The organism is Actinocrispum wychmicini (assembly GCF_004345645.1).
Taxonomy (GTDB): Bacteria; Actinomycetota; Actinomycetes; order Mycobacteriales; family Pseudonocardiaceae; genus Kibdelosporangium; species Kibdelosporangium wychmicini.
This window is the reverse complement of sequence record NZ_SLWS01000004.1, coordinates 288200-344990: the sequence shown is the minus strand read 5'-3', so window position 1 is coordinate 344990 and position 56791 is coordinate 288200. Positions and strand designations below refer to the sequence as shown.

Genomic DNA, 56791 nt, shown 5'->3' with positions numbered 1-56791 from the left:
GCGGGTGCTGTCGTGCGCCGCGAAGACCAGGGTGACGATGAGGTTGGCCAACTCCGCCCGACTGACCCGGCCATCATCCCGCTGGGCCACCACCAGGGCGGAGATCAGATCGTCGCCCGGCGCGGCCGCCTTGGCCGTCATCAACGCATCGACATAACCAGTCAAGCCGACCAACGCCGCCTCGACCCGAGCCCGAATGTCCCCACCATGAGCCAGACTGAACACCAGACCGACATCCGTGGTCCACACCCGGAACGTGTCATAGTCCTCAGCCGGCACGCCAAGCAGCTCACACATCACCGCGAGCGGCAACGGATTGCCGAAGTCCGCGATGAACTCACACACCCCAACCGACGCCAGCTCATCAGCCAACTGCTCCGCCTTCGCCCGCATGAACGGCCGCAACCCGTTGACCATCCGCGGGGTGAACGCCTTGCCGACCAGGCCACGCAGCCGATGATGGTCCGCCCCGTCATGGTTCACGATCATCGGAACGAACCAGTCGTAGATCGGGCCGTCGAAAACGCCGTTCATCTCCAGATAGCGTTTGCCGTTGTGGTCCAGCCGCTGATCCCGCAGCAACGCGTTGGCCTCGGCATAACGCAGAACCAGCAGACCGATCGGACTGTCCGCGTACCAGCTCTTCGCCTGCGCTTCGACGACCGACGAAGCGGTGAAGTCGAATTCTGGATCAACAATGTTGAGAAACGGAACATCACTCGACTTTGATACACCATCCACCACAGTTGACATTTCCACGTCCTCCCACCGGAATCACCTCCACCTTGTCGCACGGCCACCCGTGATCGGAAGAGCACAACCGACAAACTTCGTCATCGCAGCTCCTGGCGGCGGATCGCGGGATATGGATGATCAGGGCAGCAGATCCAGCCGGTCGCGCACGTTTCCTTCACCGCGACGGGGACCGGCCCCGTCTCCGCGGTCTTCCACCCGGCAGTCGACCCAGGGCAGACCGGCGTCGTCGAATGCCCGGCGCAACGCCCGGTCCAAACCCTCCCGGACGGCGACCTGGCGCGGTGTGGTTCGCCACCCCTGCCCGAACTCCTCCATATCCACGACGAGCACAGTCCGGTGGACGCCCACCCGCATGCGCCTCATCTGTTCTCCGTTGGACGCCGAAGCCATGCGGCGGCGATCATCAGGGCGACGCTTCCCGGTACCAGGCGAACTGATACGCAAAGCGCAACCTACGGACGAGGGAGAGGCGAGGGGGTGGGTGATGACCGAGCCGGCTACCGTGGCGGCCTTTTTGGCCGTGTTCGGGCACACGTCCCTGCTCGCGGTCGCGGCGGTTCCGGCCGGGCGCCGACCTGCCCACGCTGACCAGTTGGGCGCTGGTCGACCGGCGGCCCGATGACCTGGTTTCTGCTCGGTTGCCGGAGTTGTCCATCCGGCTTCAATTTCCGGGCTACGTTAGAACGCTGACGATCGGGACTGTCGCAGGGACTCGCTATCAAAGCCACGATGGGACCATGATCGCCTGCGGGCCTCGACCATTCCGGCCCCAACCTCACTCCAGCAGCGTGAAGCCCGACTCGTAACGCGTCTTGCCGAGCGCTGCCAGCACGATCTGGAGGAAGCCCATCGCCTCGAGCTCCCTTGCGCGGGTGAGAGGGCCGACGTCAACCGCACGCATTCCTGCCGCCTCGATGAACGCCGCGACGGCTATCTTCGCATCCGCGTAGTCGCCGGCGAACAGGACGGTCGTGCGTGTCGTGCCGTTCGTGCCGCTGGCGAGCGTGTCTCCGAGATTGACGTTGAACGCCTTGACGACTGCCGTGCCCGCCGGCAGCAGCTTCACGAGTTCGGCGGCGGTGGATGAGTCGGCGGGCGACTTCAACTGATCGAAGGTGGAGAAATCGATGGGGTTGCTGATGTCGACGACGACCTTTTCGCGGAGCTGGTCCCGATAGCGCTCGACGATGCTCGGGTACGCCCCGTACGGAACGGCGAGCACGACCAGGTCTCCGATGAGCTTGTCGCCCATGACGCCATAGTCGAGACCAGGACGCGCTGCGGACATGCTCTCCGCACCGCGCTTGATGATCTGGATGCTGGCTCCGGCCCGGGTCGCGACTTCTGCGATCGCCCCGCTCATCTTGCCGCTGCCGATGATGCTGATCGAAGTCATGCGCCCTGAACCCCCCGGAATCGATTGAGTGCCTGTTCGGCCACCTTCTGTGCGTCGTAGTCGAACACCACGCGTCGCCGGAAGTCGCGCCCGACTCGGATATCGGCGTCACGCTTCTTGAGGTCCGCGAATTCGTACTGTGCGTCGTACATGGCTCCGGCCCTGCGAGAGCCGTTCTGCAGGATCGCCGTGCGTTGCATGCGGACTGAGGTGTAGCGCCTGAACGCCTCGGGAATGTCGGCGATACTGTCGGCTGCTGCGAGGAACGTGGCGAGCGCCATGCTGTCCTCGATCGCCTGGTTCACACCCTGACCCTGGTGCGGCAGCATCGTGTGCGCCGCGTCGCCGAGCAGTGTGATCGGCCCTCGGGACCAGTTGGTGAGGGGTTCGTGATCAAAGAGGCCCCACCAGAATGTGTGCTCGATGAGCCCGATGAACTTCTGGAGTTTCGGGTCCCAGTCCGCGCCCGCGAACTCGGCGGCGAGTTCGCTGACTTCTGCCGGGCCGGACCAGACACCGCCCCGCGGCCTGTCGCTCGGGATACCGGCGACGAAGTTGAACAGCTTCCGCTGCTGCAGCGGATAGCACATGAAGTGCCTTCGGTTGCCCATCCACACCTGGCTGATCATGCGCCAATCGTCAGGCAGGCGGGATGCGTCGACCACTCCGCGATAGAAGATGTACCCGGAGTAGACCGGGTCAGGGAACTGGCCGACGGCTCTCCGCACCACCGAATGGATGCCGTCCGCTCCGATCACGGCATCGAACACGTCGTTCGCGCCGTTCTCGAACTCGACGCGAACGCCCGGGTCCAGGGTCTCCACCGAAGCCAGCCGGTGGCCGGGACGGATTGTCTCCGGATCGATCTCCTGCGCCAGGGCGTCGATCAGGTCCGGGCGGTACATCCCGATGTTCTGGTACTGCTTGGCCGAGTCCTCCCATGCCGCATCGGTCACCAGGCCGCCCATGGCGTTCTGATAGACGCCGTGCCCGTCGGGGACTGCTCCGACGCGCTTGATCCGATCGAGCACGCCGAGCCTGTCGAGAACGCGCGCGGCGTTCGGCGCGACCGTGACACCTGCGCCCACTTCACCCAGCTTGCTGGCCTGTTCGAACACGGTGACCTGGACTCCGGCGATCCTCCGCAGCGCGATCGCAGCAGTCAGCCCGCCCATCCCTCCGCCAATGATCGCGATTCGAGTGTCATGACTTACCATTGCTTCTCCTTGACTGACTTGCGCAACGCGTGCATCTCTTACCGGGCGCCCGCGAGTTCGCCGACGGTTTCCTTCGGCGCGAACACCGTGGAGCCGCTCGTCGAGGAGGTACGCGGAGACGGCGGCGGCGGCGCTTGAACCGGGGCACGATCGGAAGGCTCACCAGGAACGGCACGCGCCAGCCCCACCGCAGATACGCCTCGCCGGGGGAGATGACACCGGTCATGAGCGCGGTCATCCCCGACGCGAGAAGGAATCCGTGCGGGACACCGAACTGGGGCCAGGTACCCGCGCGACCGCGGCGGCCCGCGGGGGCGTGCTCAACGGCCATCAGAACCGCCCCGCCCCGCTCGCCACCGGCCGAGAGACCCTGCGAGCAACAGGATCGGCGTCGTGATGCCGCCCTGCGAGTAGGTGGGGAGCGCGCCGATGAGGGTCGTCGCAGTACCCGTCAGGACGAGCGTGACGACCAGCATCACCCGCCCGTCCGATGACATCACCGAAGTGCCCGGCGAGGAATGCGCCGAGTGGGCGGACGAGGAAGGAGATGCCGACCGCGGCGAACGAGAGCAGCAATGCGATCTCCTTGCCCGCGGGCTGGAAGAAGAGCTGAGCGAACACCAGCCCTGCGCTCGTCGTGTAGATGAGGAAGTCGTACTTCTTTCGGCTGGCTTTTCCCGGCCTGAGTGTGTTACCCAGTGTACCCGCTTTGACCTGCTGGTTTGTGCTCGTTGCGTCCGGTTGCGGCGGGACGTGGCTGGACGTCGGACGGCCTGTAGACGGCCTGGCCTTGGCTGCCTTGGTCCCTTGTGGACGGTCGGGGCCGTAGGTCTGGTTCAGCGCGTATCGGGTCCAGAGGGTGAGCTGGAAGGCGGGGAACAATGCGAGCTGTCCGGTCATGGTGGCGGCCTCCTGGCGTGACGGGCGGTGTGAAGGTGATTCGGGCGGTCCCTGCCCGCCCCCTCACCCCTCGCCCTTGCCGCGCGTTAGCACCGGGTCGTCGGTGTCAAGGGTGGGCGCTTGCGTCCATGGCGCAGCCACGCCGTAGGCGCCCTTGATGGCGGCGGGCCGGTGTTAAATGATCAAAGGAGAGGGACCTTTGGTGACCTCGCGTTGCGGTCGTTGTTGCTGTGCCCCGATCGGTAGGGGGCTGGAGGGTGAGCCGGCGGGAGCGGCGCAGGGTGACCATGCTGGAAGTACGCCCATGAAAGTCGTTGGGTTGTTGCTGGGCGGATGGAGTGGATTCCGCGGCTGGTTCAGTTCGTGTGAGGGTCGCTGCGGTCGTGGGTTGTCAGCCCGTCGGTTCCGTGTGGTTGGACCTGGCGGGCTGAGGCATGTCCGGGTTGTTGTCGGGTGGGTGTGCGGGCCTGCGCGCCGTCGTTGGCTGCTGGGACTCACGCGTGCGGCTTGGGGCTCGGCGGGCGGCCGACCGGGTGGAGCGGAGCGGGAGCCCGGTCGTGTCGCGATGCCGCTGGCCTGAGCCGCGAGCGTGATGCGCGCCGCCGGCGGCGGCGCGCCTTGATCCCATAGAGCCAAATTCGGCAACACAACAAGTACCTACATGTCAGGTGTCGGCTGATGCGCGGCACGACGACTCGACCGTGGTGCGACGCAGGACGGATTCCGAGCTGCCACCATTATCAACGGATGCGCATATTCGTAAGTCGACGTACATCGAAATGGAACCCGTTCGGAGCATGGTGCTTCATGGCGTCTCGTGCCTAACGTCGGATGCGTCGACGCTTCGACGGAAGGACGCACATGTCACTGACCGTTCCCCCAGAGTTGATCGAACAGGCCGAGAAGGGCAAGGTGGACGAACAGGCGTTCGTTGACTGTGTGCGTGACTCGCTGCCGTACGCCTGGTCCGTTGTAACTCGGCTGGTGGACGAACTGCACGGTACAGGCGCCAGGGCAACGTACAACGAGATCGCGCCGCCGGACCAGGCCGGCTACGGGCAACTGTTCCGGATGCTCGCGAGTACTTCAATTCGCGGTGCGATGGAACGTCACTTCGGGGTTCAGCTCGCCTTCCAGAACTGCTGCAAGGTCGCTGCGTTCCGGCCCGACGCGACTGCGGAGTACGCGGAGTTCATCACCTTGGAAGCGCAGATCTTGAACCAGAAACCAGAGCTGATCGACTGTTGATCGCCTGGGTGAGTGCGTGCCACCGGTAGCCCCTTGGCCGGTGGCACGTTCTTGTTCATTGTTCGCCGGACGATGGAATTCCAGGCGTCAGGGGAGCGACGGGAATCGTGTACTCAAGCTTGTATTGATTGGACGCCAATAGCAGCGTCCCGGTTTCCACGGGCGTGTCGTCGGAATACACGGTGCGAACGATCACAAGGACTGGCGTCCCCGGCTTGAGCTGTAGTTGCTTCACTTCCGACGGGCGCGGCATTCGGGAGTGCAGCCGCTCAACAACCCGGGTCGGACGCAGGGCGATTGCTGTGAACCGATCAATGATGCCGTCCCCCATGAAGGTGCCTTCCTCGGGACGCTCAATCACTGTTCCCCGGGTGATCGCTAGCGGTTCGAACGACGTCACGATCATGAGAGGTTCGTCGTTCGCGTAAGACATGTAGTCCGTTTGTATGACGGGATCTCCGACCGCGATCTTCAAGCGCGTTGCGGTCTCCAGATCTGCCCTCGCTTCCGTGGTCTCGTAGGTATAGCGCGGGGTGCGATCAGTCGCCAGGGCCTCCTCGGCGAACGGGGCACCTGGCAACGACTTGTAGTGCAACGATGCCCTACGAACAAGGGGGTCGTAGAGGCGAACTGTTGCTCGGCCGCCTTGTTGCCGATCGATCAGCCCTTCGGTTCCGAGAAGATCGAGAGCCTGACGGGCGACCTGTCGCGACACGCCGAACGCCTCGCATAGCTCGTCCTGTGTGGGTAGCTTTCCGCCGGGGGCCAGCTCGCGCGTCAGTATCTGGTCACGCAGAGCTTTCGCGATCCGCTCATACATGTACTCAGTGTCACTGTTGTTCACGTCGCCGCCCTTCTGAGCAAACTTGGCATGCCAAGTGCTTGCGCCAGTCCCCTGTCTTGTGGTTATCTTGGCATACCAACTCTTGGCATGCCAAGTGACCGCCTGCGGGTCGTCGGACAGGCGGCGGACGGAGGAGACGCAGACGACGGCCGTTCCTACAGGACGCGGACACAAGATCGATTTCAGCGTGACGACACGGACGGAGGTGGACGCCATCGATGATCAGCCACGGCATGAGGGCGGAGCAGGCGTTAAGGCTGGCTGAGCTGACCAGGGAGCTCCCTGACCAGCACGCCACACGGGACGAACGGGCGGACTGGTTCGAGAAGAAGGCCGAGTTCTTTGAATCGGTCGCCACGAAGCTCGGGCTAGAGGATCAAGAAGAGGCGTTGAAGATCGCGTCGGATTCCCGAGAGTTGGCCCAGGCGCTTCGAGCGCGGGCCGTGGGTTGACATGTACGTGTCCTGAAGCGCAAGCAAAGGCAACTAAGCAGCAACTATCTAAGGACTAATGATGGCTATCCCAAAGGGACACCGGTTTCCGGTGTCGTTTGATGAGGCGTTCCCGAAGGGTCTGGTGTTGGTCGGTGAGGTGTTGCCGGACAACGAGTACCAGTCTCGGGAGGACAGGGCGTCGGGTCGGCCGGTGCGGCAGAAGAGTGATGAGCTGACGGGCAAGCGGCAGTGGAAGATCAACGTGACGGACCCGGATGAGGGCAACGCGAAGCGGGCGTCGTTCACGATCACGTTGGTCGGTGACGTTCAGCCGGTCCCGACTACGAGTGAGGTGTTGCCGGGGATGCGGCCGATTGAGTTGGAGGGTGTGACGGCTGAGCCTCGGCTGGCGGGTAACGGTGAGTTCAAGTACCAGTCGTACGCGTTCCGGGCGACCGGGTTCAAGGCGGCCGGTGCGGGTGCGGGCTCGCGTGCCTCGGGTGGTGGCAAGGCGGCATCGGCCGGTGATGCGTCGAAGTCGGCGGCGTGATGTCTGGGCTAGGTCAGGCGTTGTGGGCGGTGGGGCCGGAAGCGACAGTGGAGGTATTGGTGGGGAGTAAGAACGATCCGCCGGGCCTGTCACTGTCGCTGGACCCGGGCGAAGTGTTGATCGCGTCACCGGCTGGGAAGGGTGACCGCGCGATGTTCGCGGCGTTCCTGTTGGACCTGGCGGATGCGGCCATGGTGCTGGCGGAACGGCTGGACCCGGACGGGATGCCCGCGCCTGCTGAGGCGGGTGACCGCAGTGGACGTTGTTTCGTCGCGCGTGATCCACTCGGCGATTCGGGCGGCGGGTATCAGTGATGGACATGCAGGGGCCGGGTGATTCCCCGAGTGTGTTGGCGGCGGCGTTGGCTGACCTGCGGTCGGCGCGGCCTACCGAGTCGGCGACCAGGGTGCAGTGGGCGGCCTGGTATCTGCGGCAGGCCAACATCCTGGATGAGATCGCTCGGGTTGATTCGTCGCATACGGCGTCGGCGCGGCGTGCGGCTGAGGCGGCACGGGAGTGTGCCCGTGAATTGCTGGAGGGCGACCGTGACTAGGAAGGAGTACAGCGCGGTCGACGTCGCTTGGAAGGTGGTTGAGGTGCTGGCGAATCGGCCGAACGGGGGGCCGCTTGTTGAGCGGGTGCGTTGGCATGAGCGCAACGCCAAGGTCCTGTTCGAGCTCGGCGGGTTGTACCCGGTGCTGGCGCGGGATGCGAACGTGGCTGCTCGCCGTGAGCTGCAACAGGCTGAACGGATTGGTGAGCAGGGGCAGGAGGCAGCGACGGGTACGGATCGGGCGGCTGAGTTCGCGCGCAGGATCGTTCAGTTGGTCGAGAACCGGCCGAATGACTCAGTTCCTGTTGAGGAGCGGGCGGAGTGGCATGAGGCGAATGCCGATGTCCTGATCGACATCGGGAAGATGTACCCGGTACTGGCGCGAGAGGCGTTCGTGGCTGCTCGCCGTCAACGTACCCATGCTCAGACGATTCGTGAGCAGGACAGGGCGACGTCATGATCAGGCAACGGCATGTCCGGCAGGGCGGCGGGTGTCTCGGGTGGCTGCCTGGAACCCGCCGTCATGCCTGGACACGACCCTAGGAATACCAAGGAGGTGTGAGAGATGACTGTACGGGGGTCGCGGCGCTTTGGGGAGGGCGTGACCACCTTGCAACAGGCGTACTCGGTGACACCGATGACGCCAGCAAAGGACGCGACGGCGCAGCAACAGCGCGACTTCTTCCGGGAGCGTGCGGCGATGTTCTCCAGCGTGGCCCGGACCGACCGGGATCATCGGTGGGAAGCGTTGGCGTGTGTCTGGTTGGAGCAGGAGAAAGTCGACCAGATTGAGCAGGCGCTGAAGTGTCCTAAGTGATCAGTAACACGCAGTAAGTCCATAGTAGACACAAGAACGCGCGGTGGGTCGTGTGGCGATGCTGCACGGCCTGTTGCGCCCTACCTCACCGGAAATTTGTTGACACAGAAGCGGATGAGCGGCCTAGGAACCTAATTCCGCTTCTGTGCCAGTCCACTTGGAGCAGACTGTGCCTAGCGTAGAGCAAGCCGCGGGGACCCCGGCAAGGGGTATCACCCAAACGCGGTGTGAGAAATGTCAACGGTTCGCTCGGCTGCTGCCTGGCGACACGAGATGTTCGGCGTGCTCCGGCGCGCTGGCCTTGGAGTTCCCCACGATCACCAGGTCCACCTCGGCTGTGCGGGGTGGTTGGTGATGCGTCGGGATGGTTCGCGCTGGGTGGACCCGGCGCCGTTGGAGATCGCCCGGCCTCGGTTGCCGTGGTGGACCCTGCTGCCCGGCTGGGTCAAACTGATCATCTCCCCGATCGTGCTGACGTGGCTGGTCATCTGGATTCTGGCCAAGCTGGTGCGGCTGTGCTGGTACTACCCGCTCACGATCACGTTGCTTGTCGGGGGCCTGGCGTTGGACTGGTGGGCCGGTCACTACCTGGTGGGCGCGGTGGCCTCGGTGGTGATCGTGGGGTTGCTGGTGTGGTGGTGGCGGTTCACGGAGTCCTTCACCCGGCGGTGCCGGTGGCTGCGCACTGAGGTCCGGCGGATGAGCGTCTATGCGTGGGAGTGGCGCACGGTAATGCGGCTGGCCAACTTGACCGGCACCGCGAAGGGCCGGGAGTACCGGCCTCGGTTGAAGCGGGTGCGGTCGGAAGGCTGGCGGGACAAGGTCGCCGTTCGGATGATCCAGGGCCAGGCGCCGGAGCAGTGGACCGAACGGGCCTCCGGGCTGGCGCACTCGTTTCACGCGAACTCGTGTCGGGTGCGGGTGACCGGGCCGGGGCGGATCGAGTTGGACTTGATCCGGTCGGACCCGTTGACCGGCACGCTGCCGCTCCCGGCCATGGCGGATGCGTCGGGCGTGGATCTCAAGCGGATCGTGATCGGTCGGACGGAGACGGGTAAGGCGTGGCGGATTCGGCTGCTGGGCAATCAGATTCTTGTGGTCGGTGTCCAGGGCGCGGGTAAGGGTTCGATCCTGTGGTCGGTGGTGTGGGCGTTGGCGCCACTGATCAAAGCCGGTCTCGTCCGGCTGGTCGGGATCGACCCGAAGGGCGGGATGGAGCTCGGGCAGTGCCCCGAGGTGTTCCACGAGGTCGTCTATGACAACGGGCCGGACGCGGTCGAGTTGTTGGAGGAGTTGGCGAACGAGGTCCGGGCACGTGCGGGTGAGTATCGGGGCCTGCGGCGACGCTGGAGCGCGGAGAGTGGTCAGCCGTTCACGGTGTTGATCGTGGATGAGTTGGCGGACGTGATCGCCTACCAGACCGACAAGCGACTGAAGGAACGCGCTCAGGCGGCGATTCAAACGATCACCTCGCAGGGCCGGGCTCCCGGGTTCGCCACGCTGGCCCTGGTGCAGGACCCGCGTAAGGAGATCGTGCCCTTCAGGAACCTGTTCACGACCCGGATCGCGATGCGGCTGGATGAGGCCACCCAGGTGGACATGACCCTCGGCGATGGGGTCCGGGAGCGCGGCGCGGAAGCACACGAGATCTCCGAACTCACCCCGGGTGTGGCCTGGGTGAAAGAGGAGGGCAAGCGGGAACCGGTGCGGGCTCGGGCGTTCTACCCGACCGACAGTGATCTGGCGGACCTGCGGGCGTACATCAACGGGTGGACCGGTGAGGTGCTGCCGTTCCGTAGCCCGAGCGATGGCGGCGAGGGGGGTGCGGCGGCATGAGCGGCACACGAACAATGATCACGACCGGTGAGATGTTGGCGTCGCTGGCCGAGCATCTGACGGGGTTCGAGCTGGCCGACCCGGTACAGGTCACAGCGGCTGTCGACGGGGGCAATTCCGCGGGAACAATCCAGCTGTCTGGCGGGTCGCTGCCGGAGTTGGCGGCGGAGTTGTTGACGTGGGCGGACACCTTGGATGCGGTGACCGCGTGCGCCTGGCGGCCGTCGTGTCCGGATGAGGACCTGGTGGTGCTGGAGGTACGGGGCCGGCTCACCGATGACGTGCCGGTGCGGGTGTTCGGTGGCCTGGTGGATGGGCCACGGTTGCCGGGCCTGGTCGCTGGTCGACGAGTGGCGTTGTCCTGGGCGCTGCTGCGGTCGTGGGCGCTGCTTGCCGATGGGCGGACCGCATGACCGCGACCAGTACGACCACAGAGCCGGCGGCCCAGGGCGTGGCCAGTGTCCCCCTGGACGTCGCGGGCCGGACCCGGGCGGAACGGATGCGGGTGCCGTTGGCGGCCGACGTGGTCAAGGCGGCGGCCGAACAGCACGGGGTGTGTGTCCGGCCGTTCACCATGGAGGTCGGAGACCCGGAGACGGGGGAACTGCGGTATGTCGCGGTGCCCTGTGGGTCCACTGTGGAGTCGGTGTGTCGGCCATGCGCGCAGAAAGCTAAGGCGTTGCGGGTCACTCAATGCCGGGAAGGGTGGCACCGGACCGACGAGCCTGACCTGACAGCGGAATCTCCCACCGGGGATCACGCGGCGCTGGTGACGCTGCGGGCGGACCTGTTCACCGCCTACCAACAGACCGTGGTCGCGGGGGATCTGGAGGAGGCGGAGGACCTGCGGGAGCAGATCACCCAGACCGATCAGGAACTTCGGCAACTGGGGATGCGGGGTCGGCTGCCGTCCCCGGACACCCCCGGCAAGTGTGCCGTGAAGCGGTCCACCAAGCGGCGCCAGGACGCTCCCGAGCTGCCTCGGCGCAAGGTCGCGAAGACCACGGTCGGCCGGGAGTACGCGGGCAGGTATCGGCCGTCGATGTTCGTCACGCTCACCCTGGACAGCTATGGGCGGGTGCTGGAGGACGGTACGCCGGTCCGGCCGGACACGTATGACTATCGGCGGGCGGCGCGGGATGCGGTGCACTTCGCGTCCCTGGTGGACCGGTGGTGGCAGAACCTGCGCCGGGTGGTCGGCTGGGATGTCCAGTACTTCGGCACGGTCGAACCGCAGAAGCGGGCGGCGCCGCATCTGCACGCGGCTGTTCGGGGTTCGATCTCGCATGAGGTGCTGCGGCTGGTCACGGCGGCGACTTACCATCAGGTGTGGTGGCCGGCGCATGACGAACGGGTCTACCTGGACGGTGAGCCGCTGCCTGAGTGGGACAGTCGGGTTCGGTCGTTTGTGGACCCGGTCACCCGGGCGCCGTTGACGTCGTGGGAGGACGCGGTGGCGGCGGTGGACGAGCCGGCGCATGTGGCGCGGTTCGGGGTCCAGGTGCATTCCAAGGGCATCCTCGGCGACACCGAGGAGGCCGGGCGGCATATCGGGTATCTCACCAAGTACCTGACGAAGTCGACCGGTGAGGTGATCGAGGCTGGTAGTGATCGGCAGGCGGCCCACCATGAGCGGCTGCACGCGGAACTTCAGGTCACCCCGTGCTCGGCGTCGTGTGCGGTGTGGCTGCTCTATGGCGTCAACCCGAAGGGTGTCAACGCTAAGACTGTGCCTGGCCGGTGCAAGGGCAGGGCACATCGGCGTTCCTCGCTGGGGCTGCCGGGTCGGCGGGTGCTGGTCTCTAGGAAGTGGTCCGGCAAGACCCTGACCGACCATCGGGCCGACCGGAAAGCGTTCGTCGCTCAGATGCTCGCGGCGGTCGGGATCGTCAAGCCTGTCACTGACACGTCCCGGTTGATCTGGCGCACGGTCGACCCGTCCGATCAACACGCCCCACCCAGAGATCACCTGCTGATGCACGCCATCGCGCAACGCATCACCTGGCGGGCGGAATATGACCGGGCGCTGTTGGCGGCGGCCGGGCCTCCTGGTCGGGATGTTTCGGCAACCACGGACACGGCCGACGCCGTGGATGCGGCGTAGTAGGACCTCGGGGGAGGGGCAGAAGACATGACCACATATCGGGAAGCGACAGCCGGTCCGTTATGGACGCCTGCGGAGTTGGCGGCGTTCCTCCAGATCTCCGAAGCGACCCTTCGGGACTGGCGGCACAAGGGCACTGGCCCGACGTACAAGCGGATGGGCAAACACGTCCGCTACGACCCGGGCGACGTGATCACATGGCTGGAAGAGATCGACAGGGACAACGTGGCCTAGCCGATTCTTTCGGCAACTGGACGGGAGAGGACACAACAACATGGCTGCTGGGCACATCCAAGACCGGTGGTGGCGCGACAAACGCGACGAGAACGGCAACGTCGTCTTGAACGCGAAGAACAAGCCCGTCCGGGAAAAGACTGATCTGCATGGGAAGGGCCTGCGGTACAAGGTCCGTTACCCCGACCCCAACAACCCCGGCAAGGAGACCTCGGAGTCGTTCCCGGACGGGAAGCTGACGCGGGCAAAGAACTTCCTTGCCAAGGTGCAGACCGATGTGCTCACGGGTGTCTACATTGACCCGGACGCGGGAAAGGCAACCCTACGGTCTTATGTCACCGGATGGTTGAAAGGACAGTCACAGGACGCTCACACGGTCCAGACCACCACGCGGCGGCTGAACGCACAGATTTACCCGTTCTTCAAGGAAAGCTCGTTGGAGTCCGTCACGGTAGTGGTGGCCCGTGACTGGCTGGCCTGGATGAAGGGAAACCAGATCACCGAAGCATACCGGGCGCAGATCTTCGACCTGATGTCAGCGATCCTGAGTGCTGCGGTGGAAGATAAGCTGATCCGATCAAACCCGTTGCGTAACAAGAGCATCAAGCGACCCAAGCCGGAAGAAAGGAAGATCACTCCGTGGCAGGAAGTCAAGATCAAGAAACTTCACTTGGCGCTACCGCACCGTTATCAGGTGGTGGTGCCTCTCGGTGCTGGTGCGGCTCTGCGACAGATGGAGATCTTCGGGCTCAGCCCGGACGACATTGATCGTGACGCGCTGGAACTGCATGTCAACCGACAGATCAGATGGATTGATCCACACCCGGTCTTCGCGCCACCCAAGGGCGGCAAGACGCGGGTGGTGCCGCTCGGTGAGGGCGTGTTGGATGCCCTCGATGACTACCTGGACACATACGAGCCGGTTCGGGTCACGCTGCCGTGGTTGGAGCCGACCGGGAAGCCGGTCACGGTCCGGCTGCTGATCGACAAGACAGACGACGGTATCGGCCAGTTCCGGGGCGCGCTGACCAACAACCTGTGGCGGGGCGGCAACTTCCTCGATGAGGTGTGGAAGCGCGCCTTCAAGGCGGCGGGCTTGGAGTACACCAACCGCCGGGACGGCATGCATGCCCTGCGGCACTTCTGCGCGTCAAACTGGCTCGCGCAAGGCAGTTCAATCAAAGAGGTGTCGGAGTACCTGGGCCACCATGACCCGGGCTACACCCTCCGGATCTACACGCACTTGGTGCCCTCCAGCCACAAGCGGGCACGGCTGGCCTCAAACAAGGTGTTCCGGCCACGCCGAACGAGAGGCGTGGCCGACGAACCGGGGACGGCCTGACGACGGCCTAGCAAGATCACAAACTCCATAGCGGCTGGTCAGGGCGGTGCGTGTGAAGTTGTCGTACCACTCGATGGTGGTGCCGATGGTCGTCGCGAAGGCGATTCGGCGTTGTGAGGCGGAATCGCCTACGGCAATGGTCGTGGCCACCGTGGCCCGATGCCCATCAGCCAGGCCGTCCGCCTCAGGCAGCAACGATGCCGCACTCCGCCACCGATCGGCCCACCTGGCCTGCGTGCACGACTCGGCGTCCGGGTCCTCGATACCAGTCAGGTCGGCGCCCAGCCGGGCAAAGCTGGACACGACCGCCTCCCGCGAGCCCGCGGTCACCCACACCAACAACTCGACCTGCCCCAAGGCCCACAACCGCTCGGCACAGTCCAACACCAACTGGGTCTTGCCCACCCCACCCAATCCCGACACCACAACGGTATGCACCACCGAGTCGCAGGCCAGCACTCGCGCCAACAGGTCGGCGACCGCGCGGTGTTGAAACGCCGCCGCCCGCACCGGAAAGATCCCGGCCCGATGCGGCAATGCCACCACCGGTCGGTGGACGGACTGGTGAACACGCATCCCACCCTCGACGATGCCCATCTGCACCACGGTGCCCACATCGCCGGCCACGCGGACAACCCTCGCGCCACGCACCGGTCGGTCAGGCGCGTCACTCATCGACCCAGTATTGCCTCACCGTCGCCCTAAACGACCCCAGTCGACCCGAACGGCCGCACGCCGATTGACACCCAAACGCTCGACAGATCAACGCTCCCACACAACACAAACCCGAACCGCAGGCGTTGCCATCCTCGCTGAAGTCTCGTTCCAGCGCTGCGTCAAAGACGTTACAAGCTGAGTTGTGGGCTACCAAGCTGTTGCGATCCTCGCTGGTCCTCGCGAACCAGCGCTGCCCTGCCTGACCAGCATCTTCCTGTGCTGGTGGGCTGACCTCGATGGCGCATCGGACGACGGATTGCCCAGGCCGCGTGACCACGGCAACGGAGATATGGGGCTCTGGCACAAAGTTGGTGATGCCACCCTGATGATCATGGACCGATCTCGTAGTTGATCACGTTCTGGGTGTGATGACCATGATCTGGCAGCCCTGCTTCCGCACCTTTCCGACCTGCACATCGAGCAGGTCACCCGCCGGGGGCCGACCGTGCGGATCTACGCCAGCACCACCGCGCCAGACGCGGTCTGTCCAGGCTGTGCGCTTCGATCCGAGCGGGTGCACAGCCGTTACCAGCGGCACCTGTCCGATGCCGCGATTAGTGGGGCCGAGACCGTAGTCTGTTACGAGTCCGTCGATTCGTCTGCGGCACACCCGAACTGCGCACGCACCACCTTCGCCGAACAAGTGTCAGCGCTCACACAATTCCCCCAGCAGGCCATGATCCGCTCACGTAATTCCCCCACTCGCCGCTCGACACGGACCACGTGGTCGCTCGTCGTCCGCACCGCGGCCCCGACGGACGTGCAGTCCAAAGCAGCAGCGAGGAGCAGGTGGCCCGCAGGTTCGCTGTCGACGCTTCAGCTCGCCCGAACTCCGGGCCGCCGGAGAGCGGGCGGTGATCGCCGCGCTCATCCGGGCCCACCGGTACCCCTCACGCAGGGGCTCGGCCAATCAGCGTGAAGGTCACGCCCCCGAGCCTGGCACACCGCGAACAACGGTCTGGCCCGGTAGGCGGGTGGGTCATGTCGGCTTCGGCGCAGTCCGGGCCAGATACGCGAGGGGAGGTGAGACGGTCAGTCGAATCGGATGTGCTTGATCGATGTCCAGGCTCGGCGTAGGCGCCCACGCAACGCGCCGTCGGTGTTCGGGGTCAGCGTGAGGTCGGCACAGGCAGCAATACGATCGGCGACCTGGGGGATGGTCAGGCGGTCGGTCCGCACGTGCTCACCGAACCCGGGCTCCCGCAGCCGCTGAAGGCACACGTCGAGCTTGGACACCGCGAAGCTCTCCCGGCCCAGCCCACCCAGGCCGCGTACACGCAGCCGACGCAGGACCCTCTCACGATCGGCCAGCAGCGCGAAGTGCCGGACGTCGTGGCCGTCGTCTCGCAGGCCGCCGATGATCTCCTGGAAGTAGCCGGGCTCCACGAGCGTCATCGGCGCGATCACCGTGCCCTCATGCTTGGTGAGGGCACGGTCCAGCACCTCCCGCACGCCCTGCCGCCACGCTTGGAAGTCCTGGAAGTCCCCGCGTAGCGACGGTGGGGCCATCCGCTGCAAGCCGAAACCGACGTGCTCCGGGTCGCAGACCACACTGTGCGGAAGCCGACGATGGATCTCATAGACAGTCTGGGTCTTGCCACCGCCGAACGGACCGTTGATCCACAAGAGCACACCCACAGGGTACGGATGGGCCTGTGAACGGGCCCTTGCCGCACAAGTGGCGACGCCATGAACCTTGGTAGGTCAGGGCTGGAAGTGGCGGTACACACCACCAGCCGGCATGAGTTTGATCTGGATGCCGTGGGCGTGCTGTGCCTTGCCGAGGCCGAAGACACCGTCACCGTCGTCGCGGGCGCTGATGTAGAGCAGCTGGCCGTTGTAGTTGCCGAGGAAGATCCCAACGTGGTGCCCGTTCGACCAGACGTCACCCAGCGCGGGCGAGGAGACGACCGGGTAGTTCGAGATGACCTTGGCGGTGTCGCCCCAGTCGGCGGCTCGGTTCGGGAAGAACTTGCCCGCCTGTTCGTCGGACGTGTAGACCTTGTGGACGGTGCCGACCGCCTCGAAGAGCACTTCCGCCACGTAGGAGCTGCATTTGTTCTGCGAGGCGGGAACGGTGGCGTAGTCGGCGCAGCTGAGTGTCACGTCGGTCGAGTCGAAGATCCCCTCGCCCCAGGTGGTGCCCTTGTCCTTGCTCCAGAGAATGAGCGCCTTCATCACGATCTGTAGGTCGTCCGGCAGCGGGTCGCCCTCTTTCAGGGCGGTCATCCGCTGCCGCAGTGCCGTGCGGAAGTCGTTGTTCACGGCGGCGAACGCGGCTCCGTTCGGGCCTTCCCGCTGGGCGACGTTGGAGAGGTGTTCGAGCCGCTCCATCACGATCGCCTCGCGGTTGGTGTAGCTGCGGCTCTCGCGTGAATCCACTGGTGTCTCGGTCGGTTCGGTGGCGGAGTCGTAGGTCACCTCGACGTCGACCCGGCGGTTCCACGCGCGGCCCGGCCAGCTGCGGCTGACCCCACGGCCGATGTCGACCAGCTGCTCGGCGGGGATCCCGGCGGTCACCAGCAGCGCCTTGATCCGGGCGGCCCGCCGGGCGGAAAGCGACTGGTTGTGGTCGGGCGCGCCTTCCTCACTGGCGTAACCGGCGATCGTGATCTTCGCGTTCTTGTCCCGCGCCAACTGCGCCTTCACGGCGGTGACGGCGACCGCGATGTGTCCGGCGCTGTTCACCTCGCTGTCCTGACGAGGTTCCGCCGAGTCCAGCGGGAACCAGACACAGACGGAGTCGTGGCCCGCAGGTGCTGAACCTGCGTCGTCCGTTTTCTGCTGCTGCCCGTCTTCCTCGCGGCTGACCAGTAGTCGCGTCATGGCCCCGTTACCCGGATACAGCCAGGGCGCGTCACCGCGAGCAGCCGAACTTTCCGGCATGCGGGCGACGGCGACGCGAGGCAGCGGGTCGAAGGTGGCCACCCTGCCACTGTCCGCCGCACGACAGCTGCAGGCAACACTCGCGCGCGCCGCACGGAGGGCAGCAGTCGCGGCCCTTGTCGTCCGGAATCCTGCAATCTGAGGATCCATAAGGATGCGTCGGGTCTGGCTGTCGTGTCCGGCGGCGCGGTGCGCGGCTGCCAGGTGTTGGTGTGGCTGGGCGGAGTAGTCGGGGGTGTCCTCACGCGGATAGATCGCCAAGGACGTGTCATGAACCCGGCGGTCGTCTACGTCTGGGCGTTCGGCTGCTTCCGCAGCGCCCGAAGCACCTCAGGTGGCTGCATCTCCATCCATTTGATCACCTGCGAGTACGTTGTGCAGATGGTCGCCGGCTTGGCGCAGACTTCGGGCATGAACCGCTCGACGGCCAGCGCGAAGGCGCCGCCCGCCCAGTCGTTGAAGTGGTTGCCGATCACCAGGGGCGCGCGGTTGCCTTGGAGGGCCGCGTTGTAGGCCGCCCGGTAGGTGTCCAGGGTGACTTCGGCGAACTCGTCGCGTTTGGACCTGTCCTCCCTGGCCTGGTTGAGGGAGACCCAGAGGTTGTAGTCCATCATGATGACCTTCCTGTTCAGGGCCGGCACCCGCACGCTGGGCATCGGGAACTCCCAGACGCCGTTCTCCTTGTCCGGCCAGCCGAGCCCGTCGGAGACCCTGCTGGAGTCATAGGTCATTCCGCGCTCGGCCAGGACCGGGAACAGGACGTCGAACCGTCCTTCAAGGCACGGGGTTCGGCCGCCCTTGACGGTGGCCGGGTCCAGCCGCAGGCCCGGGGCCTGGGTGACGAACGTGAAGAACTCGTCCAGCTCCTGGCGCCACATCTGGGCGTCCCACCGGCCGACGCTCGGTTCGGCGCCTCGGCAGAAGTGACCGTTGTAGTGCGTACCGATCTCGATTCCGCGCTGTCGGGCGGTGTTCAGGTCGTCGATCCTGGTCCGCACCTCGTCCGGCGGGCCGCCGAACCCGATCGACGCCCGGCCCGCCGCGTGGCCCGGCCCGGTGTACCGCGTGCGTTGGTCGTTGGACAACAGGTAGATCCCGGACAGGAACGCACTGAACGTCGCGTTCGACCGTTGGCCGATGTCCAGCATCCGCTGCCAGTGCTCGTGTGATCCGGCACCATCGAAGGAGAACAACACGAACTGCGGCGGTTTCTCGCCGGGATTGAGCGGACGCATCCAGTCCGGCTCGACGTCCGGCGGAAGAGCGGCCGCGGGCGCGGGCGTGCTGGCCGTGGTTCCGGCGGGCACACCCGCCCCTGTGCTGACACGTGGTACGTCGTCCTGCCTGGCCTGTAACGCCACCAATGCGATGGACACGACCACGAGCGCGAGGACAACCCCCAGTATTCGGGCCCGCATGACTTCTCCCTCCCCCAGCAGCCTGACCGTCGTCCACTAAGGTCGACGCGCGAGGCCGGGGAAGGTTGACTTCGAGATCACCCACAGGGCGGGTGGGCTGGGCGATGAGAGCGACCGGGATGAGACGGAAGCTTCGCCGAACGGTAGTCGGGAGCTCATTTCCTCATCGGGTCCGAGCCGGCCTGCTTGACGATTCCGTCGCCCTTGGCGACGGAGTTCCACAGGTCACGGTCGACTCTGATCTTCTCGGTCGCACCGGTGGACAGCCGCACCGTGAGGTAGCGGTACATGTTCGAACCGTCGGTCATACCGCGGGACTTGTCGAGGACCACGCCGTCCCACGCGTCTTGCGGGGCGGGCTTCCGTGATTTGGACATGTCCCAAGTCTGCGGGACCACCCCGGCCGCACAACTCGACCAGGCGGCGAGACCTCGACCCACCACCTGGTTGATGCCGGGGTCAACCAGGTGGTGTCCGGCCCGGCGGGGTGGGAGGGCGATGTCGCGGGCGTTGATCGTTACCGTTGGCGTGACCACTCGCCCTGCCCGTTGTCGGCTGACGAGGAAGTCGCTGATGGATGTGATAGACGAGCCGTCGCGGCCGGTGATCGCGCGGTCCTGACAGCGGGCCGCCCTCAGCGGGGTCGATCCGGGCGTGCCGATCGACCGGTCCGACATTGAGGAGTTCGATCGGCGCAGTCGGCTGATATCCGCGGCGGAGCCGGTGCTGGATGAGGTCTCGGCCGCGCTGGAGGGCACCGGACCGCCCGCGGGTCGGATCGGTGACCGTGGGCGGGGTGCCTATGGCCAACCTGCCACCGGACCGACTGCGCGAGCAAGTGGTGCTGACAACGCAAGATCACCACGTCTTTCACGACCCGGTGCGGGACAACCTCCTGATGGCGAAACCGGGTGCCAGCGACCAAGAGCTGCTCGGCGCGCTGGACCGAGTTGCCGGTGGGGCTGGACACGGAGATCGCAGCGGACGTCCAGCTCGATGGCGCCCGTGCACAGCAGCTGTCGCTGGCGCGGGTCATGCTGGACGCCGGCACGCAGACCTGCGGCGGCTACCCCGGCAGCGGGCCCAACCACTTCGCCACCGATGCCCGTGACTTCGCCTCATGGGCGGTGGACTACCTGAAACTCGACGGATGCAACGTCCAGTCCCAGCCCGGAATGAGCATGGAGGCCGTCTACAGGCTTCCAGGGAGGCCCGAACTGGCTGTCCGTCATCGGCTGGTCGGGTCAAGTCGGGCAACTCTGGCGTGAAGGCGCCGACATCGCCATGTACGGCAACGGCTCGCGTTGGGGCGGCGTGATGTACAACTACGGGTACAACAAGGGGTTCACGTCCTTTGCCTCCCTGGGCAACTGGAACGACCCCGACTTCACCATCGCCGGCGACGGCGGGGACCAGGACTCCGCCGGCCACCAGGCAACGGTCGCGTCGTCCAACTCAACCACCGACGTCCTGGTCAAGCGACTGGACCGGTGCGACCTCGACCACATCGTCCGCGCTCACCGCGTCGATCCCCGCCCATGGCACAGCCATCTGGCGACTCTCCGCGGCCAACGGGTGCGTCTCCTAGCCAGACAGTGATGGCCGCGATCTCAACAGAAGCTCTGCTCACGCACGGCTGAATCACCGCGTGCCAGGCTACTGGAGGTGCCGACAATGTCCGCAATGGACGGTTGTTCGCGAGTCGCACCCTTGTAGGTGTTCCGGCCGCCCTCAAGGAACAACGGTCGACAACCCGGCCGGTTGCCGCGAGCGGTGCGCGAGTTGCCCCTGCACGACTCGCAGTCAAGGATTTGCGTCGCGAGCCGTCCGGAAGCGACGCCGAAACTCAGGAGCCACGCATTGCCTTGTACAGAGGCGGTGAACACCTTGTCCTTTGTGGAGAACAGTGCGGACCGGCCCGCCGTACGTCTCTGGCAGTCCAGCCGCCCCGTGCCCTCAACTCACCCGGACCACGGGTCGCCCTCGCCAACAACACCGTTCGCCCGAGCCAGAACCCGTTCACCCGACCGCATCGGCTGAGCGGACGCGGCTCTGGGAGATACCTGGTACGTCCACTAACGAATTGGGGACACACCAAGCATCCGCAGGAAAGAGCGCTTGAACCCGCACAACCACCCAAGACAGTTCCCATTCGAGTGACTTGGGTGTCGATGAATCGCGATCACGAGTACGTTGAGTCCTGGTCGGACAGACAATCGGCAGAATTGGATCTTCCGCTGATTGCCACCCGACCGTAAAGGCGCCTGGCGATGGCATGCGACGCTGAACCGGTAGGTGTTCATGGCCATACCCAGGAACCTTAGCCTGACAAGGCGTTATAGCCTTGCATCACCAGATGATCAGCCCGGCCAGCCGAGGCTGTTTCCGGTATTGCCGAACAGCCTTTGGGCTTAGTTCATCGAATGTCGAGGCATGCCGGCTGTCATCCGGTCCACACGTCGAGTTTTGACATCCGAATCGGATCGCGTCGTTTAGCGCGAGGAGCTTGTTCCGGGCTCCAGAGAATTACGCATCCGCCGAACAGGAGGCGCTCAACTCATGTCCAGTCCGCGCAAATACCATTCTCCGGGTTCAATAGGCCGCACGAGTACCGTGCCGGGTGGAATTTCCACCCAGCGCCGCACGATCTTCGCGGCTCTCACGGCACTGCTGGTGCTCGCAGGTGGGATCTGGGTCTCCAGTGCCGACAACGCGAGCGCCGACCCGTCGGTGCGAACCGCGGCGGCTCCTGGTCTCAACGCGCAGAAGACCTGCATCGCCACCTGCACGGTCAACGTTCCTGCCGGCGCGGCGATGCTGGTGGAACTGTGGGGCGCCGGAGGAGGCGGTGGGGGCGGGTACACCGGAGGCATCACGGGAAGCGGCGGCGGCGGAGGCTATGTCCGCACTGTCATCAACAACGTCGGCGGCACGACCGGCACAGTCCAAGTCACCGCCAACATCGGCGACGGCGGCAGGGGCGGCGGCCCGAACGAGCTGGGTTCAAAGGGAGGCGACACCACCATTACCGTCAACGGCATGACGGTGGCCGCCTTCGGCGGCGAGGGAGGCAGCCTGAACGGAGGCGCCGGTGGCTTTTCCCAACAAGCGCCGTACGTCGTCAACGCGACCACCGGTGACACCGGTGGCGGATACAAACTCAGCGGCACCGCGGGTGACAAGAGCTTCCACCCCGGTGTCGCGGTCAACACCGGCCTGACCAACGGTGCGGGCACCGGTGGCGTGTCCGCTGCCAGCAGCTCCGGCAGTGGCGCATGGGGCAATGCCGGCATGGCCATCATGCTCTGGTAGCACCGCTCGGCGACCAATATCGGGTTTCTGCCGCTCCGGGCAGTCTCCCCACCCCCAGGCCCCGCCATGCGCGGGGCCCTGGGGCCTGTTCAGCGATCGGCGCACCCGACCAGGACATCATGGTGTGGTCGCTCTTCGGGGCTGGCGCTGGTGCTCGGGCGCTCCGCGTTCTGGCATGGCGGCGCCAACCGCTATGACGAAGGCGGGGCGGGCATGGAGATAAGGACCTCGGCCTGGTCAGCGAGCATCTTCAGGTGTTCCTCCACCGCGCCGCTCACGCTGTCGGCCAAGCGGTCTTTGGCCGAGCTGGTGAACGCCTTGGTGAACGCATCGGCCAACTCCTGTTCGAATGCCGCCGATTGCTTGCGCAGCCGAGCCTTCAGGGCTTCTTCCGAGCGGGTTTTTCGCACCCAGGAGTAGAGCTCCACGGACTGCAGCTTCTTCATCGCCGCTTCTTTGCCGGTGACGGCGACGATCAGGCCGCCGATCGCCACTATCGACAGGCTGATCGGGCCGCCGATCGCGAAGGTCGCGCTGACCACCGCGGCCATCGCGGCGACGACGCCGGCCACCGCCGTGGCCAGGACGTTGCCGATCCGGTTGACCACCTCCAGCGCCGTGTTTGCCCTTGCCGCCACGGTCATCGTCGGCGCGGGCAGCTCGATTGCCTTGTCCGGACTCGTGTCCGACGGGTGCCCCACCGGTCTGCATGCGTCGAGCGGTACCAACTTCGCCAGAGAATGTGTCGGCGTCACCGACGGGCAGTACATGTTCGGCTCGCAGTTCGCCGCGGTCGAGGGGCGGATCGCCGCGGAGAACAAGCGGGTGACATCGGGCGACGCGCCGGTCGTCACCATCGCGTTGCTCTCTCCGTTCCCCACCTCGGACACCGATACCCTGACGCCGGAGTCGATGCGTCACGAACTGGAAGGCGCCTACGCCGCGCAGGTGCAGGCGAACCGGTCGACGCCGAAGGTCAAACTGGTGCTGGCCAACGAAGGCGCGTTGGCCGGTTTGCTCGACCGGAGTGCCGTGCTCGCCGCCGACACTTCAGCCAACGCGTATTCGGTATCCCTGGCGAGGGACCATGTCCGTTTGTGGCCGACCCCGCCTCGCCGGAACTCAGCCTGACCACCTGCTGACTGCGCGAACCCTCAACGCGGCAGAAGCGGACGTGCGCAGTGTAAGGGACGTGGTCCCGGCAAGTGTGGTGGTGTCTATGGCCTGGACTGGATCCCGGACTGCCTGGAGTTGCGGGTCAAGAGGTGAGCCAGACGGCGGTGTCGGTGGGCAGCGAACCGTCGGGCACGGGTCCGCTGGCGAGCAGGATCCGGTATCCCGGTGGCAGCGAAACGGTCTCGTCGCGGAGGTTCAACGCGAACAGGAAGTCCGGCTCCCTCCGAAACACGAGGACGTCGTCGCCTTGGTCGAGCCACTCCAGGTCGCCGTCGCCGAGGGCGGGATGCCCGTGTCGCAGACTCAATGCCTCGCGGTAGAGATTGAGCATCGAGTCCGGCTTGGCCGACTGTGTCTCGACAGTGAGCGCCGACCAGTTGGGCTGCGGCAACCACGTGCGGGTTGGCTCGTGTGTGAAGCCGAACGGCGCCGCGTCACCGGACCAGGGCATCGGGATGCGGCAGCCGTCCCGCCCGATCGCTGTGCCGCCGTTGCGGTGGAAGGTCGGGTCTTCACGCCGAGCGGTCGGGATGTCGAAGTGTTCTGGTAGACCCAGTTCGTCGCCTTGATAGATGTAGGCGCTGCCGGGCAACGCGAGGAGTAGCAGCGCTGCCGCACGGGCCCGCCGGGTGCCCAGCGCGACGTCTACGTGCGCCGTGCCGCGCCGCCATTCGTCGGTCGGCACCCGGATCAGGTTCTGGTCGACTCCGAGTCTGCTGACGAGCCGGGTGACGTCGTGGTTCCCCAGTACCCAGGGCATCGAGCCGGTGGAGTTGCGTGTCATGTCGCGGGCTTCGTCGATCACCGACCGCAGTTCGCCGGCTGCCCAAGGCACGCGCATCAGCCGAAAGTTGAACGTCTGCGGCAACCCTTGGGCGGTCAGGTAAGGGAGCACCTCCTCGGGGTGGTTGAACCAGATCTCGGCGACAGCGCCGCGGGGACCCGGGAATTCGTCGGCCGGGTAGGAGTCCAGGATGGCGCGCCACGACCGGTAGAGTTCGTGGATTTCTGGCTGGTGGTAATACGGCCACGAGACGGCATCAGGCGGTAGGTCGGGGAGCGCGGCCTGTTTGAACAGAGTGTTGGCCATGTCGATTCGGATGGCGGCGACCCCGCGATCGAGCCAGAACCGCAGCACCCGTTCGAACATCGCGACGACGTCCGGGTGCCGCCAGTTGAAGTCGGGCTGGGAAGAGTCGAAGAGGTGCAGGTACCACTGGCCGTCGGGCACCTGTGTCCACGCGGGGCCGCCGAAGTGCGACTCCCAGTTGTTCGGTCGGTCGCGGAAAACGAACCGTTCCCGCGCCGTTCCGCCCGGCCGGTCGGCCAACGCCTCCCGAAACCAAGGATGCTCCGCGGAGCAGTGGTTGGGCACGATGTCGATGATGACTCGGATGTCCAGGCGACCCGCCGCACCGATCAGCGCGTCGACGTCCTCCAGCGTGCCGAACTTCGGGTCAACGCCACAGTAGTCGGCGACGTCGTAGCCGCTGTCACGCATCGGCGATGGATAGAACGGGTTCAGCCAGATCGCCGTCACTCCAAGTTCGCTGAGGTACTCCAGCCGCGACTGGATGCCCCGCAGATCGCCTTCACCACTGCCGCCCGCGCTGGCGAAGCTGCGCGGATACACCTGGTACACGACCGCGTCCCGCCACCACAGTGCAGTCATCTAGGGCGCCTTTCCCGTGGAGAAAACCGCGGCAAGCCTCGCCGCCGCACGCTTCGCTGTCGCCTCGGCCTGCGCCGCTGATCACGGCTACCTCGGCATCCTCGAGAATCCGCCACGTCGCGTCCATCTGTGGGAAGGACGGCATGGGTTTGCCCGCCTCGCACAACTGGACGAACTGCTGTAGATGCGGGTCCCGCAACGGTGAGTCGCGCATCATGACGGGCGCGACGACGCCGTCCGACAACGCCGAGATCACGTGGTCGTGCGTTAAGTAGTCCGCGAACAAGTCGTGCGCGATGATCTTGTTGGTGCCCGCTCTGGTCATGACGAGGCCGTGCACAAGCGTGAACGGGTCGCTCGCCGCGCCGTCCGCGAAGGGCGGCACCGCACTGATGGCGAACGGGGTCCCTGCCTCGCGGACGCGCGACAAGGCGTCCGAACTAGACATCAGAAAGGCGCTGCGGCCACTCGTGAACAGCTCCAGAGCCTCCTCGCGGCCGATCGACCGGCGCAACATCCCCGTGCCCGCCTCGCCCAACTCCCGCAGCCGTTCGAAGGCGGCCACGGACTCCGCCGTGGCGAGCCCGATCGTTGCCGGATCCCAGCTGCCACTGGAGTCGCGGCCGAACAACCACCCTCCCGCGCCGGTGAACAGCGGCCAGATTTGGAACGGGTCACCGGCCTCGCCGACCCGCACGGTGAAAACCGTGCGTACCCGGCCGGCGTCGCGCAAGGCCTGCCCGGTCGCGACGAGTTCGTCGAAGGTGGTGGGCGGGTGCGGTGCGAGCCTGGTGTTGCGGAACAACGCGACAGTGTCCGTGGTGGTCGGCCACCGACGAACCTCGTCCGCGGTGCCACGACCGGAAGGGCTGACTGTGCCGTTGGGGCGCCGTCCGACATACCGCGCCCCCGGGTAGAACGCCTGCCGGATGGCGTGCGCCTGAAGACGGGCGGCGTCCAGTGCGCTTGCCGCGCCGCCGGTGTCCGGGTCGCCCACCACTAGACCTGACGAGGACAGGGCAACCGGCGAGCGCGCCGCGTTCTCGCACAGCAACCGGGCCGACGCGGCGTGGGAGAAGGCGGCCAACTGCACCGCGTACACGCCGTCGCCGCGCCGTGCGGCCTGCCAGGGGATGCGAGCCAGGTCACCCATCGGGATCAGGACGATCCGTGGGGCCCGGCCGTCGGCTCGTGGCGGCCGGCTGCCGATGTATCGCTCCAGCAATGGCCCGATCGCCGCTCGCCAGGCCCAATCGCACAGTATGTCCAGGCTGTCGGCGAACTGGCTGTCGCCGGTTGGGGCAGTGATTTCACGTGACCGATCGGCCAGCGCGGCAAGGTAGCCCTCGACCTCGACGTCATCGCTCACCGTCAGGCCGGGCAAGGCGATCCAAGCAGCGGGCCCGCTGACCGGGGCGATGACCGCCAGTCCCGGTAGCGGTGGTTCGGCCGGGACCAGGTATACGAGCGCGTCGGCCGCCAACGCCGCCAACGCGGACTGGATCTCGGTGAGGCTTGGTGGATCAAACAGGCTATCGGCGGCGTCCGGCAGTTCGCGCAGTACGGCCAGCACCTCTCGGCGAAGGCCGACCGTGGCACGCCCCTCCGCCGCCCAGCGCCGCAAGAGATCCGGACGTCCCGCGGCATCAAGCCGGGCGGGAATCCTGCTGAGCTCGGACGCGGCGAACAGCATCAGACCCCGGCCGGTGTCGAGCACCCGAAGGGCATTCGCCGCGTCGTCCGCGCGCACATAGTGCCGCGCGTGATCGACGGCACCCTGCGCGGCGTTCCGAATGGCTATCCTCGCGCCGGCGGCGTCGGACTGCAGGAGAACCCGCCATGCGTAGCCGCGTTGTGTGGTCAGGCCGATCTGCTCCGACTCCCGCGGATCCTCGTTCCGGCGCCGGACTTCGGCGAGCATCTCGTTGATGCCCACCCAGTGCTGATGGTGCGGCCCGTCGAGCAGGTCACGCGCGCGCTCCAATAGTTGAGTTGCCTCGTCAAGCCCGTCCGTGGTTCCGGCCACCTCGGAACGCCAGATCAGCCCAAGCGCCACGCCCTGCAGGCACAACGCGTGGTTTGCGTGATCGACTGGGGTTAGCTGGAGCGCCTGGCGGAAGTGCTTGACAGCCGACTCGATCTCGTGGCCGCCCGCCAGAATGGCGATGCCCAGGGAGGAATGAGTCAAGGACCGTTCGAAGTCCGTGACTTCAGATTTGTCCAGCAGCTCCGCGATCTGGTCTGTGGACTCGAGGGCGCCGATCGGGCCGGGCCCGGCGACTGCCTGCGAGAGCAAGGTGACCCGTGTGGACACATCGGCCAGAACCCGCCGCAGAAGATGCCCCTCCGGAAGGTTTTCTGCCAGGTACTGCACGTGTTCGTCGTGCTCCACCATTTCGGCATGATGGTCAAGCTGCTTGGCCGCGACGCTCTGGCTGATGAGCGTGGCGAAGTTGATCAGCATCGTCCGTTCTGGATTGTCGCTCAGCCGGTCGGCGAACTTCAGCAGCTCGGTCGGCGTGCGGTGCAGCACGCTCTCGTTTCCGTCCTCTATCGCCTGCATGAACGCGCTCATCGTCTGGAGAATCCCCATGGTCGGCTCCGCCATCGGATGGTCTCCCACCATCTCCGCCAACCCGGCCAGCTCCGCTTGAAGCCCCCCGAAATCGGGCGGTTGCCCGTTCACTCCAGCGTTGGCCAGGGACAGTGTTCGAGCGAAGGAGCGCACCAGCGTCCAGTGCGGATCGTTGGGTGGGTCGGCCTCTGCGATCTCCAGCATGCGCTCCACGTGCCGCACAAGGTTGACGGCTGTCCGCGGACCTTTGCGCGACAGTGCCGTGAGTATCCCCGCCGCGAGCCGGCTGCGCTCCTGGTGGTCCGGCGACAGCCGGTCCAGGTCAGCGGCCAGGTCGGCGATCTTGGCGTCTTCGCATGGGCCGATGAGCGTAAGGATGATCGTTGCCTGGCACCGCCTGACTATGGCCGCCTCCTCGGGCGACTCGACCACCATGCCTCCTCCTAACTCCGTGACCCTGCCTTTCTCCAATGTCTGACGGACCACATGAGCCGGCAGGTGCAGATGGTCGTCCCCGTCCGTCAGCTAGGAGGTATGAGCCAGGCCGACGGCCCACTCGGTGACAGTCCGGGTCCGACGCGCCGCGAAGACGCGGCCAAGAGTGTTCCGATGACCAGACGTGAGTCTGGTGCGAAGAGGCCCTCGGTGGTCCTCGCGCTGGACGCGCTGCCTGCGGCGCTCGCCGCTCGGCTCAATGACCCGCAGGCGTTGGACGTCACGGGCGGCGAGGCTCAACTCTGGCGGGTACGCGACTCCGCGCACCCGAAGGCCCAACGGGTGCTCAAGGTCTACCACCAAGCCATCGAACCGAACCCGGTCGTGCTGTCCCGGCTGCGGTCGATCAGGTCCCCGCACGTCATCGAGATCGTCGAGAGCGGCACTTTGCTCGACGACCGGTTCTTCGAGCTGATGGAGTACTTCCCCGCCGGTAGCCTGCGCGGGCGCGGCAATGTGCACGGCTGATCTTCGTTGCACAACAACGCAATTTTGCCAAGCGCTCCCCACGCTGCCCAGAGCGTGGTTAATGATCCCTGGGTTCAGCCCAGATAGTCGGCGTGAAGTAGCCGGCCTCGTCCACCACGAGGACGATCGAGCCCACATCGGTGCCCAACTGGTTGGCGCAGCCGCTGAGCATGGCGTTGGCGACGACGGCCCCTGCGGAGACGTTCACAATGGACGTTGTCGGAGTGTTCGGCTTGCCGTTGAAGAACGTCAGGGGATAGACGAACGTGTCGACGGTCGGCTGCACACCGGTGACGTTGAGAATCGCCTGCCCAGGTTCGGGCGAGCAGGGGATCACGCTGTGGCCTTCCATCCCCGGCCCGAACCTGCCGTTCCCGTCGGCGCGACTGTCCAGTATCCGCAGCGGCGCGGCGAGCGGCACGTACCGAACCGTTGCCTGCGGGCTGAACCACCCCTGGACGTCGACGACCACATCCAGGGAACCCTGGGCGTTGCGGACGCGGATCGCGCCGTCGGCGCCAACGCCGACTACAGCCAGGTTCGCCCGGACCGCGCCCTGGTCCAGGTTGAGCGTGGACGTGTCGCCCGGGCCGCCAGGCGTCACTTCCAGGTATGTGCTGGCGGTGGGCACGACCCTGGTGACGTTGACAATCACCGCGGTGGTGTCCGCCGGGATGCCGGCCACGCCCCTCAGCGGCAAGGTGATCACCTCCCCCGGCCCCAGTCGGGCCTGGTGTCCGCCACGCGGTGCGCGTGTCCAACGCGCGCATGTACGGCACCGGCCCCTTGAACATGCCGAGGCCCGATCCCGCCCCGGTGGCGAAGATCATCCACGGTGAGGGTCGCGACCTCGGACAGGCGGGCACCAGTGTTGCTGTACAGCCGGATGATGGCCTCATCCCGGACCTGGATGAACTTCTTGCCCTTGCAGGTGTCCAAAACCTTCGACGTGTCGTGGTTGCGGATGATTGGGATCAGTTTCGTCGGCACCTGCGGCTGGCGCACTCGCTCCATCGGCGAGCGGGTGATCTCCTCCTCGCCATCGCGCAGCCACTTGAAGAACTGCTGCAGCCCCTTGTGCTTGTTCAACGCGGTCGAGGGCGAGCGGGTCTCGATCATCCAGGCTTGGAACGCCTCGACATGGGCCTTGGTCACCGCCGCCGGGTCCTCGGCCGCGTCGTCAGCGTCCGGGGAGTAGTCCGCGAGGTAGCCGGCGAGCTGGGCGGCGGCCAACAGGTAGTTGTGGCGGGTGGTCTCCGGGTAGTTCGCGGACCGTAGCAACCGGTCCCAGTCCCGCAGGTAGCCGCCCACGTCGCGGACAGGCCCGCGGTCAACCTAACAAGATCAAGAAGTGGCATTCGGAACCCTCCGAGTCAAGGAGTCGCTGAGCGGCGTGCTTGAGCTGGGAGAACCGAACAAGATCAAAAAAGAAGGGTTCCCGTAGGCTGTGACCTGCGGAAACCCTTCCCACCGTCGAGACGACAGGATTTGAACCTGCGACCCCTTGACCCCCGGGAACGTCCACAAAGGACCGTGACCGGCGGAAACAGAGAATCCCCTGCACAACATGTGTCCGTTCAGGACGGTTGACGCCAGCTGACCTCAGGTCAAGTGCGTACGTCGCTCCACTCGACCGACGAGCCCACCAACCAAGCACACACCCCTTGCCAAACCGAGCGCGTTGCCATCGTACTGACATGCCGATGAGCGGATTCCCAGGCCGCGCTTGGACCCGCAGAGTCTGATCGGTCGGTTCGCTCCGGCGAGGTCAGGAAGCACTAAGGTCGCGATGTGGCGGGGTCTGGCAGCGGACGGTGCGTGAGGAGGACTCAGTGAGCCAGTGGACCGAGTACGTACAAGCGGTGCGGCTGCTCGCCCGCGCTCGGGCCGCGGTGTTACACACGCCAGAGCGCGCTGAGTGGCTCAGCCAGGCCTTGACCTCTTCCGATGGATGGGAGCGCAGCGCCGGGTTGGAGTTTCTCATCACCTTCCCGGACGATCTGCCCGCCCTGCTCGACCAGTTGTTCCCCTTGGCCATCTCACACAAGACCGGACCTGCCGCGTGGGAGGTGCTCCGCCGGGCCAGCAAGCACGGCCTGGTCGACGAGGGGCGGTTAAGCGAGCTGGTCTGGTCCGAGCTGGACGCCGACGACGTCACCGAGTTCGAATACAACTGCGTGTACTCACTGCTGGACATCCCCGACGCGAGAACGTTGCTGGCAGCCGTCGGCCAGCGCGCACTCGCCAGCCTGGACCCGGAAATCCGGAAGACCGGCAAATCGATCCAGGAACACCGCGACACACACCCGACCACGACGTAGACAAGGCATCGATCGTCAGCGCACGCACGCTCATGCCGCCGTACGGGCGTCGCCAACGTCCGCAACTGCCGTTGCAGAAGCGGGCGTGGGAATTGATCCTCGTCGCCGCTGCTCGCGTGGAAGGTTCTCCGGTCAGGTCGGCCAGCTGTGTCACCTGCTCGGACGACAGCGCGCCTCGCAGGCAAGCCTGCGGACCGCGTCCGCGTGGTCGGGGCAGCCTGTTCGATGGCTGCTCGGCTGGTGGGTGTGAGGTGGAAGGTGGCGCTGCGCCGATCGGTCTCGTACTCCTCCCTCTCGACCAGCCCCTTTGCTCTCAGCGTTCGTTGCGATGCTGGTTCGGTCGGAGCAACGTTGCCGGCCCGCCGATCAACCTTCACGCGCTGCGCACGGCTGCTTCAGTTGGTGGTGTTCGCCGCGCCGTATCTGGCTTCCATCATCAGTACGGCCTCGTCCACGACATGTGCCATCGATGCGTCGTCAGGGGACCAGTTGATGAGCAGCATCCGGGGCCAGAAGACGTAGTTGGAGATCATCCCGAGGAACTGGGTCGCTGCCAGTTCCGTATCGTCCAGTTTGGTCGTTCCCAGGGCGTTCTCGGTGTCGAGATAGCGGCGTACCGAGTCGAAGTAGGGCATCTTGCCGTGCTCGAAGTGGGCTTCGCCCAACTCCGGGAAGCGCGGCAGTTCGGCGATGACGATGCGGAAGAGGGCGGCCATGCCGGGCCGGGCGAGGAGGGTGACGTACCGGCGGCCGATCGCCGTCAGGCCCGCCCGCAGGTCGCCCGCCGGTGGGCGGAGGTCGCCGTCGTCCTCGACCGTCCAGGACTCCGTCACGATCGCGTCGAACAGTGCCGCCTTGGTCGGGAACTGCTTGAACAGGGTCGCCTTCGACACCCCGGCCACCTCAGCGACCTTGGCCAATGACGTGCCGGCGTACCCGGCGTCGAGGAACAGTTGGGTGGCGGCCTCGATGATGGCCGCCCGCTTCTGCTCGGCGACGCGCCGGTGGTAGGTCGAGGGCTCCGTCGTCATGGGCACCACTCTACGCGAGGCGAGTCACCTGACTCACCACCTGCCATGCGCGTAGCGTTGGCGAGGTGAGTCACTTGACTCACCATTTCGCAGGGAGGACCGCGTCATGGGACGCTTCGACAAACAGACCGTTCTCGTCACCGGTGGCACTGGCGGGCAAGGCGCCAGCCACGTTCGGGCCTACCACGAGCAGGGAGCGAACGTTGTCATCGCCGCGCTCTCCGACGGGCTTGGCAACGAGCTCGCCGCTGAACTCGGCGAGCGGGCACTGTTCGTCCGCCTGGACGTCACCGACGAGGACGCCTGGGCAGCGGCGGTCACCGAGACCGAACGCCGGTTCGGCCCGATCGCGGTTCTGGTCAACAACGCCGGCGTCCAGAACCCCGCGGTGCCGATCGAGGCCATCCAACGGCGGGTCTGGGACCGCATCCTCGACGTCAACCTCACCGGCACGTTTCTCGGCATCAAGACCGTGACCCCGTCACTGCGCCGCAACGGCGGCGGAGTGATCGTCAACATCGCCTCCACGATGGCCCACGTCGGCACCTCGCTCTACGCGCCGTACGTCGCCAGCAAGTGGGCGTTGCGCGGGCTCACCAGGACCGCCGCGCTGGAGCTGGGTCGAGACGGCATCCGGGTCAACTCCATCCACCCCGGCGTCATCTCCACCCCGTTGATCAACGAACCGATCGCCGGCCAGCCGCCCATCGCCGAGTTCTACTCGCCCGAGCCGTACGCCATCCCCCGGATCGGCACCCCGGCCGACATCACCACACTCCTCCTCTACCTCACCTCAGCCGACGCCTCGTTCGTCACGGGCTCGGAGTTCGTCGCAGACGGCGGGCTCCTACTCGGCCCCGCCCTTCAGCCCGACACGACAGCGGCATGACCGAATCACCAGCCACCCTGAACGTCCTCGTCGCCTCACCGACGCCACGGCTTGGGGCAAGTGTCTTCTATTGATCGTCTTCGGCTCGGTGGCGTCGGTATTCCGCTGCCCTGGTCCGGTAGTTCTGGTGTTCCCGCGCGTGGTCCGGGGGAAGGTGCGGCGCGTCTGGGGAGGTCGTGGCGAAGAACCGCGTGAGCGCGGTGTTCGAGCTCACGGCGAGTTCCCCGGAGCGGGGGAACATCGCTGTCTCGTAGCGTGCGACCGCGTCGTCGAGGCTGATCTCCTTCTTGATGGCGTGCGCGAGTTCCGCGCCGTCGAGCAACGCGAGATTCGTGCCGTGGCCACCGAAGGGTGCCATCAGGTGGGCGGCGTCGCCGATCAGGGTGACACCGGGGACGTGGTCCCAGGTCAGCGGAGCGGGCAGGGCCCAGAAGCTGCGCTGCACGTAGTCGCCGTCGTTGTCGGCGATCAGCGGGCGCATGACCGCGGACCACTCGCTGAACTCCCGCACCAGGTAGGACCGGACTGCCTCGCGGTCGGTGACGTCCACCCCGGCCGTGACATGCCAGTCCAGTTCGGCGCGGAAGGCCACGTAGCCGCGGACCACGCCGTTGCTGTTGCGCTGGACGATCACCGCGCGGCCGTCGCCGTCGGCGGAGAACATGTGGCCGTCTCCCACGATCGCGGAGACCTCGGGGTGTCGGGTGTCCACGTCGTCGAATCGGGCGTCGAGGAAGTGGACGCCGAGATACCGCGGCTCCGCGTCGGTGAGCAGGGGCCGGACCTTCGACCATGCGCCGTCGGCGCCGATGACGAGATCAGCTTCCGCGCTGGCGCCACCCGCGAACTCCAGTCGGTGCGCCCCGCCCCCGAGCGGGGTGACGTGGACGAGTTTGTGCCCCCAGCGGACTGTGCCGGGCTTCAGGTGCTCGTAGAGCATGGTTCGCAGTTGGCCGCGGTCTATCTCGGGAGCCGCCTCGTCGCCCTCGGCGGGTGTGAACTCGGCCAGGACGGTGCCGTGGTGATCCCGGCGGGTCTTGGCCTGGCCCTCGACCCGGGCCAACGCCCGGAAGGCGTCCATCAGCCCGGCGTCCTCCAGCGCGATCTGGCCGGCATCCGCGTGCAGGTCGAGCGTTCCTCCCGGGTCACGGGAGTCCACGGTGGCGTCCGCGTCGTACACCACCGGCTGGATGCCGTGTCCCTGTAGGACACGGGCGCACATCAAGCCAGCGGGGCCGCCGCCGACGATGGCGATGCGGGATGTGGTCGTCATGAGGATGAATCCTTTCCACGCCTGGTGTTGCGGCGTGTTTGTCACCGATGGGTGCGGGCCGGGCGGCCCGACCTCCACCACAGTAGGTGAAACTGTTCAATAAGTCGAACTGTTCTACTTTTCGAACGGTTCAATACTGCGCTAGGGTGGAGACGTGACCGAGCCGGGGCGCCGCGAGCGCAAGAAGGCCGCCACCCGTCAAGCTCTGGCGGACGCCGCGCTGGAGCTGTTTCTGGAGCGCGGCTACGACGCGGTCGGCGTGCGGGAGATCGCCGACACCGCCGACGTCTCGGTGGCCACCCTGTTCAAACACTTCCCCGAGGGCAAGGAAGCACTGGTCTTCGACCAGGACACTGACCGCGAGGCCGCGCTCGTCGCCGCTGTCCGCGACCGCCCCAGCGGACAATCCATCCCCCAGGCGCTGCGCCAACTACTCCGGGACGAGCGCTCCCGACAGGTCCGCACCGACCCGCGCCTCGCTGACTTCCTCCGCCTGATCGACACCACTCCCGCACTGCGCGAGTACTTTCGCCGCATGTGGCTGCGCCACGAGAACGCACTGTCCGCGGCGATCGCCGCCGACACCGAACTACCCGAGGGCGACCCCGGCTGCCAGGCGCTGGCCCACTTCGCCCTCGAAGCCGTCACCCTCGTCCGAGGGCGAGACGACGCCGAGTCCACACTCGACCGGATCTTCGCCTTGCTCGACACCGGCTGGACCGGCACGACGAAGGAACCCGCGAGGCGCGGCGGCACCTGATCACACGACCGAACCATGGGGACAGCTCCCCGCGCCCGCTCATGCCGCTGAGAGTGCCACAGGGGTCTGATCGACTTGGTCGGGTGCCAGGACACTGCCGACGTTGTCCTGTGACGCCGACGAGCGGCCAGGCAGGACAAGCCATCCGCCCGGTCGAACGAAGATCAGGTACAGCAGTCGTACCTCATGGTCGTTAGATCACCACGAGCTCGTCCATTACGGGACCTCTAGGCGAGTTCGGTAAGGGCTAGGGTGGCTTGCAAGTGCATGCTTCGAGCGCCGCTGGTTTCCCACAGCGCGGCCGCGGTGGTGAGCATGTCCCTTGCCTGGTGGTGGTTGCCAGAGTGGGCCAGACTGAGCCCGGCGCGCAGCCAGGCGCGGCCCTCCTGTATCCGGAGGCCAGCGGACGCCAGCGCACGAGCGGCGTCCAAGGCCAGGCGAGCGGAACGGTCCGGATCGCTGGAGGTCAGGGCGTGCGCCCGGATGACGTTGGTGATAGCCACACGCACGGGATGACGGTGACAGATCCGTTCGGCTCGCTCTACCATGCCGCGCGCGGCGTGTGCGCGCCCGCGCTCGGCCTCGGCATGTGCCATGGTTTCCAGCGCTCTGAGCAGGATTCCTATGTTCCCGGAGTTGGCGATCTTGTCGTAGCACGCCTCGATCGCTGCCACGCCAGTACTGGTCTCACCAGATTCGATCAATGCCATCCCACGGACGCACTGGATCAGCGCTGCTTGCGTGACCCGCTCCGGCGAGCACTGGGCGGCAGCCTCGGCCAGGGTGCTCAACGCTGGGTTGTGGTCGCCGCGCCAGATCAGCACCAGTGCCTGGCCACATCGCAGTTGTCCCAGGGCGTGTGGTGGGCTGGTCAACCGGGCCAACTCGACAGCCTGTTCGGCGGTGGCCACTGCGTCAGGCAGCCGTCCTGTCTCGCCGAGAATCACGGCCTGCAGCACGTAAAGCATCGGCTGCATCGCGTTGTGGCCGGCGCGGTCGAGCCGTATCACGTGGCGAAGCCGGTCCAACGCGGCGTCGGCTCGGCCGGTGAACTGCTGCTCGACCTCGCACAGCAGGCAGATCGCGGCCACGTACGGTGCCAACTCGCTGGCGGAGAGGGAGTTCATCAAACGATCGGCTGTGCCGATAAGCGTGCCGACGACCGGCAAGTTGCCCTGGGAATAGGCGTTCACCGCGCGGAGCGCTGCGGCGGCGAACCGCTCGGCAGGGCCCAGATCCATGCCGGCCAGTGTGGTCAGCAGCCGGCCGGACTGATCGAAAAGGCCAGTAGTGGTGTTGAGCGTCGCCGCTGTCAGGCACTGCGGTACGACACCGGACGCGGGGAGGCCAGTCGAGTGGCCCAAATGATCGTGCAGGATCGCCGTGGCCTCTTGTGAAGACCCGAGCACTAACTCGGTACCCGCGGTCAGCACCGCCACGGTGGCTCGGCGGGTGTGATCGTCGGCGGGCAGCAGAGCCAGCAAACGCCGTGCGGTGGCGCCGCTTTCGACCAAGCGGCCGCTGACACGCTGTGCGTGGGACAGGACGGTCAGCAGATCCAGGCGCAGCGGCGCGGAACCGGGTGCATCCGCCACCGCGCGTACGGCGGCGTGAATGTTGGCTAGTTCCGTCTCCAGCCATTGCCGGGCCTGGCTCGGCGCGGTGAACACGACCGGCCCGCTCGCGACCGTCGCGGTCGACGCTCGCCAGGTGGCGGGCAGCGTCGTTGCCACCGCGTTGGATCCGACGATCCGGTAGTACTCAAGGATCCTGTTGAGCGCGGCCTGACGGTCGGCCGCTGACTCTTCCCGCTGTGCGGCGGTGCGTGCGTGCCGGCGCAGCAGGTCGTGAAACTGGTAGCGGCCCGGTGCCGGCTGCAGGAGCAGATGCACGTCCAGTAGCTGCTCCAAGCTGGACTCGGTGCCGGCCAGGCTGGTGTCGGCCAGCGCGGCGGCCAGCGGGGTGTCCCAGTGCGGGCCCGGTATCAGGCCGAGCAGTCGGAACAGGCGGCGCAAGGGTGGGGTGAGCTGCTGGTAGGAGGCGGCGAACGCGGCGGCGACGCTGCGGTCCCCGGACGCCAGCTCGGCCAGCCGCCGGCTCTCGTCGCGCAGTCGTTCGGCCATGTAGCCCACCGACCACGTCGGGCGGGCGCGCAGTCGTGCGGCGGCGACCCGTAGCGCCAGCGGGAGGTAGCCGCACAACCGCGCCACGTCCGCGACCGCGGCGGGTTCGGCCGCGGATCGTTGGTGGCCGATCACCCGGGCAAGAAGGGTGATCGCGTCGTCGGGTGGGAGGAGATCCAGCGACAGGGTATGGGTGACGTCGAGGTCGACCAGGCGACGCCGGCTGGTGACCAGGATCAGCGACCCCGCGGTGCCGGGGAGCAGCGGGCGTACGTGGGCGGCGCTGGCGGCGTTGTCCAGCACCACCAGGACGTTGCGGTGGGCCGACTCGGCCCGCCATCGGGCGGCGCGATCCTCCAGTGTCTCCGGGACGTGCTCGGCGGGCACGCCGATGGCGTGGAGCAGGCTTGCCAGCGCTGTTGCGGGGTCGAGAGTGTCCCGGCTGGTGGTGTGGGCGTGCAGGTCGATGAACAGTTGGGCGTCGGGGTAGCGGTCTTTCAGCAGGTGGGCGACCCGCAGCGCCAGGGTGGTCTTGCCGATGCCGGCCATGCCGTCGATGGCGAAGATCGTCACCGCCGTTGCGGTGGTGCCGTCGGCAGGCAGGGCCGAGCGCAGGTCACGCAACTCTGCGGCGCGGCCGGTGAAGTCCGCGACCTCGCCCAACAGGTCGTTGCGTGGCACCGCGGCCTCGGGTGCGGCTTTCGGCGTCTGGCGGATCGATGCCGGAGCGGCGACTGTGGGGTCGGCGTGCAGGATCTGTTGATACAGCCGTTGCAGGGGCGGGCTGGGATCTGTCCCCAGCTCGTCGGCCAGGCGGTGTCGGAGCGTTTGGTAGTGCGACAGCGCCTCGGCCTGGCGACCGCTGCGGTAGAGAGCGAGTACGTACTGCCCGGCCAAGCGCTCATCCAGTGGATGGCGATCCGGATTGTTGGTGAGGTCGGCCAGCAGCGCGGCGTGCTGGCCCAAGCGGAGTTGTGCGTCCCCGAGGTCCAGTTGGGCCGCATGGCGGCGCTGGCTCAGTGCGGCACGTACGGACGTGGTCCAGGTCGTGTCTGGCAGGTCGGCGAGCGGTTCTCCGCGCCACAATCCCAGCGCCTGGGTGAACAACGTGGCGGTGAGCTCGTCGGCCCGGCTGGCGCGTGCCTGGGCGACGAGGGACTCGAATCGGTGCAGATCGACCGTCTCCGGATCGACGACGAGTCGGTAGCCGGTGGTGTGCGTGGTGATCGTGACACCCGGGACCGCCGTGAGTGCCTTGCGCAGCAGGGCGATGCGGTGTTGGACGGCGTCTCGCGGTCGGCGCGGCTCGCGACGTGGGCCCCAGACCCGATCCAGCAGTTGGTCGACCGACACCGTGTGGTTGGCCTCGACCAGCAGCACAGCCAGCACGCACCGCAATTGCGCGAACCCGATCACGATCGGCTGTCCAGCAACGCGCGCTTCGATCTCGCCGAGCAGACGGAACTCGATTGTCATCTCTCCCCCTGCGAGTGGGAGCCTCCCCGACTCCGCACTACCGGGCTGACCGGCCGACTCAACCGCCGGTAAGGGACCGGTACAGCCTGCCGTGGACGCTGGTCCCGTGGCCAGCCCGCGCACCGCGTTTCTGATCCGGCCACCATCGACAAGTTCATACCGCCCAAGGAACTGACCTGGGGACAGCAAGAAGTCGCCGTCACTCGGTCGCGACAAAAAGGGCAAACGCCCGCTTTCCACCGGATGTTGAAGGGGGATACGCAATATGTGGAATCCGTTACCCAACCGGCGACGAGGTGTCCCACTGGTCGCCGCGCTGTGCGCCGCGCTCGGGTTGATCACCGCGCCGGCCGCGATCGCGGCACCAGCCGTGCCGGCACTGGATTGGCAGCCGTGTAACAACGGTTTCTTCTGTGCCACCGCCACCGTGCCACTGGACTACGCTCATCCCACCGCCGCGACCATCCACCTCGCGGTGATCAAACACCCGGCCACCGACCCGGACCACCGCATCGGCTCGGTCCTCTTCAATCCCGGTGGCCCCGGCGGTTCGGGCGTGGCCGCGTTGCCGCAGGTGTACGGGCTGTTCCCGCCGGACCTACGCGCCCGGTTCGACCTGGTCAGCTTCGACCCACGCGGCATCGGGCAGAGCACCGACCTGCAGTGCTTCGACACCATCGACCAGGAACAGCAACTGCTGTCCCGCGTCTCGGGCGGATACCCGACCAGTGCGGCACAAGCACAAGTGTGGGAGAACACCTGGGCCACCTTCGACAACGCGTGTGCCGCGCACGCCGGACCGTTGCTCGCGCACGACACCACCGCCGATGTCGCCCGGGACATGGATCTGCTGCGCCAGGCGGTCGGCGATCCGTCCCTGAACTACTTCGGCGGCTCCTACGGCACGTATCTCGGCGCCACCTACGCGAACCTGTTCCCCAGCAAAGTCCGGGCGATCACGCTCGACGCCAATGTCGACCCGGTCGCGTGGGCGACCGGAACCGACGGCTCCGCGCACCGACTGGGCACGTTCCTGCGGATGGGTTCCGACGAGGGATCCGAGGCGGCCCTGACCGCGTTCCTCGACCTGTGTGGCCGCGCCGCGACCGGTTCCTGCGCGTTCTCCGCCGGTAGCCCGGCGGCCACCCACGCCAAGTACGACACCCTGCTGGACCGTTTGGCCAACCATCCGGTCACGGTGTCGGGAAGGACCGTCACCAGATCGCTCGCCGTGTCCCTGACAGTCAATGGGCTCTACAACGCGCTGCCGATTCCGAACCTGACGGCCGGCTGGCCGCAGCTGGCCACGCTCCTGCAAACCCTCTGGGCATTGACAGACGGTAGTTCCGCGCCTGCCGGGAACGCGTTGCCGGTACAGGACTTCACGTTCCCGAATCTCGGTGTTGTGCCGAACGCGGTCACGCCGTACGCGGGCCGGGAAGCGCAGTTCGGCGTGCTCTGTTCGGACAGCCCTCACCCGCGCGATCCGGGCCAGTACGCGGCGCAGGCGGCCTTCGCGACGGCTCGCTCCGGCGTGGTCGGTCCGGTCTGGGCGTGGGTCGATGAACCGTGCGCGCAGTGGCCGGTGCTGTCGGCGGACCGCTACACCGGCCCGTGGAACCGCCCCACCGCGGCACCGATCCTCGTCATCGGCAACACCGTCGACCCGGCCACACCGTATAAGGATTCGGTCGCCATGGCCCACGACCTGGCCAACGCGCGGCTGCTGACCGTGCACGGCTACGGCCACTCCGCATTGATCAACCACAGCAGCTGCGTCGACCGGATCGAGGACGCGTACTTCGTCACTGGCGCCCTACCCGCGCCAGGCACGGTCTGCCAACAGGACCAGGCCCCGTTCGCCGGGTAACTCCGATCCAGACCCTTCAACAACCGACGCCGGCCCGCGGACGTCCGTCGGCCGGCGTCGACCTTCGAGCTGAGCGACGTTCCGCGGTGGCAGGATGCCTGGACATCAGCCAGCGCGGCCAGCATCGATTCCAGGCGGCCCAGTCCACACTTGCTCGTGTGACACGGATGACGCGGCTCTTGGCACGGCTGGTGGCGCCGGTCGTCGTGGTCAGCGTCGGCGGCTGCGACAAGACCACCAGCGGCACCGCGGTCGGCGGCGCAAGCACCTCGGTTGCGACCACGACAACCAGCGCCACCACATCGCAGGCGCAGACGAGTCTGACAATCACGCCGACTTCGTCCTCCGCCAACGACGTTCCGGACGCGGACAGCCTCGGTCCGTTCGGCTGGCGTCCTCCCGCTCCGGGCGTGGATCCGATCCTCATCGGCATGGACGCCAAGGCAGCGGCCGCGACCGGCGTCTTCACCAAGACCCCCGCGCCGAAAGACGGCTGTGCCGAGTGGCCGGCCGAACCCGGGATGTCCATTGAGACCGTGTACGTCAGCCGGACGATCGGGGTAGCCGCCATCGTCGCCCGGACCGGACCGAAGATCCACACTCCTGAAGGCGTCAGGATCGGCATGACCGCCGCGAAGGTGCACACGGCCTACCCGGCGTTCAAGGTAGCCAACACCCAATCCGAGGGCGTGCTCATCCCGCCCCCCGCCAACTCGAAGGCCCGCTACCGATTCACCTTCGACGACTCGGGCAAGCTCGACTACCTGGCCCTGGAGTCCATCTCCCAGGACTGCTACGGCTAGTGCAGCGTCAGCAGGTACGCGAGGTCCTTCTCGGTAGGGAGATTCTGCGATGGCCAGCATGGGTAGGTGCGTCCATTGGTTCGCGGGCCGGCCCAAGAGTGAGATCGCGGTCAGCGTCCGAACAGCACCCGCCGCGAACCGGTCGACGTGGGGGTGGACCCTTGCATTGCGGCGAGTACCCCGGGTGGCAGCGAGAGCCACCAGGCGCATTCCTGCCGGGCAGGCGACGGTGCGGTGTCGTCGTCGAGCACCGACCGGAGGTTGGTGGTGTTTCCGGCTCGCGCGCTGGCCGCGATGATCGCACGCAGCACGGTGACTGCCTGGCTGCCGAATGAGCGGTCCTGACGGATGTCGAGGATCCCGTCCATGAATTTGCGGGGTAGCCGTGGTGCGGCGTTGGCCAATGCCCATGCCGTTTGTACGCGGGTGTCCACGTCGAGTCGGGAGCTGCCGATGATGCGCAACAGTGTGCGGCCGGCCGCCGGGCCGGACACGACCTTGCCCGCAAGGCGGACCATCGCCCGCGCCACGGTGACGTCCTGGTATGTGGTCGTGTCAGCCAGATGGTCGGTGACCGCTTGACTCAGGGCGTCGCGGTATCCGGAGTTGGTGAGCAACGCGGTGTATCCGCTTTGGGCGGCGCCACTGCCGAAGAGCGTCTCGGTCACGACCTCGACCAGTACTCTGTCTTCACCGTGTACCCACTTGCTCCGGTGCTTTGGGCCGATTTCCTGGAGCGTGGTGGCGAACTGTTCGGCGAACTCGCGGTATCGAATCCGTTGGGCATCGGTCACGTCGCTCGGCTTCGCCCGGTACACCAACTCGCCGTCGCCCACGCGGTGCAGGACCCGGCGCGCGGCCGCCGGATCGAGGATATCCAGTAGGCGCAGGCTCGACCGCTTGACCTCCATCTCGGTGTGGGCGTCCAGTGCCGCGTCGACGCTCGCTGTGCGGAGTGCCGCTCGTTCCTTTGTGGACGGCTCCCACAGCTCGCCCCGGGTCAGTACGTCCACGCTGGTGAACAGTTCGCGGAGCAGCCAGCGGTCGGGCGGGTCGAGCAGCGAGCGCACAATCCAGTCGCTGGGCGCCTTTCTCGGCAGTCGTTGGAAGATCTTCAATGGCATGAACGACATGGGGTTGCCCGCCTGCGACGCGATCCCGATGGCGAACTCGTTCGCGATCTCGGCGACGCGGTCGACCGCCATGATCCGGACCAGCGCTTCGGCCCGGATGTCCTGGTCGGCGCCCTGGGTCGCGCAGATCTCCAGCAGGAGTCGCTCGCACAACAGCCGCCACGTCCGCATGCCCAGCTTGCGGCGGGTGACCAAGAGGTACCCGGACAGAAGGTCCCAACTGTCGGTGTTGATCGGGTCGTCCCCGTACAGGGCGTCGACGAGGTCGGCCGCGGTCTGCTCCTCCTCGTCGGTGTAGTGGATGCGCAGCAGGCTCGCGATGCCGCGGCGGCTGCCGAACAGTTTGCTCACCTTGTATGAGGGCGCGAGCAGTCGGGACCAGGGCAGCCCAAGCACACGGGCGTAGACGATGAGGTGCTCGACACGCCAGCGGGCGGTTCCACCCTCCAGCCGGGAGATCATGGCCGGCCCGAATGATGGCGTCCCTGGCTGTTCGGCCAGCGCATGGGCGAACGCGGTGGCGGTTGCCAGGTGCTCGTCATGGGCGTCGTACCGCAACGTCCTGGCAAGCCAGCCGAGGTACCCGTCGACCGTGTTCGCGGTGCTGTGCCGAGCAGGACGGCCCGACCTGGTCATCGGTCCCCTTCAGCAATTGTTTACAGCGCGGCTGGTCGTATTCAACGCCGCGGGTTCACCCGGCGGCAACGGGCATCCTCCTGTCCACAGGACGAAGAGAGAGGGACCGCGTCGTGGAACTCACGCCTTTGGTATTCATCAACTACCGCACCAACGACCAGCCCTGGGCCGCGGTGCTGCTTGATCATGTGCTGTCCAGCGAGTTCGGCGCGGACTCCGTGTTCCGGGCCAGCCGCTCGATACCGCCCGGCACCACCTTCGACCGCGAACTGCTCTCCGCGGTCCGTCGCAGCGGTGTGCTCCTGGTGCTGATCGGGGACCGCTGGCTGAATGCCCGCGACCGGTACGGGCGTCGGGCCATCGACAGCAGAACCGACTGGGTCCGCAGGGAGATCGCCGAGGCGTTCTCCCTCGGGACCATTGTCGTCCCTGTGCTGATCGGTGATATCCCGAGATTGCTCCCGCATGACCTGCCCGCCGCCATCCGCCAGTTGGCCACCTGCCAATACGTTCGGCTCCGGCCCAGAGATTCCCAGCAAGACGTCGATCACCTACTGCGCCTGCTGCCTACGCTCCTTGAGCGCCACAGCGACATCCATGCTGCCCGCCTCAGCTGAGCGTCAACGGCATCTCATTGTCACTCCCGACAACGCACGCTCATGCCGCGAGTCGCGCGACCGCGGAACGCCCGACGCTGCCGATGGGCGTGCACCTCGAGCACGCGGTCGCCGCGCGGACTTTGTCCCGCAGTACCCGCATCGCTCGTGCCGAGGGCGCCAGTTCGCGCGCCTGCTCAGCGCGTTGCCTGGTCGGCGACAAGACCACGAAGTCATCGCAATAGCGCACCAACATCCCCAACCGGGGGCCTTCGCGCTGCCACGCCTCATCCAGCACGTGCAGCGCGATGTTCGCCAATAACGGGGAAATCGGTGAACCCTGCGGGGTTCCCGCCCACTCGGCGCCGTCACCCCGCCCTCCAGGATTCCCATCCTCAGCCAAGCGCGGATCAGCTTCAGTATCGACCGGTCCACCACGCATCGATCGCGGACCGCTTGGGCCGAAACCCGTAGCTCGCCTCGGTGAACTGAGCCTCGAAGACCGGTTCGAGGACCAGCTTCGCGGCCGTCATCACCACCCGGTCCGCCACGGTCGGGATCGACAGCGGCCGGGACTCTCCCGGCCGCCCCGGTTTGGGAATCTGAACCCGCCGCAGCACTGCCGGACGATAGCTATGCGTCCGCAGCCTCTCGGCCAGGTCCCGAAGGAACGCTTCCACCCCCGAGGCCATCACCGCGTCGACGGTCACCCCGTCGACACCAGGTGCGCCCCGGTTCGTGCACACTCCGGACCACGCCCGCCCCAGGACGTCCATGCGGTGGACATGGCCATACAGGGCATGGAACCGGCGTTCGGGTTCTTGCTTGGCACAACGGCAAGGTGTCCATTGCAAGGCTCGGACCTTGTCCAGAGGACGCCGCCGTTGTTGGCGGCCGGTGTCCTCCCGGCGGGTGGAACTAGCCGATACGGCACTCACCCGAGTCCCTCCCCGTTCGCGGATCGCGTCGATGAAGTAGGGGCCCTTCGCTCCCGACGGGTTGTGTTGTCCCGCCGATCGGCACTACTACTGCCCCCTCCGACTGCCTCTCGACAGCCCACCATTTCCCGGTTCCGCCGGTAATAGGCGAGCCACGCTTCCCACGCGTGGGGCCGAGGAGGCTCTATCCAGTTCCCAGGACACCCTTCCGACCATTCCACGCTCCTTACGCCGGGAGGTTCTTCGGCGACCGCTCCAGGTCCAAGATCGCCTTCCACGGCCTTCGCCGTTCAAGCACAGGTTCGGCTCCTCCTTGGCCCCGCCATCTCTGACAGGGCTTAAATAACGACGCTGCAAGCTTCACTTCATGTTGCGGACTGGTCGGTCGCACGCCCCCGAAGGGCGCTTGTCACTCCACTTCGACGCCGACCTCTCGATCGACGCCGGGAGTCGGCTACCAGGGACCCTGGTGTCTCCCCGGACCGGACTCACACCGGCTGGCTATCCTGAGCTTGTCGCCCGGTCACATCTATTCACACCCCTTCTGGGCTGCGAAAACGCCCGGACTGCTGGACGTACACTTGAGTTTTAAGTGCGCTGGAGCGCGGAAGCCGATGTGCGAAGTATTCACCGGCCAGCGCTGTAAAGGGTCCGACGAAGTCGTCCCCAGGCCGCGCCGCACCTGTGCTTGAGCACGGGTGTCGGGTGAACACGTGACAAGTCTCGTGCGCCCAGGTAGGTAGTGTTACGGGTTGTGGCCGAGGTGACCACTTCCCATGACGTCGGCGCCGTCGTCAGGAATGAACGTGTGCTGGCGATGGCTGCGGCTGGGGCACGGCTGGGTGGCTGCGTTTTCCTCCTGACTTCCCTGGGGACGGCAGCCAGGGCCTGTTGCTGGTCGCATTGGTGGAGTCGGCCGCCCTCGTGGTCGCCTGCTGGGCCGCCGGGCAGGTTCGTACGTCGTGGACCGTGGTGGACGCGGTGGTCAATGTGGTGCTGTTCGTCGTCGTCGCGCCCGCGTACAACTATGTTCTGGTCGCGGTTCTGGTGGTCGGTCTCGCGTCGACTCGGTTGCGCTGGATCGTGGTGATCGGGTGGGTGGTCGCGAGTGTCTACGCGGTCGTCGGCGTCGCCCGAGCCAATGGTCCATTGTGGAATATCAGGCCAAACGCGGTGAGCCTGGCTTTCGTGCCGGTCGTGCCGTGGCTGATGGCCAGGCAGATCCGGGCGGCTGTGGTCCGGATGGACGCTCGGCATGCCGAGGTGATCCGGCGGGCCGAGGATCTCGCGGCCCGCAGTCTGATGATCATGTGACGCCTTGCGCCGGTGTTCGGCTGGTGCCCGGTCCGCATGGCATGACGGTGGTGTTGGGCTGGTCGTTGTCTCAGTGAGGATGGGTATGTGTCAGGACGGGGAACCGATCGTAGGTTCATGACCAGTCCAGTGAAACTGTTGTCGCCGTGTGGATTTTCGGGACCGGTCCCGAGGGCGACGTGGCAGGATGCGGACATGCGGACGATCCGAGTCGGCGTGCTGATCGCGGGCGTGGCGCTTGCTGTCGCGGCGTGCACCGCGAACTCAGTGGACTCGTCGCCGACCACGCGGGAGACCACGGCGACGAGTGCCGCGTCCACCTCGTCATCGGCGCCGCGGCCCGTGCAGGGTGTCGAACTGCCGATGCCGGTCGAGGTCACCGGCCCGGAGCCGGATCTGCTGACCAGTAACCAAGCCTACGCCGAGTTCCCGCCCGCGTCGGTCAGCCTGCCGGTGATGGAGCAACTCGCTCAGCAGATGCGCAAGGAAACCGTGCTGCGGTCCGGAATTCGTGGCCGGTTCGGCGCGGCGTCGTGCCCACGCGGCGGGTTGACCATGCGGGCCGGCGCGACCACGACATGCACGATTCGCTATGAGGGTGTCGACGTGCCGTGGAATATCACGATCGGCGACGATTACCAGCGTGGGAGCCAGTTCTTCGACTACCGAGTCACCGGCACGGTCGGTGTGCTGCGGGCGCGCGCCGTGCACGGCCTGCTGTGGAACAAGGCATCGAGGGTTCCCAGTCAGCGGCTGCGCTGCGACGCGATTCCCGAGATGAAGGTCGTGCAGCTCGGGCCGACCGGCTACCGGTGCCAGTACCTCGACACTACCGGAGCCTCGGACGCGCTGATGTGGACGGTCGTACAGGTGGTAGTCGACGAGGATGGCGAACTGCGCCTCGAATGACCTGTGATTCGACGTAGGTCGTATGTGAATTGGCTGCCTTTGGGCTCTCAGTACCTTGTCGGAGTCGATCCCGCCATAGCGCGTCAACCCGGCGTGCCCGCTGTGCACGGTGCTCTGGGTGGCTACTCCGCGCTGAACCAGGCGATCTCGTCGGACAACGGCTCGTGGTCGAGCGCCCGGATCTCCCGTTCGATCCGGGCGAGTGACTCCTCGGTGCCGGTCGTCCACGGCACGAACTCCGGCGGCTTGCCCGTCAGCTCACCGGGCCGGATGCCGTGCTCGGTCATCAGCTTGCGCAACACCGGCATGGCGGTGTCCGCGAACTGCGGCAGGCCCATCGTGCCGCCCGAGGCCTTGCGCAGGATGCCGTAGATCACGAAGAAACCCAGCCAGTCGTCAGTCGCCTCGTACACCAGGCGGTCGATGACCGCGGGGTCGTCGGCCAGGTCGCGTGCCTGCTTGCTCACTGTTTTCCTCACTTGATGTGGATCTTCGTGGTCCGGACGCCGTCGATGTTGATGTCTATCGTCTTGCCGCCCGACTTGCTGAAGTCGCGCAGCTGGATCCGGCCGCCGTCCGGCGTCCGGACGTACTCGATGTTGCCCTTCGGGGTCTCGGTGACCTCGGCCGGGCCGTACTTGTCCACCAGTTTCTGCCAGGTCTGGTTCAGCTGCTGCTCGTCCATCACCCGGACGTCCGGGCTGCGGCCGGGTTCGCCGATCGGCTCGCCGCCGGGCTCGAGGATGTCGGCCGCTGCCTGGTCGGCCGGTGGCACCGGCTCTTCCGGCGGCGACGTCTTGCCCTCCGCCTCGGCCAGCTCCTCTTCGACGGTGGAGTCCAGCTCGGCCGTCTCGGCTTCGACAGCCTCGATCGTGGGCGCGTCGGCGGCCGCGACCTCCAGGGACTCGGCCACGTCCGTGGCGATCGCCGACTCGACCTCGGCGGTCACCGCGGCCTCGAACTCGACGACCACGGGCTCAGCGACAGCGGCTACCTCGGCGGCGTCCGCGGCTCCGGCCGCGACGTCCGAACCGCCCAAGGTGAACACGGACAGCAGCACACCGACGGCGGAGGTGAGCACCACCGCGACACCGATCTCCGCGAGCGCCACCTTCAGGTCGTGGTGCGCCTTGTCGATCGCGGACGCATAACCGTCGCATGCCTTGGCCATCTTGCCGCACGTGTCCTGCAGGCCGGTGAACAACGCCTTGTCATCGCCGGACTTGGCCAACGAGTCCCAGAACTCGTTCATCGCCTGCAGGCACTCGGTGTTGTTCGAGTCCGTCATGCCCTGCACGGCCGAGTGCAGCCGGCCCACGATGTCACCGATGGACGACTGCGCGGCCCGCCACGCGTTCGCCGCCGCGCGCAGCTTGTCCGGCTCGCCGTTCGGCCAGTACTTGGCGAGGAAGTCCGGGACGTCCGACTTGCCGGCGCCCTTGGCCGAGGCCACCTCCGGCATCATCACGTCCGAGTACACGCCGAGCGGCGGGTACTGCTTCGGTGTCGCGCCACCGGCCGTGGAGTGGGCCTCGGCCTTGAGGTAGTTGTTCGCCGTGGTGACGAGCCCGTTCGCGATTCCGCCCAGGGTGCGGATGCCAGACCCGAACGCCTGCCACACAGCCTTGGCCGCGGGGTCGTAGCGGGACGCGAACTTCTCCGCGCCGCCGTCGTTGCCCGCCATACCCTCGTTGGCACGCAACGCGTCGTCCAGCGTGCTCCAGGTCTTCTCCAGCTCGCCCTGCTGCTGGGCGAACACGGTGGCGGCACTGTCGACGTCGTCCGGGTGGACATCGACCTTGCCGGATTCGTTGCCGTCAGGGGGAATCGGAGCCACCGCCGGTCACCTGCCCCGCCACATCGAAAGGTTCGCCCGCAGCGCGGCACTGTAGTTGCCGCGAGCGGTCCGGACGATCCGGTGCAGGCCGGTCATCACGTCCCGGATCTCCTCGGCGGACTTGTCCCAGTCGTCCTGGACCTGCTTGTACGCCGCGGCCGCCGCGCCGGTCCACAACGACTCACACAGCGGCGCGATCCGGGCGCGTAACCCAGACAGTTCATCCTCCAGCCGATTAGCGGCTTGGTGAATAGCCTGCTCGACCTCAACCAGCCCGCCGAAGTCGGCGACGATCTTTCCCATGGCGCCTCCGGTCGCGAAATACCGAAGTATGACGCACGGGACGCGGAAACAGTTCCGCCGCGCCACAATAAGGCGAATAGTGGACATTTCCCCCGAAACCGAATGTCAAAGAGTCCGCAAAGGACTTAAGCCGTGCGCCCCACGCAAGCGGACAGGTAAGATGGCGATCCAGCCCTCTCGGCAGGCGGCTGCCTGGTCGGCCTGGGATGGTGCGCTGGTGTGGGCAATCGACGCCCGGCACCTCACAAGCGACAACCAGGCCCTCACCGACAAGCTGGCCGCCGCCCGTTCCAACGCCCGCCGCATCGCCGACCTCGAACTCCGACTACTCGATACCCCGTCGCTCCCGCGTACGCGGGGATCGTTCTCGGTCTTTCTGCTGCTTGGGCCTCGCTCGGCTGTCGCTCCCCGCGTACGCGGGATCATTCCGCGGCGACCTTCCTGGTGGCGGCGTTGTTGGTGTCGCTCCGCTTATGCGGAGATCGTTCCAAATGCCGGGATCATGCCGTCCGAATCGCCGCGCTGCCTGTCTCGCCAGCCACACCGCCGTCCAGTCGCGGGACATCGGCCCGCGCTTCGAACTCGGACCGAACGACCGCGACGAGACGTCGCGCCCGCGCGGCACCGACTCCCAGTCGAATCCGCAGCGAATCAGCCGATATCGGCTTCTGGTGAGCCTTGCGATGAGCAGCATCCTCCAGGCGCGCCAGCGCCAACAGCACCTCAGGCAGCCGCCCGTCAGCTTCCCGCCGGCCACCCCGCCGCACAACGATATCCTCGTCAAACTGAAGCTGCGCCTCTCCAACTCCGTCGTCCGGCTTCGCAAGAACGCCCGACTCCAGGCGATCGACGTCGCACCCCGCCAGATTTGGACTTGCCGTGCCGATCGCCTGCAACAGGCAGGGGCCGACTTCCGACCACCCGATCAGTATCAGCGGTCCGACCGCGTCGAACGCCGCCGTCCCGTACTCGCCCACAACCAGCGGCTCGGCCACATTCAACGCCAAGTCCTACAGGGGAGTTGTCCGATGGCCGAAAGTTTGGTGGTTGAGCGTGGTGTGCTGACCGCATCCGACCCGGGTGTGGGACGCCGCGTTGCGGCGGGTCGTGGTGATCGGTCGGTCGGCCGAAAGGCGTACTGGATCTACGATCGACTGGCCGCCGTGACCGGCATCCCGGTGATGGATGAGATGGTCTGTTCCTGTAGTGCATCCGAGGATGGCCAGGCGGCAGGGAGGAGGCTGCGGGGATGACCGAATCCGACGACGGGCGCGATGATCAGCGGGCTCCGGGCAGCGTCGAGCACCCCCCGGATTCCTTCGCGACAGCAGGGAACGCTCCGCCGCCGTATCTCGGCCAGCCCCAGACCGCGTACCCCCATCCCGGCTACGGGTATCCGCCACCGGCCAAGCCGCGCCGGACGGGCTGGATCGTGGCCGGAGTCGCCGCGGTGGTGATCGCGCTGGGCGCCGGGGTGGCCATTGGTGTCGTCGTCGCCAGACAGTCCCCCGACCAGCCGCCGAAACCGGCCACGGCCCCGGTCTACTCGATGAACGCGGTCTCCAACGCCTGTGATCTCGTCGATCCCGCTCCGCTGACGGCGTGGTCGCCCACCCCCGCGAGCCCGCCCCAGCACCGGGAAGTCCGCCCGAGCGTCTACGGCGCTGGCAGCCTGAGCTGCCAGATCGGCTACTCCAGCGACAACGCCGTGGACACGGCCGAAATCCTCGTCGACGCGGACTTCACCAACGGCGACGCCCCGCCTTCCTACGACGGCTGGAAACGCGGTGATACGGCCAAGACCGGCGCGGGCATGGAATCCGGCCCGATCACCGGAATCGGGACCCAGGGCTACTGGCACTCCGAGACTTACGGCAACCTGGTCACCGACACGAGGTATCTGCTGGCCGTGCTGGACGGCAACGTCTCGGTACGCGTCCGGCTCAACGTCAGCCGCGACAAGGACGATTCCCAGGTGCACCGCGCTGAACTGGAGTCGATCGCCGAGGCCCAGGTCCGGAAGACGCTGAACGGGCTGAAACAGAACTAGAGGACGCGATGCGGCACACCGAGGTATGGCACCGATGACGGACTTTCCGGACGAAGCTGACGACCAGCGCGCCGCGAACGACCCCAATCCTGGTGCCGGGCAGCCGAACCCGACCCCGGTGGATCGGCTCGGCTCGGTCCGGGACACATCCGGCCACGTTCCGCCTGACCCCGCTCCGCCAGCGCCCGGTCCCACCTCAGCCACGCCCAGCTTCATTGCGGACTCGCCCACATCCAGTTCCCCCGGGTCCGGGCATGCCCCACCCCCAGGCCCCGGATACGGTCCCCCATCCGGCTATCCGCCGCCCGCAGCCTCGCCCAGCCGGGCCAACAGCTCCAAGACAGGACTGATCGTGGCCGCCGCGGTCGGGCTGGTCGCGCTACTCGGCATCGGAGTCGCGATCGGACTCTCCGTGAGCGGCGGCTCGTCCACCGAGGCCGTGCCCACGTCGACTCCGGCTTCACCGAGCCAGGTTCCGTCCACGACCACCGCCCCGCCCTCCGCGGCACCGGGAAAGTACTCGATGAGGACGATCACCAATGCCTGCGATCTGCTCGACCCCAAACCGTTGATGAAGTGGTCCTCCACGCCGACCCCGCCGGTACACCGGGAAGACCCGCCAAGCGGCGGCCTGACGTGCGATCTGAAATACACCAGCACGTCCCCCACCGACGGCGTCACCACCGACGAAGCCGGAATCGGCATCCTCGTCGAATTCACCTCCGCCAACGAGCCACCGGAATACGACAAGTGGAACAACACCGGCGCCGCACAGCAGGGATGGAGCACCGGCACAATCCCCGGACTCGGCACCCGCAACTCCTGGCGCGGTATCTCCGTCACGAACCCGGCCCCAGGCGCGAGCTACATCGTCGGAGTGCAGGACAGCAACGTATCGATGCAGGTCCAGGTCGCGGTCCACCGTGCACCCGGCGAAGGCCCGCTGAAGCTGGACGAACTTTCCGCGATCGCGCAATCACAGGCGCGGACAGTGCTGGATCGGCTCAAGCAGCCGTAATCGCAACCTGGTCAGACATTCACGAGGGCGCGCCAGGACTCAGTCGCCGCCTCATGGCTCCGAGGACGTGACGGCGACAGCAGACCAGCCTAGCCCAGGGCTTTCACGGTAGTCCGGTTGGCAGCGTGCCGTGAACCCCGGCAGGACGGTCACGATCCTGTCGAGAACACGCACTTTCGAGTAAACGCATGATGGCCACGAACTGTCCCTTGCATCGTCGCGACGCGAAGATCTCGATCCGCCACTTCAAAGCGCACGCTCCCCGGTTCCGCCGAAACGGGTAGCTACGACGGGTGAGGATGTCTTGAGGCAACACACAACAGCTTTTTGGGGCAGCCGGAAATGCTATGGAAAGGGCCTTGACCCAACTGTCGCGTACCTCCCGCGTGGTTGTCGGCCTCGTGCAGCCATAACTGGTGGCTCAAACGGGTCGACTTCCCAGGCGTCCGCACCGCGGTATTGGCGCATCTGGTCTGAGCGTGCCGGGTTGCGGATCGCGACATCAGGAGACGTCAGATCTGGCTACGGTGTCGAGTTCGGCAAGGACGATCGGGAGTGCCTCGGGCACTATCTTGATCACTGCTCGGATTGGAAGGTACCAGTCGGCGATCCTCAAAGCTCGGGCTACCGCGCGCGCGGCGGCGCAGGTCCTGGCTTGCAGTCAGAGCCAGGAAAGCCTGCGCCTGTTCTTTCGGGGTGAGGGCGGAGTCAATGGAGTCGGCGATGGCCTCGACGCGGTCGAAGTCGCCAGCCTTAGCAGCGGCGTCCGCCATCGACACGAGCACCCTAGCCTGAGTGAAGGGATTGGTAATGGAGTCGGCGACGGCCTCGGCCCGCACTATCAACGCGCGGGCTCCATCGAGATCACCGGCCTCGACTGCAGCTTCAGCCACCGGCACCAGGGCACGTGCTTGGTGGTCGGCGCCGGTGATGGAGTCGGCAATGGCCTCGGCGCGCTCGATCAACGCACGGGCTCCATCAAGATCACCTGCCTCGACTGCGGCTTCAGCCACCGACCCCAGACCAGAGAGGAACTTGTTCTGGTCCAACGGGTCGGGGATGCGGGCGATGGCCTCGGCGCGCACGATCAGGGCGCGGGCCTGCTCAAGGTCGCCGGTCATGGCTACGACTTCAGCCACCTTCGCCAGTGCCCATGCCTGCTGCTTGAGCACCGTGATGGAACGGATGATGGTCTCGGCCCGACCGAGGTCGCCGGTCTTGGCGGCGGTTTCGGCTACCGACACCAGTACCCGCGCCTGCTGGTCGAGCATGAGGCTCGAACGGGCATCGATGGAGCGCGCGTTGGCTTCGGCCCGGCCGATCAGCGTACCTGCTCGCCTAAGGTCACCGGCCTTGACGGCAGCTTCCGCCACGGAACACTGACTCCACGCCTGCTGCTCAAACTTGGTGAATGATCTAATGGAGTCAGCAGTGGCCTCTGCGCGGGCAATCAACGTGGCTGCTCTTCCGAAATGACCAGCGTCGGCGGCTACCCCCGCCACCGACGCCAGTGCCCTTGTCCGCACGTAAAGGTCAGTGATGGAGTTGGTGATGATCTCGGCGCGGTCGACGTCACCGGTCTGGGCCAGCGCTTCGGCCACTGACATCAGGGCCGCGTCCCGGTCGCCGTACCTTGTAGTGATGGTGCGTGCGATGGCCTCGGCGCGATCCAGGTCGCCGACTTGAGCCATCGCTTTGACCAGCGGCACCAGGGCACTGGGCAAGTTGCTAGCTTCGGTGATCGAGTGCGCGACGGCCTCAGCCTGGTCGATCAGGGTGGCGGCTCGCCCGAAATCACCAGCCTTGGCGGCAACTCCTGCTACCGACGCCAGCGTCAATGCCTTCGACTTGGGGTCGTTGATGGAGGCGCCAATAGCTTGCGCGTGGTCGATCAAGGTGGCGGCTCGCCCGAAATCACCGGCCTCGACTGCAGCTTCGGCCACCGACACCACGGCCTCTGCCTGCGTGAAGGGCTTGGTAATGGACCGAGCAGTAGTCTCGGCGCGATCGAGGTCGCCGGTCTTAGCCGTCGCTGTGGCGACCGATGCCAGGACATCTGCCTGCCAATCCCACCCATGTTGGTTGAGGCGGGAACGAGCGCTGGCCTCAGCCCTGTCGACCTGCCCCAATAGCGCCCAGACCGAAGGAAGGTTGAACGGGATGTTGTGGTTTTGGGCGGCGAGGTGATCGCGATGGATAGCAAGGCGGACCATGGCGATCAGATCGGGGTATTCCTGGGTAACAATCACGTCCTGCGTCGTGGTGATCTCCGTCATCGAGGCGGCGTCACCGCCGGACAGGTCACGCATGCGATCCCGGCGGCCGAGATCGGTCGCGCATTCGATCATCTCAGGCAGGTCGCCGAAGTCATCCAGCATCCGGAAGTAGCCCCGGAGCAGGTACTCCGGCGTCTGCGATGGCCAGCCCAGTTGGCGGTACTCCTCAGCCCAGACGAATATCCGACGACGGTGCTGGTCGAGGTTCTTGCCCAGCAGATTTCGGGCCAGTTCCCTCAGGTCCGTATGGGCCAACTGGTAGCCGCCGTCCCGGTCACGAGCCGTCCAGCTGTCCTTACCCAGACGGTGAAGCACCCGGCTGCTCACCGTTCCAAGGCACCGTTCGATTTCCCATTCGTCCTTGTGCGCCAGTTCCGCCAGCCACTGAATGCTCAGGCCAGTTTCGGCGGCCACGATTAGGCCCAGCAGCTGACGTGAGAGCGGGCCGTCGTCGAGCATGTCGGTGAGGTCTCGCTTTGCCCTCCGCTCGCTGAGCTTGGCAGATGAGGAAGGTGCCAGTTCCCGGACGACGCTGGGGTCCAAGAGCGGGTGGCTCTCGGGCACGTCGTCCGGGATCGGCGGGTCGGGGCGCCCCGAGACGATCACTCGCATTCCGCCTGGCGGTCGTTCGGGGAGCAGCGAGGCGATGCTGGGCCTTCGTCTCGGCTTGGTCCTGTTGGCGAACCAGTCCTCGTCCAGGCCATCCACCACGAGGACGAGACGCCGACCCTGCTGATCGCACCTATCCGCGGCGTTGCCCAGCATTGAGTCAAAGTCCGTGTGCGAGGGATCCGGAGGCGGAATCTCGCCCAGGATAACGCCGAGCTGCCGGGTCACGACACGGAGAAAATCCTGATAGTCGTCCTGATCACCGGCCCTGATGAAAACCCGACGAACGTCACCTCTGCCGTGAGCGGCGCCAGGACGAACGTTGCCAGCAGCGCGGTCTTCCCTGCCCATGCGGTGCCGCGCCAGTAGCAGTACGACTTGCCGGATGGCCGTAGGCAGAACTCTCTAAGCTCGGCTAGCTCGGCCTCGCGATCCTGGAGCACGGTCGGTGCGAGCCTGCTGACCGTCTGGGCGTAGTCAAGGACATGCTGCGGGTCCGGGCGGATGACCGAGTCCTTACCAGCTCTAGCCTCCCTCGACCCGGCTGGCGCTGCCTGCGGCTGACTCCCCGCCACGTCACCTGCCGCGACCCGGCTCCGTGCATCCACCCACGGCTGGGTATCGCTCTCGCCGCACGCCTGCACGAACAACCGCACGGTAGCCGCCCTCGGGAAGCTCTTCCCCGTGACCATCTGCTGCAACGTTGAGCGTGCGACGCCCCCGCACCGCTCAGACAGCACGTGGTAACTCAGGCCAGCTCGCTTGAACAGTCCCTGCAGCGCCGAGGTCCACTCGGCCCTAGTCCGGATCCGGCGCGGATCAGCCATCCCCGCCCGCCTCTCACTGCCTGGTACCGGCCCCGGTCATCACGCGCTCGTACGGTCTCCTGCCGAGGCCATAGGCCGTGACCTGCGAGGACGCACGGTTTACACCAACACTGCTGCAACCGAACACTAAACGGCCGCACGCTGCTGGTGCACTGCCCCATTGGAAGGGAATACCCCGTTGACGAGCAGCACCCCAGCCACCGCCCCGCTTGAGCGGCCGGAGAAAGGCGGCGCATAGTGACCACAACCGAGATCTTGGCCATGATCGGCGGCATCACCTTGGTCCTAACCGCCGCTGCCCGCATCCCCGCAGCGCTCGCCGAGTTCCTCCAAGCCTGCATCCTCGTGACTATCACCGCCCGCGAACTCCGCGCCGCCCTCACCGGGCACGCTCCCCCGACAACCTCGCGCACGCCGGGAACCCCGGCCCGCCATGTGCACAGGACTCCGTACGTTAGCCCAGGCGCTTTCACGGGTAGTTCGGGGTCGACAGCGTGCCATGAGCGGAGAATGGCGCCCTAAACTGCGATAATACAGCTTACTGAAGGACATGTCATGCGCAGTTCAGAGCACCATTCAAGTGGTCAAGGATCGTTCCCTGCACCCGCCCCGCCATATCCACCGGACAGCTGCCCGAACCCGATCCGAAGCAGCCCAAGACAGAACGCCCGACCCAATGCACAATCCTGGCTAATCAACGCCGGGTCAGACAGCAAGGCCAAGGTGATCCGTTGAATCCTATTTTTGGAGTGCCTGATCAAAAGATTGGACACATTTTACCAAGGCAGCCGTGAACACCTGGTGCCACCACTCGCCCACGGCGGCCCAACCGGCACGCCGACCCCGACC

57 protein-coding genes (1 of these 57 only partly in view) are annotated in these 56791 nt (G+C 66.4%); 27 read left to right on the top strand and 30 right to left on the bottom strand.

The window, feature by feature from the left end:
* From EV192_RS19665 to EV192_RS55890, 6 genes are all read right to left on the bottom strand, one after another.
* Window positions 1-753 carry the 5' portion of a cytochrome P450 gene (locus EV192_RS19665; RefSeq protein WP_132117374.1) on the bottom strand. 477 nt of this gene lie to the left of the window's left edge, so the window shows 753 of its 1230 coding nt (coding positions 1-753); its start codon is at window positions 751-753; its stop codon lies beyond the left edge, outside the window.
* A 120-nt stretch (window positions 754-873) separates the two neighbouring features.
* Window positions 874-1119 carry a hypothetical protein gene (locus EV192_RS19660; protein WP_132117372.1) on the bottom strand — a complete coding sequence of 82 codons (246 nt, stop codon included), beginning with the start codon at window positions 1117-1119 and terminating at the stop codon, window positions 874-876.
* A 412-nt stretch (window positions 1120-1531) separates the two neighbouring features.
* Window positions 1532-2152 carry an NADPH-dependent F420 reductase gene (locus EV192_RS19655; RefSeq protein ID WP_132117370.1) on the bottom strand — a complete coding sequence of 207 codons (621 nt, stop codon included), beginning with the start codon at window positions 2150-2152 and terminating at the stop codon, window positions 1532-1534.
* Complete coding sequence (locus EV192_RS19650; protein WP_132117368.1) at window positions 2149-3369, bottom strand: FAD-dependent monooxygenase; 1221 nt, start codon at window positions 3367-3369, stop codon at window positions 2149-2151. Before EV192_RS19650 ends, EV192_RS19655 begins: the two co-directional genes overlap by 4 nt.
* A complete protein-coding gene (locus EV192_RS55895) occupies window positions 3356-3700 on the bottom strand; it encodes a hypothetical protein (protein WP_243726945.1) in 345 nt (114 codons plus the stop codon). Before EV192_RS55895 ends, EV192_RS19650 begins: the two co-directional genes overlap by 14 nt.
* Window positions 3700-4269, bottom strand: a complete 570-nt coding sequence (locus EV192_RS55890; RefSeq protein ID WP_243726944.1) for a hypothetical protein — start codon at window positions 4267-4269, stop codon at window positions 3700-3702. Before EV192_RS55890 ends, EV192_RS55895 begins: the two co-directional genes overlap by 1 nt.
* Window positions 4270-5130: 861 nt before the next feature.
* Between EV192_RS55890 and EV192_RS19640 the strand changes: the two genes are divergently transcribed.
* On the top strand, window positions 5131-5517 hold the full coding sequence (locus EV192_RS19640; protein ID WP_132117366.1) for an SCO5389 family protein: 387 nt from the start codon (window positions 5131-5133) through the stop codon (window positions 5515-5517).
* A 55-nt stretch (window positions 5518-5572) separates the two neighbouring features.
* On the opposite strand, the gene EV192_RS19635 is transcribed toward EV192_RS19640, so the two are convergent.
* Window positions 5573-6577 (bottom strand): GntR family transcriptional regulator, encoded by a 1005-nt coding sequence (locus tag EV192_RS19635; protein WP_132117364.1) that lies wholly within the window; start codon window positions 6575-6577, stop codon window positions 5573-5575.
* 2 nt (window positions 6578-6579) lie between these two features.
* On the opposite strand from EV192_RS19635, the gene EV192_RS19630 reads away from it, so the two are divergent.
* From EV192_RS19630 to EV192_RS19580, 11 genes are all read left to right on the top strand, one after another.
* Window positions 6580-6813, top strand: coding sequence for a hypothetical protein (locus EV192_RS19630; RefSeq protein WP_132117362.1), 234 nt, complete (start codon window positions 6580-6582; stop codon window positions 6811-6813).
* Window positions 6814-6874: 61 nt separating this feature from the next.
* Window positions 6875-7345: a hypothetical protein gene (locus EV192_RS19625; RefSeq protein ID WP_132117360.1), complete on the top strand. Its 471-nt coding sequence runs from the start codon at window positions 6875-6877 to the stop codon at window positions 7343-7345.
* Between the two features lie 59 nt (window positions 7346-7404).
* On the top strand, window positions 7405-7659 hold the full coding sequence (locus EV192_RS19620) for a hypothetical protein (protein WP_132117358.1): 255 nt from the start codon (window positions 7405-7407) through the stop codon (window positions 7657-7659).
* The gene (locus tag EV192_RS19615; protein WP_132117356.1) at window positions 7659-7898 is read left to right on the top strand and encodes an AMED_5909 family protein; all 240 of its coding nucleotides are present in this window, start codon (window positions 7659-7661) and stop codon (window positions 7896-7898) included. The genes EV192_RS19620 and EV192_RS19615 overlap by 1 nt, the downstream gene beginning before the upstream one ends.
* A complete protein-coding gene (locus tag EV192_RS19610) occupies window positions 7891-8358 on the top strand; it encodes a hypothetical protein (protein WP_132117354.1) in 468 nt (155 codons plus the stop codon). The genes EV192_RS19615 and EV192_RS19610 overlap by 8 nt, the downstream gene beginning before the upstream one ends.
* Before the next feature lie 141 nt (window positions 8359-8499).
* The gene (locus tag EV192_RS19605; protein WP_132117352.1) at window positions 8500-8715 is read left to right on the top strand and encodes an AMED_5909 family protein; all 216 of its coding nucleotides are present in this window, start codon (window positions 8500-8502) and stop codon (window positions 8713-8715) included.
* A 354-nt stretch (window positions 8716-9069) separates the two neighbouring features.
* Window positions 9070-10551 (top strand): FtsK/SpoIIIE domain-containing protein, encoded by a 1482-nt coding sequence (locus tag EV192_RS19600; protein WP_132117350.1) that lies wholly within the window; start codon window positions 9070-9072, stop codon window positions 10549-10551.
* On the top strand, window positions 10548-10964 hold the full coding sequence (locus tag EV192_RS19595; protein ID WP_132117348.1) for a hypothetical protein: 417 nt from the start codon (window positions 10548-10550) through the stop codon (window positions 10962-10964). The genes EV192_RS19600 and EV192_RS19595 overlap by 4 nt, the downstream gene beginning before the upstream one ends.
* 86 nt (window positions 10965-11050) lie before the next feature.
* Window positions 11051-12655, top strand: coding sequence for a replication initiator (locus tag EV192_RS19590; RefSeq protein WP_132118228.1), 1605 nt, complete (start codon window positions 11051-11053; stop codon window positions 12653-12655).
* Between the two features lie 27 nt (window positions 12656-12682).
* Window positions 12683-12889 (top strand): helix-turn-helix domain-containing protein, encoded by a 207-nt coding sequence (locus EV192_RS19585; RefSeq protein ID WP_132117346.1) that lies wholly within the window; start codon window positions 12683-12685, stop codon window positions 12887-12889.
* Window positions 12890-12929: 40 nt separating this feature from the next.
* On the top strand, window positions 12930-14231 hold the full coding sequence (locus EV192_RS19580; protein WP_243726943.1) for a tyrosine-type recombinase/integrase: 1302 nt from the start codon (window positions 12930-12932) through the stop codon (window positions 14229-14231).
* Here the strand turns inward: EV192_RS19580 and EV192_RS19575 are convergent.
* The 5 genes from EV192_RS19575 to EV192_RS19555 all read right to left on the bottom strand — a co-directional run bounded on the left by EV192_RS19575 (window position 14169) and on the right by EV192_RS19555 (window position 19629).
* Entirely contained in the window at window positions 14169-14906 is a 738-nt protein-coding gene (locus tag EV192_RS19575) for a hypothetical protein (RefSeq protein ID WP_132117344.1), read from the bottom strand. The genes EV192_RS19580 and EV192_RS19575 overlap by 63 nt on opposite strands.
* A gap of 1074 nt (window positions 14907-15980) precedes the next feature.
* Window positions 15981-16580 (bottom strand): AAA family ATPase, encoded by a 600-nt coding sequence (locus EV192_RS19570; RefSeq protein ID WP_132117342.1) that lies wholly within the window; start codon window positions 16578-16580, stop codon window positions 15981-15983.
* Window positions 16581-16652: 72 nt separating this feature from the next.
* Complete coding sequence (locus tag EV192_RS19565) at window positions 16653-17876, bottom strand: OmpA family protein (RefSeq protein ID WP_165960491.1); 1224 nt, start codon at window positions 17874-17876, stop codon at window positions 16653-16655.
* A gap of 245 nt (window positions 17877-18121) precedes the next feature.
* Window positions 18122-19252 (bottom strand): polysaccharide deacetylase family protein, encoded by a 1131-nt coding sequence (locus tag EV192_RS19560; RefSeq protein ID WP_132117338.1) that lies wholly within the window; start codon window positions 19250-19252, stop codon window positions 18122-18124.
* Between the two features lie 155 nt (window positions 19253-19407).
* Window positions 19408-19629, bottom strand: a complete 222-nt coding sequence (locus EV192_RS19555; RefSeq protein WP_132117336.1) for a DUF7489 domain-containing protein — start codon at window positions 19627-19629, stop codon at window positions 19408-19410.
* 534 nt (window positions 19630-20163) lie between these two features.
* Between EV192_RS19555 and EV192_RS53945 the strand changes: the two genes are divergently transcribed.
* The 3 genes from EV192_RS53945 (at window position 20164) to EV192_RS19540 (ending at window position 22564) form a co-directional block, all read left to right on the top strand.
* A complete protein-coding gene (locus EV192_RS53945) occupies window positions 20164-20520 on the top strand; it encodes a hypothetical protein (RefSeq protein WP_207926140.1) in 357 nt (118 codons plus the stop codon).
* Window positions 20521-20536: 16 nt separating this feature from the next.
* The gene (locus EV192_RS19545; RefSeq protein WP_132117334.1) at window positions 20537-20851 is read left to right on the top strand and encodes a hypothetical protein; all 315 of its coding nucleotides are present in this window, start codon (window positions 20537-20539) and stop codon (window positions 20849-20851) included.
* Between the two features lie 960 nt (window positions 20852-21811).
* On the top strand, window positions 21812-22564 hold the full coding sequence (locus EV192_RS19540; protein WP_132117332.1) for a glycine-rich domain-containing protein: 753 nt from the start codon (window positions 21812-21814) through the stop codon (window positions 22562-22564).
* A gap of 191 nt (window positions 22565-22755) precedes the next feature.
* Here the strand turns inward: EV192_RS19540 and EV192_RS19535 are convergent, their stop codons facing one another.
* The gene (locus tag EV192_RS19535) at window positions 22756-23208 is read right to left on the bottom strand and encodes a hypothetical protein (RefSeq protein WP_132117330.1); all 453 of its coding nucleotides are present in this window, start codon (window positions 23206-23208) and stop codon (window positions 22756-22758) included.
* Between EV192_RS19535 and EV192_RS19530 the strand changes: the two genes are divergently transcribed.
* Window positions 23183-23695, top strand: a complete 513-nt coding sequence (locus tag EV192_RS19530; RefSeq protein WP_132117328.1) for a hypothetical protein — start codon at window positions 23183-23185, stop codon at window positions 23693-23695. The two genes, EV192_RS19535 and EV192_RS19530, sit on opposite strands and share 26 nt — an antisense overlap.
* A gap of 127 nt (window positions 23696-23822) precedes the next feature.
* Here EV192_RS19530 and EV192_RS19525 read toward each other — a convergent pair whose 3' ends face one another.
* Window positions 23823-25412 carry an alpha-amylase family glycosyl hydrolase gene (locus EV192_RS19525; RefSeq protein WP_132117326.1) on the bottom strand — a complete coding sequence of 530 codons (1590 nt, stop codon included), beginning with the start codon at window positions 25410-25412 and terminating at the stop codon, window positions 23823-23825.
* Window positions 25333-28422, bottom strand: coding sequence for an extracellular solute-binding protein (locus EV192_RS19520; RefSeq protein ID WP_132117324.1), 3090 nt, complete (start codon window positions 28420-28422; stop codon window positions 25333-25335). The genes EV192_RS19525 and EV192_RS19520 overlap by 80 nt, the downstream gene beginning before the upstream one ends.
* A gap of 174 nt (window positions 28423-28596) precedes the next feature.
* On the opposite strand from EV192_RS19520, the gene EV192_RS19515 reads away from it, so the two are divergent.
* Window positions 28597-28950 (top strand): hypothetical protein, encoded by a 354-nt coding sequence (locus tag EV192_RS19515; protein ID WP_132117322.1) that lies wholly within the window; start codon window positions 28597-28599, stop codon window positions 28948-28950.
* Between the two features lie 58 nt (window positions 28951-29008).
* Here the strand turns inward: EV192_RS19515 and EV192_RS19510 are convergent, their stop codons facing one another.
* Together EV192_RS19510 and EV192_RS19505 are read right to left on the bottom strand one after the other, a co-directional pair.
* Window positions 29009-29650, bottom strand: a complete 642-nt coding sequence (locus EV192_RS19510) for a hypothetical protein (protein ID WP_132117320.1) — start codon at window positions 29648-29650, stop codon at window positions 29009-29011.
* Window positions 29651-29655: 5 nt separating this feature from the next.
* Window positions 29656-30261, bottom strand: coding sequence for a tyrosine-type recombinase/integrase (locus tag EV192_RS19505; protein WP_243726942.1), 606 nt, complete (start codon window positions 30259-30261; stop codon window positions 29656-29658).
* A 521-nt stretch (window positions 30262-30782) separates the two neighbouring features.
* Here EV192_RS19505 and EV192_RS19500 point away from each other — a divergent pair.
* Window positions 30783-31271 carry a hypothetical protein gene (locus tag EV192_RS19500; protein WP_132117318.1) on the top strand — a complete coding sequence of 163 codons (489 nt, stop codon included), beginning with the start codon at window positions 30783-30785 and terminating at the stop codon, window positions 31269-31271.
* 395 nt (window positions 31272-31666) lie between these two features.
* Here EV192_RS19500 and EV192_RS19495 read toward each other — a convergent pair whose 3' ends face one another.
* Entirely contained in the window at window positions 31667-32302 is a 636-nt protein-coding gene (locus tag EV192_RS19495; RefSeq protein WP_132117316.1) for a TetR/AcrR family transcriptional regulator, read from the bottom strand.
* A 106-nt stretch (window positions 32303-32408) separates the two neighbouring features.
* Between EV192_RS19495 and EV192_RS19490 the strand changes: the two genes are divergently transcribed.
* The gene (locus tag EV192_RS19490; protein WP_132117314.1) at window positions 32409-33191 is read left to right on the top strand and encodes an SDR family NAD(P)-dependent oxidoreductase; all 783 of its coding nucleotides are present in this window, start codon (window positions 32409-32411) and stop codon (window positions 33189-33191) included.
* A 67-nt stretch (window positions 33192-33258) separates the two neighbouring features.
* Here EV192_RS19490 and EV192_RS19485 read toward each other — a convergent pair whose 3' ends face one another.
* Window positions 33259-34464, bottom strand: coding sequence for an FAD-dependent oxidoreductase (locus EV192_RS19485; RefSeq protein WP_132117312.1), 1206 nt, complete (start codon window positions 34462-34464; stop codon window positions 33259-33261).
* A gap of 154 nt (window positions 34465-34618) precedes the next feature.
* Between EV192_RS19485 and EV192_RS19480 the strand changes: the two genes are divergently transcribed.
* The gene (locus EV192_RS19480) at window positions 34619-35224 is read left to right on the top strand and encodes a TetR/AcrR family transcriptional regulator (RefSeq protein ID WP_132117310.1); all 606 of its coding nucleotides are present in this window, start codon (window positions 34619-34621) and stop codon (window positions 35222-35224) included.
* A 227-nt stretch (window positions 35225-35451) separates the two neighbouring features.
* Here EV192_RS19480 and EV192_RS19470 read toward each other — a convergent pair whose 3' ends face one another.
* Window positions 35452-38823, bottom strand: coding sequence for an AfsR/SARP family transcriptional regulator (locus EV192_RS19470; RefSeq protein WP_132117308.1), 3372 nt, complete (start codon window positions 38821-38823; stop codon window positions 35452-35454).
* 265 nt (window positions 38824-39088) lie between these two features.
* Between EV192_RS19470 and EV192_RS19465 the strand changes: the two genes are divergently transcribed.
* Together EV192_RS19465 and EV192_RS19460 are read left to right on the top strand one after the other, a co-directional pair.
* The gene (locus EV192_RS19465) at window positions 39089-40693 is read left to right on the top strand and encodes an alpha/beta hydrolase (protein WP_132117306.1); all 1605 of its coding nucleotides are present in this window, start codon (window positions 39089-39091) and stop codon (window positions 40691-40693) included.
* 158 nt (window positions 40694-40851) lie between these two features.
* Window positions 40852-41496: a hypothetical protein gene (locus tag EV192_RS19460; RefSeq protein WP_165960490.1), complete on the top strand. Its 645-nt coding sequence runs from the start codon at window positions 40852-40854 to the stop codon at window positions 41494-41496.
* 110 nt (window positions 41497-41606) lie between these two features.
* Here EV192_RS19460 and EV192_RS19455 read toward each other — a convergent pair whose 3' ends face one another.
* Complete coding sequence (locus tag EV192_RS19455; protein WP_165960489.1) at window positions 41607-43265, bottom strand: hypothetical protein; 1659 nt, start codon at window positions 43263-43265, stop codon at window positions 41607-41609.
* 113 nt (window positions 43266-43378) lie between these two features.
* On the opposite strand from EV192_RS19455, the gene EV192_RS53940 reads away from it, so the two are divergent.
* Window positions 43379-43882, top strand: coding sequence for a toll/interleukin-1 receptor domain-containing protein (locus EV192_RS53940; RefSeq protein WP_165960488.1), 504 nt, complete (start codon window positions 43379-43381; stop codon window positions 43880-43882).
* Window positions 43883-43922: 40 nt separating this feature from the next.
* Here EV192_RS53940 and EV192_RS19445 read toward each other — a convergent pair whose 3' ends face one another.
* Window positions 43923-44264 carry a reverse transcriptase domain-containing protein gene (locus EV192_RS19445; RefSeq protein WP_165960487.1) on the bottom strand — a complete coding sequence of 114 codons (342 nt, stop codon included), beginning with the start codon at window positions 44262-44264 and terminating at the stop codon, window positions 43923-43925.
* Between the two features lie 13 nt (window positions 44265-44277).
* Complete coding sequence (locus EV192_RS19440) at window positions 44278-44571, bottom strand: RNA-dependent RNA polymerase family protein (RefSeq protein ID WP_165960486.1); 294 nt, start codon at window positions 44569-44571, stop codon at window positions 44278-44280.
* A 1119-nt stretch (window positions 44572-45690) separates the two neighbouring features.
* Between EV192_RS19440 and EV192_RS19435 the strand changes: the two genes are divergently transcribed.
* Complete coding sequence (locus EV192_RS19435) at window positions 45691-46113, top strand: hypothetical protein (protein ID WP_132117294.1); 423 nt, start codon at window positions 45691-45693, stop codon at window positions 46111-46113.
* 195 nt (window positions 46114-46308) lie between these two features.
* Window positions 46309-47022, top strand: a complete 714-nt coding sequence (locus EV192_RS19430) for a hypothetical protein (protein ID WP_132117292.1) — start codon at window positions 46309-46311, stop codon at window positions 47020-47022.
* A gap of 122 nt (window positions 47023-47144) precedes the next feature.
* Here the strand turns inward: EV192_RS19430 and EV192_RS19425 are convergent, their stop codons facing one another.
* The 4 genes from EV192_RS19425 to EV192_RS19410 form a co-directional block, all read right to left on the bottom strand.
* The gene (locus tag EV192_RS19425; protein ID WP_132117290.1) at window positions 47145-47489 is read right to left on the bottom strand and encodes a hypothetical protein; all 345 of its coding nucleotides are present in this window, start codon (window positions 47487-47489) and stop codon (window positions 47145-47147) included.
* Window positions 47490-47497: 8 nt separating this feature from the next.
* On the bottom strand, window positions 47498-48859 hold the full coding sequence (locus EV192_RS53935; RefSeq protein ID WP_165960485.1) for a WXG100-like domain-containing protein: 1362 nt from the start codon (window positions 48857-48859) through the stop codon (window positions 47498-47500).
* A 6-nt stretch (window positions 48860-48865) separates the two neighbouring features.
* Window positions 48866-49162, bottom strand: a complete 297-nt coding sequence (locus tag EV192_RS19415; RefSeq protein ID WP_165960484.1) for a WXG100 family type VII secretion target — start codon at window positions 49160-49162, stop codon at window positions 48866-48868.
* Between the two features lie 500 nt (window positions 49163-49662).
* A complete protein-coding gene (locus EV192_RS19410; protein WP_132117286.1) occupies window positions 49663-50169 on the bottom strand; it encodes a hypothetical protein in 507 nt (168 codons plus the stop codon).
* Between the two features lie 242 nt (window positions 50170-50411).
* Here EV192_RS19410 and EV192_RS19405 point away from each other — a divergent pair, with 242 nt between their 5' ends.
* Window positions 50412-51212, top strand: a complete 801-nt coding sequence (locus EV192_RS19405) for a hypothetical protein (RefSeq protein WP_132117284.1) — start codon at window positions 50412-50414, stop codon at window positions 51210-51212.
* A gap of 294 nt (window positions 51213-51506) precedes the next feature.
* On the opposite strand, the gene EV192_RS19400 is transcribed toward EV192_RS19405, so the two are convergent.
* Window positions 51507-51749 (bottom strand): hypothetical protein, encoded by a 243-nt coding sequence (locus EV192_RS19400; protein WP_132117282.1) that lies wholly within the window; start codon window positions 51747-51749, stop codon window positions 51507-51509.
* Between EV192_RS19400 and EV192_RS19395 the strand changes: the two genes are divergently transcribed.
* Window positions 51736-52230, top strand: a complete 495-nt coding sequence (locus EV192_RS19395) for a hypothetical protein (RefSeq protein ID WP_132117280.1) — start codon at window positions 51736-51738, stop codon at window positions 52228-52230. The genes EV192_RS19400 and EV192_RS19395 overlap by 14 nt on opposite strands.
* Window positions 52231-52742: 512 nt before the next feature.
* Here EV192_RS19395 and EV192_RS19390 read toward each other — a convergent pair.
* Window positions 52743-55343 (bottom strand): hypothetical protein, encoded by a 2601-nt coding sequence (locus tag EV192_RS19390; protein WP_132117278.1) that lies wholly within the window; start codon window positions 55341-55343, stop codon window positions 52743-52745.
* Entirely contained in the window at window positions 55340-55942 is a 603-nt protein-coding gene (locus EV192_RS19385; RefSeq protein ID WP_165960483.1) for a helix-turn-helix domain-containing protein, read from the bottom strand. The genes EV192_RS19390 and EV192_RS19385 overlap by 4 nt, the downstream gene beginning before the upstream one ends.
* Window positions 55943-56791: the final 849 nt, after the last annotated feature.

Bases quoted from the DNA above. Each gene is read 5' to 3' on its own strand.
- EV192_RS19405 (WP_132117284.1), top strand. From the start codon at position 50,412: ATGACCGAATCCGACGACGGGCGCGATGATCAGCGGGCTCCGGGCAGC.
- EV192_RS19575 (WP_132117344.1), bottom strand. From the start codon at position 14,906: ATGAGTGACGCGCCTGACCGACCGGTGCGTGGCGCGAGGGTTGTCCGC.
- EV192_RS19625 (WP_132117360.1), top strand. From the start codon at position 6,875: ATGGCTATCCCAAAGGGACACCGGTTTCCGGTGTCGTTTGATGAGGCG.
- EV192_RS55895 (WP_243726945.1), bottom strand. From the start codon at position 3,700: ATGGCCGTTGAGCACGCCCCCGCGGGCCGCCGCGGTCGCGCGGGTACC.
- EV192_RS19635 (WP_132117364.1), bottom strand. From the start codon at position 6,577: ATGGCGTCCACCTCCGTCCGTGTCGTCACGCTGAAATCGATCTTGTGT.
- EV192_RS55890 (WP_243726944.1), bottom strand. From the start codon at position 4,269: ATGACCGGACAGCTCGCATTGTTCCCCGCCTTCCAGCTCACCCTCTGG.
- EV192_RS19585 (WP_132117346.1), top strand. From the start codon at position 12,683: ATGACCACATATCGGGAAGCGACAGCCGGTCCGTTATGGACGCCTGCG.
- EV192_RS19560 (WP_132117338.1), bottom strand. From the start codon at position 19,252: ATGCGGGCCCGAATACTGGGGGTTGTCCTCGCGCTCGTGGTCGTGTCC.
- EV192_RS19535 (WP_132117330.1), bottom strand. From the start codon at position 23,208: ATGACCGTGGCGGCAAGGGCAAACACGGCGCTGGAGGTGGTCAACCGG.
- EV192_RS19615 (WP_132117356.1), top strand. From the start codon at position 7,659: ATGGACATGCAGGGGCCGGGTGATTCCCCGAGTGTGTTGGCGGCGGCG.
- EV192_RS19395 (WP_132117280.1), top strand. From the start codon at position 51,736: ATGAGGACGATCACCAATGCCTGCGATCTGCTCGACCCCAAACCGTTG.
- EV192_RS19590 (WP_132118228.1), top strand. From the start codon at position 11,051: ATGCGGGTGCCGTTGGCGGCCGACGTGGTCAAGGCGGCGGCCGAACAG.
- EV192_RS19430 (WP_132117292.1), top strand. From the start codon at position 46,309: ATGCGGACGATCCGAGTCGGCGTGCTGATCGCGGGCGTGGCGCTTGCT.
- EV192_RS19540 (WP_132117332.1), top strand. From the start codon at position 21,812: ATGTCCAGTCCGCGCAAATACCATTCTCCGGGTTCAATAGGCCGCACG.
- EV192_RS19525 (WP_132117326.1), bottom strand. From the start codon at position 25,412: ATGACTGCACTGTGGTGGCGGGACGCGGTCGTGTACCAGGTGTATCCG.
- EV192_RS19630 (WP_132117362.1), top strand. From the start codon at position 6,580: ATGATCAGCCACGGCATGAGGGCGGAGCAGGCGTTAAGGCTGGCTGAG.
- EV192_RS19490 (WP_132117314.1), top strand. From the start codon at position 32,409: ATGGGACGCTTCGACAAACAGACCGTTCTCGTCACCGGTGGCACTGGC.
- EV192_RS19485 (WP_132117312.1), bottom strand. From the start codon at position 34,464: ATGACGACCACATCCCGCATCGCCATCGTCGGCGGCGGCCCCGCTGGC.
- EV192_RS19415 (WP_165960484.1), bottom strand. From the start codon at position 49,162: ATGGGAAAGATCGTCGCCGACTTCGGCGGGCTGGTTGAGGTCGAGCAG.
- EV192_RS19385 (WP_165960483.1), bottom strand. From the start codon at position 55,942: ATGGCTGATCCGCGCCGGATCCGGACTAGGGCCGAGTGGACCTCGGCG.
- EV192_RS19495 (WP_132117316.1), bottom strand. From the start codon at position 32,302: ATGACGACGGAGCCCTCGACCTACCACCGGCGCGTCGCCGAGCAGAAG.
- EV192_RS19650 (WP_132117368.1), bottom strand. From the start codon at position 3,369: ATGGTAAGTCATGACACTCGAATCGCGATCATTGGCGGAGGGATGGGC.
- EV192_RS19470 (WP_132117308.1), bottom strand. From the start codon at position 38,823: ATGACAATCGAGTTCCGTCTGCTCGGCGAGATCGAAGCGCGCGTTGCT.
- EV192_RS19555 (WP_132117336.1), bottom strand. From the start codon at position 19,629: ATGTCCAAATCACGGAAGCCCGCCCCGCAAGACGCGTGGGACGGCGTG.
- EV192_RS19595 (WP_132117348.1), top strand. From the start codon at position 10,548: ATGAGCGGCACACGAACAATGATCACGACCGGTGAGATGTTGGCGTCG.
- EV192_RS19545 (WP_132117334.1), top strand. From the start codon at position 20,537: ATGTACGGCAACGGCTCGCGTTGGGGCGGCGTGATGTACAACTACGGG.
- EV192_RS19580 (WP_243726943.1), top strand. From the start codon at position 12,930: ATGGCTGCTGGGCACATCCAAGACCGGTGGTGGCGCGACAAACGCGAC.
- EV192_RS19465 (WP_132117306.1), top strand. From the start codon at position 39,089: ATGTGGAATCCGTTACCCAACCGGCGACGAGGTGTCCCACTGGTCGCC.
- EV192_RS19655 (WP_132117370.1), bottom strand. From the start codon at position 2,152: ATGACTTCGATCAGCATCATCGGCAGCGGCAAGATGAGCGGGGCGATC.
- EV192_RS19640 (WP_132117366.1), top strand. From the start codon at position 5,131: ATGTCACTGACCGTTCCCCCAGAGTTGATCGAACAGGCCGAGAAGGGC.
- EV192_RS19600 (WP_132117350.1), top strand. From the start codon at position 9,070: ATGCGTCGGGATGGTTCGCGCTGGGTGGACCCGGCGCCGTTGGAGATC.
- EV192_RS19455 (WP_165960489.1), bottom strand. From the start codon at position 43,265: ATGACCAGGTCGGGCCGTCCTGCTCGGCACAGCACCGCGAACACGGTC.
- EV192_RS19660 (WP_132117372.1), bottom strand. From the start codon at position 1,119: ATGAGGCGCATGCGGGTGGGCGTCCACCGGACTGTGCTCGTCGTGGAT.
- EV192_RS19515 (WP_132117322.1), top strand. From the start codon at position 28,597: ATGACCAGACGTGAGTCTGGTGCGAAGAGGCCCTCGGTGGTCCTCGCG.
- EV192_RS19520 (WP_132117324.1), bottom strand. From the start codon at position 28,422: ATGGTGGTCGAGTCGCCCGAGGAGGCGGCCATAGTCAGGCGGTGCCAG.